Source organism: Pandoraea captiosa, from assembly GCF_902459775.1.
Classification (GTDB): Bacteria; Pseudomonadota; Gammaproteobacteria; order Burkholderiales; family Burkholderiaceae; genus Pandoraea; species Pandoraea captiosa.
This window is the reverse complement of the sequence record NZ_CABPSQ010000002.1, coordinates 749730-805647: the sequence shown is the minus strand read 5'-3', so window position 1 is coordinate 805647 and position 55918 is coordinate 749730. Positions and strand designations below refer to the sequence as shown.

57 protein-coding genes and 1 tRNA gene (2 of these 58 only partly in view) are annotated in these 55918 nt (G+C 64.1%); 35 read left to right on the top strand and 23 right to left on the bottom strand.

Annotation, left to right across the window (positions count from 1 at the left end):
* From purU to PCA31118_RS08900, 3 genes are all read right to left on the bottom strand, one after another.
* On the bottom strand, positions 1–211 hold the 5' portion of the coding sequence (purU, locus tag PCA31118_RS08910) for a formyltetrahydrofolate deformylase (RefSeq protein WP_044453852.1). The gene continues 662 nt to the left of window position 1, outside the view; the window shows 211 of its 873 coding nt (coding positions 1–211); it begins with the start codon at positions 209–211; the stop codon falls past the left edge of the window.
* Positions 212–359: 148 nt separating this feature from the next.
* The gene (locus PCA31118_RS08905) at positions 360–1211 is read right to left on the bottom strand and encodes an NUDIX hydrolase (RefSeq protein WP_150624858.1); all 852 of its coding nucleotides are present in this window, start codon (positions 1209–1211) and stop codon (positions 360–362) included.
* A 90-nt stretch (positions 1212–1301) separates the two neighbouring features.
* The gene (locus PCA31118_RS08900; protein WP_150624857.1) at positions 1302–3791 is read right to left on the bottom strand and encodes a GcvT family protein; all 2490 of its coding nucleotides are present in this window, start codon (positions 3789–3791) and stop codon (positions 1302–1304) included.
* 265 nt (positions 3792–4056) lie between these two features.
* On the opposite strand from PCA31118_RS08900, the gene PCA31118_RS08895 reads away from it, so the two are divergent.
* Together PCA31118_RS08895 and PCA31118_RS08890 are read left to right on the top strand one after the other, a co-directional pair.
* Positions 4057–4593 (top strand): dihydrofolate reductase family protein, encoded by a 537-nt coding sequence (locus PCA31118_RS08895; protein WP_150624856.1) that lies wholly within the window; start codon positions 4057–4059, stop codon positions 4591–4593.
* Positions 4590–5147 (top strand): TetR/AcrR family transcriptional regulator, encoded by a 558-nt coding sequence (locus PCA31118_RS08890; RefSeq protein ID WP_150624855.1) that lies wholly within the window; start codon positions 4590–4592, stop codon positions 5145–5147. Before PCA31118_RS08895 ends, PCA31118_RS08890 begins: the two co-directional genes overlap by 4 nt.
* Positions 5148–5210: 63 nt before the next feature.
* On the opposite strand, the gene phnN is transcribed toward PCA31118_RS08890, so the two are convergent.
* From phnN to phnF, 3 genes are read right to left on the bottom strand one after another with little or no spacing between them, the layout of a single operon-like run.
* Complete coding sequence (gene phnN / locus PCA31118_RS08885; protein ID WP_150624854.1) at positions 5211–5792, bottom strand: phosphonate metabolism protein/1,5-bisphosphokinase (PRPP-forming) PhnN; 582 nt, start codon at positions 5790–5792, stop codon at positions 5211–5213.
* Complete coding sequence (locus tag PCA31118_RS08880) at positions 5789–6574, bottom strand: DUF1045 domain-containing protein (protein ID WP_246190141.1); 786 nt, start codon at positions 6572–6574, stop codon at positions 5789–5791. Before PCA31118_RS08880 ends, phnN begins: the two co-directional genes overlap by 4 nt.
* Positions 6571–7332, bottom strand: a complete 762-nt coding sequence (gene phnF / locus PCA31118_RS08875; protein WP_150624853.1) for a phosphonate metabolism transcriptional regulator PhnF — start codon at positions 7330–7332, stop codon at positions 6571–6573. The genes PCA31118_RS08880 and phnF overlap by 4 nt, the downstream gene beginning before the upstream one ends.
* 93 nt (positions 7333–7425) lie before the next feature.
* On the opposite strand from phnF, the gene phnG reads away from it, so the two are divergent.
* The 7 genes from phnG (at position 7426) to PCA31118_RS08840 (ending at position 13636) form a co-directional block, all read left to right on the top strand.
* The gene (gene phnG, locus PCA31118_RS08870; protein WP_150624852.1) at positions 7426–7917 is read left to right on the top strand and encodes a phosphonate C-P lyase system protein PhnG; all 492 of its coding nucleotides are present in this window, start codon (positions 7426–7428) and stop codon (positions 7915–7917) included.
* Positions 7918–8553, top strand: coding sequence for a phosphonate C-P lyase system protein PhnH (gene phnH, locus PCA31118_RS08865; protein WP_150624851.1), 636 nt, complete (start codon positions 7918–7920; stop codon positions 8551–8553). It begins immediately after the preceding gene.
* Complete coding sequence (locus PCA31118_RS08860; RefSeq protein ID WP_150624850.1) at positions 8553–9875, top strand: carbon-phosphorus lyase complex subunit; 1323 nt, start codon at positions 8553–8555, stop codon at positions 9873–9875. Before phnH ends, PCA31118_RS08860 begins: the two co-directional genes overlap by 1 nt.
* Positions 9872–10828 (top strand): alpha-D-ribose 1-methylphosphonate 5-phosphate C-P-lyase PhnJ, encoded by a 957-nt coding sequence (locus PCA31118_RS08855; RefSeq protein WP_150624849.1) that lies wholly within the window; start codon positions 9872–9874, stop codon positions 10826–10828. The genes PCA31118_RS08860 and PCA31118_RS08855 overlap by 4 nt, the downstream gene beginning before the upstream one ends.
* Complete coding sequence (gene phnK / locus PCA31118_RS08850) at positions 10825–11688, top strand: phosphonate C-P lyase system protein PhnK (protein WP_246190140.1); 864 nt, start codon at positions 10825–10827, stop codon at positions 11686–11688. Before PCA31118_RS08855 ends, phnK begins: the two co-directional genes overlap by 4 nt.
* Before the next feature lie 80 nt (positions 11689–11768).
* Positions 11769–12473: a phosphonate C-P lyase system protein PhnL gene (phnL, locus tag PCA31118_RS08845; RefSeq protein WP_246190171.1), complete on the top strand. Its 705-nt coding sequence runs from the start codon at positions 11769–11771 to the stop codon at positions 12471–12473.
* Positions 12474–12484: 11 nt separating this feature from the next.
* Positions 12485–13636 carry an alpha-D-ribose 1-methylphosphonate 5-triphosphate diphosphatase gene (locus tag PCA31118_RS08840; RefSeq protein ID WP_150624847.1) on the top strand — a complete coding sequence of 384 codons (1152 nt, stop codon included), beginning with the start codon at positions 12485–12487 and terminating at the stop codon, positions 13634–13636.
* Positions 13637–13785: 149 nt separating this feature from the next.
* Here PCA31118_RS08840 and phnE read toward each other — a convergent pair whose 3' ends face one another.
* From phnE to PCA31118_RS08805, 7 genes are all read right to left on the bottom strand, one after another.
* Complete coding sequence (gene phnE / locus PCA31118_RS08835; RefSeq protein ID WP_150624846.1) at positions 13786–14592, bottom strand: phosphonate ABC transporter, permease protein PhnE; 807 nt, start codon at positions 14590–14592, stop codon at positions 13786–13788.
* A gap of 222 nt (positions 14593–14814) precedes the next feature.
* A complete protein-coding gene (phnD, locus tag PCA31118_RS08830) occupies positions 14815–15783 on the bottom strand; it encodes a phosphonate ABC transporter substrate-binding protein (protein WP_150624845.1) in 969 nt (322 codons plus the stop codon).
* A 58-nt stretch (positions 15784–15841) separates the two neighbouring features.
* The gene (gene phnC, locus PCA31118_RS08825) at positions 15842–16711 is read right to left on the bottom strand and encodes a phosphonate ABC transporter ATP-binding protein (RefSeq protein WP_150624844.1); all 870 of its coding nucleotides are present in this window, start codon (positions 16709–16711) and stop codon (positions 15842–15844) included.
* A 508-nt stretch (positions 16712–17219) separates the two neighbouring features.
* Complete coding sequence (locus PCA31118_RS08820) at positions 17220–17975, bottom strand: DeoR/GlpR family DNA-binding transcription regulator (RefSeq protein WP_069340321.1); 756 nt, start codon at positions 17973–17975, stop codon at positions 17220–17222.
* Between the two features lie 44 nt (positions 17976–18019).
* Positions 18020–18634 (bottom strand): LysE family translocator, encoded by a 615-nt coding sequence (locus tag PCA31118_RS08815; protein ID WP_150624843.1) that lies wholly within the window; start codon positions 18632–18634, stop codon positions 18020–18022.
* Between the two features lie 79 nt (positions 18635–18713).
* The gene (locus tag PCA31118_RS08810) at positions 18714–19265 is read right to left on the bottom strand and encodes an adenine phosphoribosyltransferase (protein ID WP_150624842.1); all 552 of its coding nucleotides are present in this window, start codon (positions 19263–19265) and stop codon (positions 18714–18716) included.
* A 215-nt stretch (positions 19266–19480) separates the two neighbouring features.
* Positions 19481–21463, bottom strand: coding sequence for a monovalent cation:proton antiporter family protein (locus PCA31118_RS08805; protein WP_150624841.1), 1983 nt, complete (start codon positions 21461–21463; stop codon positions 19481–19483).
* Positions 21464–21662: 199 nt separating this feature from the next.
* Here PCA31118_RS08805 and PCA31118_RS08800 point away from each other — a divergent pair, with 199 nt between their 5' ends.
* From PCA31118_RS08800 to rapZ, 11 genes are all read left to right on the top strand, one after another.
* Positions 21663–22643, top strand: a complete 981-nt coding sequence (locus PCA31118_RS08800; protein WP_150624840.1) for a KpsF/GutQ family sugar-phosphate isomerase — start codon at positions 21663–21665, stop codon at positions 22641–22643.
* An 11-nt stretch (positions 22644–22654) separates the two neighbouring features.
* The gene (locus tag PCA31118_RS08795; protein WP_150624839.1) at positions 22655–23209 is read left to right on the top strand and encodes a KdsC family phosphatase; all 555 of its coding nucleotides are present in this window, start codon (positions 22655–22657) and stop codon (positions 23207–23209) included.
* Between the two features lie 24 nt (positions 23210–23233).
* A complete protein-coding gene (gene lptC / locus PCA31118_RS08790) occupies positions 23234–23956 on the top strand; it encodes an LPS export ABC transporter periplasmic protein LptC (protein ID WP_150624838.1) in 723 nt (240 codons plus the stop codon).
* Positions 23953–24657, top strand: coding sequence for a lipopolysaccharide transport periplasmic protein LptA (gene lptA / locus PCA31118_RS08785; protein WP_150624837.1), 705 nt, complete (start codon positions 23953–23955; stop codon positions 24655–24657). The genes lptC and lptA overlap by 4 nt, the downstream gene beginning before the upstream one ends.
* Before the next feature lie 25 nt (positions 24658–24682).
* Positions 24683–25453 (top strand): LPS export ABC transporter ATP-binding protein, encoded by a 771-nt coding sequence (gene lptB / locus PCA31118_RS08780; protein WP_150625183.1) that lies wholly within the window; start codon positions 24683–24685, stop codon positions 25451–25453.
* Between the two features lie 94 nt (positions 25454–25547).
* Complete coding sequence (locus PCA31118_RS08775) at positions 25548–27035, top strand: RNA polymerase factor sigma-54 (RefSeq protein WP_150624836.1); 1488 nt, start codon at positions 25548–25550, stop codon at positions 27033–27035.
* Positions 27036–27176: 141 nt separating this feature from the next.
* Positions 27177–27533, top strand: coding sequence for a ribosome hibernation-promoting factor, HPF/YfiA family (gene hpf / locus PCA31118_RS08770; RefSeq protein ID WP_044453807.1), 357 nt, complete (start codon positions 27177–27179; stop codon positions 27531–27533).
* A 182-nt stretch (positions 27534–27715) separates the two neighbouring features.
* Positions 27716–28225 (top strand): PTS IIA-like nitrogen regulatory protein PtsN, encoded by a 510-nt coding sequence (gene ptsN / locus PCA31118_RS08765; protein ID WP_044453804.1) that lies wholly within the window; start codon positions 27716–27718, stop codon positions 28223–28225.
* Positions 28226–28333: 108 nt separating this feature from the next.
* A complete protein-coding gene (hprK, locus tag PCA31118_RS08760) occupies positions 28334–29299 on the top strand; it encodes an HPr(Ser) kinase/phosphatase (protein WP_044453802.1) in 966 nt (321 codons plus the stop codon).
* Between the two features lie 179 nt (positions 29300–29478).
* Positions 29479–29808 (top strand): PsiF family protein, encoded by a 330-nt coding sequence (locus tag PCA31118_RS08755; protein ID WP_044453800.1) that lies wholly within the window; start codon positions 29479–29481, stop codon positions 29806–29808.
* A gap of 194 nt (positions 29809–30002) precedes the next feature.
* Positions 30003–30875: an RNase adapter RapZ gene (gene rapZ / locus PCA31118_RS08750; RefSeq protein WP_150624834.1), complete on the top strand. Its 873-nt coding sequence runs from the start codon at positions 30003–30005 to the stop codon at positions 30873–30875.
* Positions 30876–30962: 87 nt separating this feature from the next.
* Here rapZ and mutY read toward each other — a convergent pair whose 3' ends face one another.
* Positions 30963–32150 (bottom strand): A/G-specific adenine glycosylase, encoded by a 1188-nt coding sequence (gene mutY, locus PCA31118_RS08745; RefSeq protein WP_150624833.1) that lies wholly within the window; start codon positions 32148–32150, stop codon positions 30963–30965.
* 83 nt (positions 32151–32233) lie between these two features.
* Entirely contained in the window at positions 32234–33064 is an 831-nt protein-coding gene (gene mutM, locus PCA31118_RS08740; protein WP_150624832.1) for a bifunctional DNA-formamidopyrimidine glycosylase/DNA-(apurinic or apyrimidinic site) lyase, read from the bottom strand.
* A gap of 79 nt (positions 33065–33143) precedes the next feature.
* Between mutM and PCA31118_RS08735 the strand changes: the two genes are divergently transcribed.
* The 7 genes from PCA31118_RS08735 to pth all read left to right on the top strand — a co-directional run bounded on the left by PCA31118_RS08735 (position 33144) and on the right by pth (position 39322).
* Positions 33144–35075: a tetratricopeptide repeat protein gene (locus PCA31118_RS08735; RefSeq protein ID WP_150624831.1), complete on the top strand. Its 1932-nt coding sequence runs from the start codon at positions 33144–33146 to the stop codon at positions 35073–35075.
* Positions 35076–35095: 20 nt separating this feature from the next.
* Positions 35096–35734 carry an outer membrane lipoprotein LolB gene (locus PCA31118_RS08730; protein ID WP_246190138.1) on the top strand — a complete coding sequence of 213 codons (639 nt, stop codon included), beginning with the start codon at positions 35096–35098 and terminating at the stop codon, positions 35732–35734.
* A gap of 96 nt (positions 35735–35830) precedes the next feature.
* Positions 35831–36700, top strand: a complete 870-nt coding sequence (gene ispE, locus PCA31118_RS08725; protein ID WP_150624829.1) for a 4-(cytidine 5'-diphospho)-2-C-methyl-D-erythritol kinase — start codon at positions 35831–35833, stop codon at positions 36698–36700.
* A 54-nt stretch (positions 36701–36754) separates the two neighbouring features.
* Positions 36755–36831, top strand: a tRNA-Gln gene (locus tag PCA31118_RS08720).
* Positions 36832–36880: 49 nt separating this feature from the next.
* The gene (locus PCA31118_RS08715) at positions 36881–37828 is read left to right on the top strand and encodes a ribose-phosphate pyrophosphokinase (RefSeq protein ID WP_039395490.1); all 948 of its coding nucleotides are present in this window, start codon (positions 36881–36883) and stop codon (positions 37826–37828) included.
* A gap of 156 nt (positions 37829–37984) precedes the next feature.
* Complete coding sequence (locus PCA31118_RS08710; RefSeq protein ID WP_044453789.1) at positions 37985–38602, top strand: 50S ribosomal protein L25/general stress protein Ctc; 618 nt, start codon at positions 37985–37987, stop codon at positions 38600–38602.
* A gap of 123 nt (positions 38603–38725) precedes the next feature.
* Positions 38726–39322, top strand: a complete 597-nt coding sequence (pth, locus tag PCA31118_RS08705; RefSeq protein WP_150624828.1) for an aminoacyl-tRNA hydrolase — start codon at positions 38726–38728, stop codon at positions 39320–39322.
* 116 nt (positions 39323–39438) lie between these two features.
* On the opposite strand, the gene PCA31118_RS08700 is transcribed toward pth, so the two are convergent.
* From PCA31118_RS08700 to rsmD, 3 genes are all read right to left on the bottom strand, one after another.
* Positions 39439–39696 carry a YfhL family 4Fe-4S dicluster ferredoxin gene (locus PCA31118_RS08700; RefSeq protein ID WP_044453785.1) on the bottom strand — a complete coding sequence of 86 codons (258 nt, stop codon included), beginning with the start codon at positions 39694–39696 and terminating at the stop codon, positions 39439–39441.
* A gap of 278 nt (positions 39697–39974) precedes the next feature.
* A complete protein-coding gene (coaD, locus tag PCA31118_RS08695; RefSeq protein WP_150624827.1) occupies positions 39975–40469 on the bottom strand; it encodes a pantetheine-phosphate adenylyltransferase in 495 nt (164 codons plus the stop codon).
* A 55-nt stretch (positions 40470–40524) separates the two neighbouring features.
* A complete protein-coding gene (gene rsmD / locus PCA31118_RS08690; RefSeq protein WP_150624826.1) occupies positions 40525–41118 on the bottom strand; it encodes a 16S rRNA (guanine(966)-N(2))-methyltransferase RsmD in 594 nt (197 codons plus the stop codon).
* 341 nt (positions 41119–41459) lie between these two features.
* On the opposite strand from rsmD, the gene nodI reads away from it, so the two are divergent.
* On the top strand, positions 41460–42377 hold the full coding sequence (nodI, locus tag PCA31118_RS08685) for a nodulation factor ABC transporter ATP-binding protein NodI (protein WP_150624825.1): 918 nt from the start codon (positions 41460–41462) through the stop codon (positions 42375–42377).
* A 70-nt stretch (positions 42378–42447) separates the two neighbouring features.
* On the top strand, positions 42448–43251 hold the full coding sequence (locus tag PCA31118_RS08680; RefSeq protein WP_174990418.1) for an ABC transporter permease: 804 nt from the start codon (positions 42448–42450) through the stop codon (positions 43249–43251).
* 138 nt (positions 43252–43389) lie between these two features.
* Here the strand turns inward: PCA31118_RS08680 and PCA31118_RS08675 are convergent, their stop codons facing one another.
* Positions 43390–44826: a M16 family metallopeptidase gene (locus tag PCA31118_RS08675; RefSeq protein ID WP_150624823.1), complete on the bottom strand. Its 1437-nt coding sequence runs from the start codon at positions 44824–44826 to the stop codon at positions 43390–43392.
* A gap of 13 nt (positions 44827–44839) precedes the next feature.
* The gene (locus PCA31118_RS08670) at positions 44840–46210 is read right to left on the bottom strand and encodes a M16 family metallopeptidase (protein WP_246190170.1); all 1371 of its coding nucleotides are present in this window, start codon (positions 46208–46210) and stop codon (positions 44840–44842) included.
* Between the two features lie 228 nt (positions 46211–46438).
* Here PCA31118_RS08670 and ftsY point away from each other — a divergent pair, with 228 nt between their 5' ends.
* Complete coding sequence (gene ftsY / locus PCA31118_RS08665; protein ID WP_174990400.1) at positions 46439–47908, top strand: signal recognition particle-docking protein FtsY; 1470 nt, start codon at positions 46439–46441, stop codon at positions 47906–47908.
* Between the two features lie 141 nt (positions 47909–48049).
* On the opposite strand, the gene PCA31118_RS08660 is transcribed toward ftsY, so the two are convergent.
* Positions 48050–48676: a LysE/ArgO family amino acid transporter gene (locus PCA31118_RS08660; protein WP_150624821.1), complete on the bottom strand. Its 627-nt coding sequence runs from the start codon at positions 48674–48676 to the stop codon at positions 48050–48052.
* Positions 48677–48684: 8 nt separating this feature from the next.
* Positions 48685–49332 (bottom strand): maleylacetoacetate isomerase, encoded by a 648-nt coding sequence (maiA, locus tag PCA31118_RS08655; protein WP_044453774.1) that lies wholly within the window; start codon positions 49330–49332, stop codon positions 48685–48687.
* 277 nt (positions 49333–49609) lie between these two features.
* Between maiA and ybiB the strand changes: the two genes are divergently transcribed.
* Positions 49610–50566, top strand: a complete 957-nt coding sequence (ybiB, locus tag PCA31118_RS08650) for a DNA-binding protein YbiB (protein WP_150624820.1) — start codon at positions 49610–49612, stop codon at positions 50564–50566.
* 273 nt (positions 50567–50839) lie between these two features.
* On the opposite strand, the gene PCA31118_RS08645 is transcribed toward ybiB, so the two are convergent.
* The gene (locus PCA31118_RS08645; RefSeq protein ID WP_150624819.1) at positions 50840–51265 is read right to left on the bottom strand and encodes a nuclear transport factor 2 family protein; all 426 of its coding nucleotides are present in this window, start codon (positions 51263–51265) and stop codon (positions 50840–50842) included.
* Between the two features lie 312 nt (positions 51266–51577).
* Here PCA31118_RS08645 and rpoH point away from each other — a divergent pair, with 312 nt between their 5' ends.
* From rpoH to cydB, 4 genes are all read left to right on the top strand, one after another.
* Positions 51578–52426, top strand: a complete 849-nt coding sequence (rpoH, locus tag PCA31118_RS08640; protein WP_237165303.1) for an RNA polymerase sigma factor RpoH — start codon at positions 51578–51580, stop codon at positions 52424–52426.
* Between the two features lie 470 nt (positions 52427–52896).
* Positions 52897–53226 carry a cytochrome oxidase putative small subunit CydP gene (cydP, locus tag PCA31118_RS08635; RefSeq protein ID WP_150624818.1) on the top strand — a complete coding sequence of 110 codons (330 nt, stop codon included), beginning with the start codon at positions 52897–52899 and terminating at the stop codon, positions 53224–53226.
* Positions 53216–54820 (top strand): cytochrome ubiquinol oxidase subunit I, encoded by a 1605-nt coding sequence (locus PCA31118_RS08630; protein ID WP_150624817.1) that lies wholly within the window; start codon positions 53216–53218, stop codon positions 54818–54820. The genes cydP and PCA31118_RS08630 overlap by 11 nt, the downstream gene beginning before the upstream one ends.
* 27 nt (positions 54821–54847) lie before the next feature.
* Positions 54848–55918: the 5' portion of a cytochrome d ubiquinol oxidase subunit II gene (gene cydB, locus PCA31118_RS08625; RefSeq protein ID WP_174990417.1), read on the top strand. It continues 66 nt past the right edge of the window; the window shows 1071 of its 1137 coding nt (coding positions 1–1071); it begins with the start codon at positions 54848–54850; the stop codon falls past the right edge of the window.

Sequence of the window (55918 nt, the reverse complement as noted above, 5' to 3'; positions counted from 1 at the left end):
ATTCGCGCTGCAACGTCGCCAGATCGGTTTGCCCCGGCAACTGCTGGAAATGCACGCGCATGAAGAAGCCGCCGGTGAAGCGATCGTTGAACTGGGCCGAGTCGAGAATGTTGCCGCCGCGCTCGACCAGGAAACCGGCCACCGTGTGGACGATGCCGGGACGGTCCGGGCAGGACAACTTCAGAATGTAGCTATTTTCGATCGGTGCCATGATTGCTCCTGGGCAAGGCTTGCAATGTCGTTGCAGTGTTGAAATTCGTGAATTCGGTCGTCGTCCGGACATCGACGCGGCGCCGGCCCGGCGTGCGTGCCTGCGTGCATGCGCCGTTCCGCCGTGAATGGACGTCGCCTCGTCGGGCTTACTCGTCCGCCGGCTTGAACAGCGCCTCGATCCCCGCGCAGTCCTTCGCGCGAATCGCGCCTTCGCGCAGCAGAAAATCGAGGCTCGCGAGGCTCGCATCGACGGTCATTTTCTCGCGTGCGATCACGTCGCGTACGTTCCCGGCCGAGCATAGCCAATGGGCGCTCGCCTCGCCGTCCTGATTCTCGGGCACGAAACCGCGCGGCAGCGCGAGATCGTAGACGAAAATCTGCTCCGACTGCACGCCTTCGGGAATTTCCGCGAGGATGTGCAGCGTACGGCCCGGACGCGCTTCGTTCGCGAGATACGCCGGAATGCCCGCTTCTTCCCAGCACTCCTTGACGAGCGTATCGCCCACGCCGATGCCGTTACCGATGCCGCCCGCCGCCGCATTGTCGAGGCAGCCGGGATCGGTCGCCTTGAGCACGCTGCGCCGAGCAATCCATAGCTTCGGCGCTTCGCCGACGAATCGCGCGCTCACGTAGGCGTTCACATGGACGGCGAAGGTGCGCGTGCCGAAAAAACGGGAGGCGGCGCGTTCGATCCACGCGAGCGGCGTGTCGTAAAGCCGCTGGCGAATGGCGTAACGCTCGTTGCGCCAGCCCGTGATGCGTCCTTCCGCGGCCAATGTCGCAATGACGGGCTCCAGCGCCGTGGTGCGCGCTTCACACGTGTCGTGACGCGGATGAATGCGTACGGCGAGCGAACTGATCTCGAACACGTCGGGCCAGCGGCACAGCGACTCGACATCGCTACGGCGAATCCATCCATAACGCTGCGAGCCGATCACGAGCGGCAGATGCGCTCTGTCGTCGAAGCGGCGCGCCGCCGCAATACAAGCAAAAGACATACGTCGGAGACCGGACGCACGCCAGACGTTGGCGCGCGAAAACGAGGCAAAAGCGGCATTTTACAGAAGCGGCGGCAAGTTCGCCTGTGGTTACCCCTTCACGCGCTCCCCTTTCGGGTCGTACAACGCGCGCAGTTGCACGCGGGCGTCGAGCCACTCGCCCGCCAGATCGACCTGATAGCGACCCGATTCGACATAGTCGGCGTCCACCGGTCCGTCCGGATTCGTCAGGTACGCAAGGCCGATCGGTGCGCCGACCGTGTGACCGAACGCCGCCGAGGTGATAAATCCGACCGGCTGTCCGTCGCGCAGGACTGCCTCGCCGCCCCAGAGCATCCGGTCGCTTGCCCCGTCGAGCGCCACGCTCACCAGCCGGCGACGTGCGCCTTTCGATTTGGCGAGTTCGACGGCGGTGCGTCCCGTAAAGGCCATGCCGCTCGCGAGCTTGCACGCGAACGTCAGCCCGGCCTCGACCGGATTCGTGTCCGGCGTCAGTTCCCGCCCCCACGCGCGGTAGCCTTTTTCGATGCGTAACGAGTCGATCGCATAGTAGCCGGCGTCCTTCAGGCCGAAGGCGTCGCCTGCGGCATGCAACCGCTCGTAGACACCCACCGCAAACTCGACCGGCACGTACAGTTCCCAGCCGAGTTCGCCGACGTAGGTCAGACGCGTGGCTCGCACCGTTGCGTAGCCGAGGTCGATCTCACGGCTCGTGCCGAACGGGAAAGCCTCGTTGGAAAAGTCGGCCTTCGACACCTGCTGCAACAGCGCGCGGGAATTCGGCCCCATCAGCGCCAGTACCGCGTACTGTCCCGTCACATCCACCACGGTGCAGCGCGGATCGTCCGGCATCCCGGCGATGCGCCGCTCCAGATAGTCCATGTCGCGCGTGGTCTGCGCGGAGCCGGTCACCATCAGGTACTGGTCGGGCGCGAGGCGCGTGAGGGTGAAGTCCGATTCGTAGCCGCCGCGCTCGTTGAGCATTGCCGTGTAGACGGTGCGCCCCGGCGCAACGGCCACGTCGTTGCTGCACAACGTCTGCAAGACCCGCTCGGCGTCGCGGCCCTTGATGAGCAGCTTCGAGAACGAACTCATGTCGAAAAGCGCCACGGCTTCGCGACATGCGCGGTGCTCTGCCCCGCTCCACGCATGCCAGTTCTGCTGACCGAAGCTGTACTCGATCCTGGCTTCCTGCGGCGACGGAGCAAAGAAGTTGGGCCGCTCCCATCCCATCTTGCTGCCGAAACACGCCCCTTTCGCGAGCAACGTCGAGTACAGCGGTGAACGCCGGAACGGCCGTGCGGTGTCCAGCTCGCGATTCGGCCACGGCATGGCGTAGTGCAGGCCGAGCGTCTCCTTCACGCGATCGTGCAGCCATGTGTCGTTGCCGTTGAAGCCCGCAAAGCGCCGGATGTCCACAGGCCAGAGATCCATCGTCGGCTCGCCCGCAACGATCCACTCGGCCAGTGCCATGCCTGCGCCCCCCGCCGACGCGATGCCCATGGAATTGAAGCCCGCGCCGACATAGAAATTTCGCAGCTCGGGCGCCTCGCCGAGAATGAAGTTGTTGTCCGGCGTGAACGACTCCGGCCCGTTGTAGAACTGCCGGATCTGGGCGGTCTCGAGGGCAGGCACGCGAATCAGCGCGTTCTCCATGAGGATCTCGAACTGGTCCCAGTCGTCGGGCAGCAACTGAAATTCGAAATTCTCGGGAATGCCGTTCATGCCCCACGGTTTGGCGTTCGGCTCGAACCCGCCCATCACCAGACCGCCGACCTCTTCCTTGAAATAGATGTAGCCGTCCGGGTCGCGCATGACCGGCAAGTCGGTGTGCACGCCCGGCACACGCTCCGTCACGATGTAATAGTGCTCGGCCGAATGCAGCGGCACCGTCACGCCGCACATGCGGCCCACGGCCTTGGCCCACTGCCCCGCACAGTTGACGACGATCTCGGCATCGATGCGCCCGTGCTCGCCGTCCTTGTTGCGCCACGACACGCCGGTCGCCGTTGGAATGCCGTTCGGCGACGCCGTGTGAATCTGCGTGATGCGCGTGTTCTCCGCGATGCGCACGCCACGGCTGCGCGCTCCACGTGCCAGCGCTTGCGTCAGATCCGTCGGATTGGCCTTGCCGTCGCCCGGCAGCCACACCGCACCGACGAGATCGTCGGTGCGCATTACCGGCCACAGTTCACCCGCTTCACGCGGCGAGATCACGTCGCACTGCACGCCGTAGGCACGCGCGACCGCCGCTGTGCGCTTGAGCTGCGTCATGCGCTCCGCAGTGCGCGCGACCGAGAGCGAGCCGCATTGCTTCCATCCCGTGCCCAGGCCGGTCTCCGCCTCCAGTTCGCTGTAGAGCTTCGTGGAATACCGGATGAGCTTCGTCATGCTCTCCTGCGAACGCAACTGCCCGACGAGCCCCGCCGCATGCCAGGTCGTGCCGCAGGACAACTGACCTTGCTCCAGCAGGACGACATCGGACCAGCCGAGTTTGGCGAGGTGATAGGCAACGGAACATCCGACGATGCCACCGCCGACGATAACGACGCGGGCATGAGAGGGCAGGACTGAAGGCATGGACTGGCTCCGGAAGGCTCGCACCGGTCAACGCCGGGCAATGTCGTGGGCGATGAGGCGAGACTACGCAAATTTCGCCACAATTGCAATAATTTGCAACATTACAACACATATCGCCACACCGGTCGCGTCGGTTGTTGAATCAGTTGGTGCGGAGCCGTTCGCAGTACCGCCCGTCGGGTGGGGCCGCCATTTGTGCCGCAACTTGCGTTTCGCATGGTCATGCGTAAAAATATACGGCGTATAAATATTAGCGAATCACGCCATGACGACAGCCCACGTTTTCATTGCCACCAGCCTCGATGGCTATATCGCCCGACCCGATGGAGACATCGATTGGTTGCTGCAACGGGACGACCCCACGGAAGATCACGGCTACACGGCGTTCATCGCCGACAAGGACGCGATCGTGATGGGACGCGGCACCTACGAGAAGGTGCTGGCGATGGGACCGTGGACGTATCCGCTGCCCGTAACGGTCCTGTCCAAACGACTGGCGCACACGCCGGTGCCCGACACGCTCAAGGGCAAGGTGCGCTTTTCCGATCTGTCTCCTCGCGCCCTGCTGCAGGCGCTGGCGGCCGAAAATGTGAAGCGGGTTTATGTCGACGGCGGTCAGGTGATCCAGTCTTTCCTGCGCGACGGGCTGATCGCCGACCTCGTCGTGACGACGGTGCCGCTGCTCATCGGTGAGGGAAAACCGCTTTTCGGCGCGCTCACGAGGGACATCGACCTGCAACTGATCGGAAGCCGGCACTTTGCGTCCGGACTGGTGCAGTCCACCTACCGGGTCGTTGCATGAGCCGCCCTCGCGGCAGACCCGCGCAGGGAACGGGCGTCACGCGCGAGATGATTCTGCACGCGGCGCTCGCGCTGCTTGACGAACGGGGAGGACAGGGATTGAGCATGCGTGCGCTCGCCGGACGGCTCGGTGTCACGCCGATGAGTCTTTATCACCATGTCGAGGACCATGCCGGATTGCTGCGCGCTTTGTCGGATGAGGTTTATGCGAAGGTGCTCAAGGGCATCGAGGCCCATCGAACACGCCGCGAAGACATCCGCGAGATATTGATCCGCTATCACGACGCCGTGCGCCGCCATCCGCAACTCACCCTCGCCATCTTTGCGACACCCGCCGCGTTCGCCGGCGTCACGCGCGAGATCACGGACCGGCTCACCGCGCTGTTGCAAACCGTGACGCCGCAACCCGAGCTATGGCGAGACATCCTGATCGACCACGCGCACGGCAGCGGACTTCCCTCATGCGGCGACGGCACCCACCACCCGACGACATCGCCCGACGACACCGCCTATCGACGCGCGCTCGATTGTCTGCTCGATGGTCTGGCATGGTAGACGGTCAGGCTCGGCAGACGACGACGGGTCGCCCACCGCGTGCCTGCCGTCTACGCGGATGCTCTAGCGTCCCCTTGTGCCACCCTGTGCCCCCAGCAAAGCGACCAGTCGATCGCCCGCCACTTCGAGGGCGCCATCGTTGTCGATGACGGTGAGGGGAATGCCTTGCGGCGGCGTCCATTCGACATGATGGGTGACGCGCTTGTCCAACGCCGCCCCCGTTTCGCGTCCCCGATTGGCAAGACGCCTCGCGCGCACTTCCGGATCGACGCGAATCTCCACGAGATGCAGACGCTCCCCGTAGCGCTCGACCACCTGCGATAGAAACGCGCGCGAGCCGTTCACGACGACATTCGCGCCCGCCGCCATCCACGCATCGATCTCCACACCGATGCCATAACGGCAATCGTGACTGTGCCAGTCGAGCGCGAAACATCCGAGCGAATGCCGTAACGCGAACGCCTCGTGTGTCAGCGCAACGTGGTTCTCGCCGTCGCTCGGCGCTCGCGTGATGTAACGATGCGCGAACAACACCGGCACACCGCCGGGTGGCATACGATCGAGTTGCCGTCGGGCATAGGCGAGCAACGAGTCCTTGCCCGCGCCGGACGGTCCCATCACGTAATACAGACGTGCGTGATTCATGCGGCTTTTCCAAAAGCGAAACGCGCGAAGACATGAAAGGGCTCGTCAGGCGTCGGCTGGACGAAGATCGCGAGACTGTCGACGCGCATCGGACCGAGCGCCTGCGCCCGCGGCTGCCACCAGTCGATCATGACGCGTGCGTCTGCCCTGTCGACCCGATCGGACAACGTCACGTGAAAACGGAATTCGTCGAACACATAGGGGTAGCCCCATTGGGCGAGCCGCTCGCGTTGCCGGGATGTCAGCGACGCCGGCTGACGCTTCGCCATGTCGGCGTCGTCGAGCGGCGCTCGCAAAACGTCGAAAGCTTCGACACAATCCGCGGCAAGCGCGTTGATCGCCGCAGTGTTTGCTGCGTCGCTTGCGATGTTGCCCGCCGAGCCGGTCCGAGGGCGCAATGCGACGAAACCCGCCCGCTCGCCATTGTCCGCGCCAATCACGTCCGCCTGCACCGCGAGATCGAACGAGGTGTGACGCGCGGCCACCGCTTCCGCGATGTCCGTCAGGTCGCGCAATCGCCGCTGCGGCGCCAGTCGCATCGGCGCCTTGAGCGTCGCATGCAAACCATAGCGACGAGGGTCGGCCGTCAACGCGGACAACGAACGCGACAATCCCGGCACATTCGGCGCACTCAGCTCACGCCGGGCAAGCGCGTCACGCCCCAGCCAGCGACTGCCTTCGTTCCACCAGCACGAGCCGGCGGGCGGCGCATAGTAAATCGCGAAACGCGCAACGCGAAGATCGAGCGCATGTGGCATCGCTTCATTCGCCGCGCCGGTCATGGCGTGTCTCCCTGCACCACGAGTTGCATGCGATCCGCCGGGAAATAGGCGACGCCGTACTTGATCGGTTTGCCCGCCTCGTCCACATCGGTGCTCTCCACACTCAGCACCGGCTGCTGACGATTGATGCCGAGGTGGCGCGCAATGTCGCCATCGGGCAAACGCGCGCCGATACGACTCTCGCGGCGCGTGTAATCCGTCACACCGAAGACGGCGAGCGCCGCGCTGATGGTGTCGTGTCGTTCGAAAACTTCCGGGAAGTCGGGAAAGCGCGTCGCCGGAAACCAGTTCTCGCTGTAGGCCAGGGGCAGTTCGATGCCCTTCGGGTCGAGACTGCGACGCACCAGCTCCAGCCGGTACACGGACGCACCGGCACGCAAGCCCAGCGCCTGCGCGACGCTGCCTTCCGCTTTGACCTTGTGCGCTGAAACGATCTGCTGCGCCGTCTTCAGATGGTTCTGCGTCAGGTTCTCGGTAAAGCGTGTGCGGCGCCCGATCACATACCCGATGGCCGCCGCCTGCACGAACGTGCCGCGACCGTGTTCGACGTTCACGAGCCCCTGCTCGGCAAGCCCCAGAATGGCCCGACGCACGGTATGACGATTCACGCCGAATCGAAGGGCAAGCTCCGTCTCGCTCGGCAAACGATCGTCCGGCAATCCCTCGCCATAACGCCGCTCACCGATTTCGGTGGCGAGAATCTGCGCGATCTGCCGCCACACGGCCACGCCGCTGCCTCGTTCGAGTTGTGCTGTCATCAAATTGACACCCCGCAAAGTTGTAATGAGATCGCGAGCCATACCTCTCTGCAAGCACTGCGATCATACACACGTCTATACGACTAGACAATTATGCCAATCAAAACTTCCGACGCCACGTGCGACGAGGGCAGCACCGCCCGGCAGGCGCAGGTCGACCGCGCAAAGTGGCTGGCGTTGCTTGCCCGCGCAACGCGCGACGAACTTGACAACGCCATCGCCTGTTGCCCCACCGCCCCCGAGTTCATCTGGTTGCGTGCGCCGCAGACCGGTCTGGTAATGGTGCAGGGCCGCGTGGGCGGCAGCGGGGATCGTTTCAATCTTGGCGAGACGACCGTCACGCGCTGCACGCTGCGCCAGCAGGACGGCGTGGTTGGCACGGGTTACGTGCTGGGACGCGATGCCGAGCGCGCGGTACGCGTCGCACGTCTGGACGCGCTCATGCAGATGCCGCAACACCGCGCCGTGCTCGCCGCCGGCGCGCTCACCGCCATTTCACAGCGTCTGGCGGCCACCGCAGCGCAAAACGACGCCGACACGGCCGCGAGCCGCGTCGAGTTCTTCACCATGGTCAGGGAGGCTTGAATGTTGAGCGCACCGATGCCCGACTGGTCGACACTGCAACCCGGCTTCGACGACGCCGTCCATGACTCGCAAGGCGTGTTCCGCGCTGTGCTCGACGCCCTCGCGCGTCCCGGCCGCCTGCGAAGCGTTGGCCCGCGACTCGCCCCGAGCGACGAAGCCAGCATTGCCGCGCGTGCCACCCTGCTCGCGCTGGCCGACGCGACCACATCCGTATGGCTGCAAGTCCCGCTCGCAGAGGTGTCGAGCGCACTTCGCTTTCACACGGGCGCGCCGCTGCTCAGCGGCGAGAGCGCGCTGGCGAACGCGCAATTCGCCCTGCTCACCGATCCCGCCCGCTGCCCCGCGCTGACGCGCTTCGCCTTCGGCACGGCCGAATCGCCGGAGCACAGCGCCACGCTGATCGTCGATGTGCCCACGCTCGCCGAAGGCCACGCAATCGACGCGGGACTTCGTCTTCGACTGCGGGGCCCGGGCGTCAAAACGCATGCGGACGTCACCGTCGGCGGTCTGGATGCCGACTTCTGGCATGCACGCGCCGCACTGGCGCCGCGCTTTCCCGCCGGTCTCGACCTGCTGATCACCTCGGGCGATATCGTGCTGGGCGTGCCGCGCACTACGTACGTGGAGGTTTGCTGATGTACGTCGCAGTCAAAGGTGGCGAGCGCGCCATCGAACAATCCTGGGATCTGCTCGCCAAGGCACGACGTGGCAATCCCGATGTCCCCGCGCTGAGCGTGACGCAGATTCGCGAACAGATGCGTCTGGCCGTCGCCCGCGTAATGAGCGAAGGCGCGCTGTATGACGAAACGCTCGCGGCGCTGGCGATCAAGCAGGCGGCGGGCGATCTCGTCGAAGCCATCTTCCTGCTGCGCGCGTATCGCACGACCCTGCCGCGGCTGGGCACCACCAGGCCCATCGATACGGCGTCGATGCGTTTGTCGCGCCGCATCTCCGCCACGTTTAAGGACGTGCCCGGCGGGCAGGTGCTGGGCGCGACATACGACTACACGCAGCGCCTGCTCGACTTTGCCTTGCTGGCCGAAGGTGAGACGTGCGGCGCAACGCTTCCGGGCGAGATCCCGAACGCCAGCGTCGCGAAGGCCACCCGCGCGCCACGCACGGACGGCAGTTCGCCCATGCCCGCAGCGATGCCTGAGATGCCGCATATCGCCAACGCTGCCCCCAACGCTGCCCTCAACGTTATCCCCGACGCTATCCCCGGCGTGCCGCCCATTGCCGTCACCACGCGCGTGACCGACATCATGAAGCGCGACGGGCTTCTCGAAGCGCTTCATGGCGACGGCCGCACCGACACGCTCATCGATGACGGCACTGACGGCAGCGATCCAGAGCCGCATGACCTCGTGCATTCGCCGCTCTTCACGCCGGCGTCGCGCACTGCGCGCCTGCAAAACCTCGCCCGCGGGGATGAAGGCTTTCTGCTGGCGCTGGGTTACTCCACGCAGCGCGGCTATGGCAACGATCACCCGTTCGCCGGCGAAATCCGTCTCGGTCAGGTGTCGATCGAAATCGAACCGGAGGAACTCGGCTTCGCCATCGACATCGGCGAGATCGCCGTGACGGAGTGCCAGATGGTTACGCAATTCGGCGGCAACCGGGAGACACCGCCGCAGTTCACGCAAGGCTACGGCCTGACGTTCGGCCACAACGAACGCAAGGCCATGGCCATGTCGCTGGTGGACCGCGCACTGCGCACGAACGAGTTGGGCGACGAAGCGAACTCGCCTGCGCAGCAACAGGAATTCGTGCTGTATCACAGCGATAACGTCGAGGCCTCGGGCTTCGTGCAGCACCTGAAGTTGCCTCATTACGTCGACTTTCAGGCCGAACTGGAACTGGTGCGCCGCCTGCGCGCCGAGCACGCCGCGAAGTACGGCACACCCGCCGAAGCCGGCGCCACCTCGCCCATGGTTCAGAACACTCAGGAGGCCGCATGAGCGACGCCGCCGTCTCGCAAAGCACGACGCCACCGTCCGCGCCGGCAAGCGCCACGGCGCACGGCTACAACTTTGCCTTCCTCGACGAACACACCAAGCGCATGATCCGGCGCAGTCTGCTCAAGGCCGTGGCGATTCCCGGCTATCAGGTGCCGTTCGGCAGTCGCGAGATGCCGCTGCCGTATGGCTGGGGCACGGGCGGCATTCAGGTCAGCGCTGCGGTGATCGGGGCCGACGACACGCTCAAGGTCATCGATCAGGGCGCAGACGACACGACCAACGCGGTGAACATTCGCCGCTTCTTCGCGCGCACGGCCGGTGTCGCCACCACGATGAAGACGTCGCAGGCCACCGTCATCCAGACCCGTCACCGCATTCCGGAAACCTCGCTGACCGAAGGGCAGATCCTCGTCTATCAGGTGCCCATGCCCGAGCCGATGTTTCGCCTCGAACCGCGCATCCACGAGTCGCGAAAACTCCATGCCCTGGGTGAGTACGGTCTCATGCGCGTGCGTCTGTATGAAGACATCGTGCGGCACGGCGCGATCGCCACGACCTACGACTACCCGGTGATCGTGAACGGACGCTATCTGATGTCGCCGTCGCCGATTCCGAAGTTCGACAACCCCAAGATGCACATGAACCCCGCACTGCAACTCTTCGGCGCGGGACGGGAGCGACGTCTTTACGCGATCCCGCCCTACACGTCGGTCGAGAGCCTCGACTTCGACGATCACCCGTTCGCCATTCAGAAATGGGACGCGCATTGCGCCATTTGCCTCGCGACCGACAGTTTCCTCGACGAGGTCATCACGGACGACGAAGGCACGCGCATGTACGTCTGCTCCGACAGCGATTACTGCGGCGAGCGGTCCTCGGCAACCATGGCCGACGTGGCGCGCACGCCGCAATCGGATCAATCGTCGCCGCGAGCACCGAAGGAGCGCGTATGAACACGATGACGAACAGGGCCACGAACGCAGCACTTCGCGCCAATGCTGAGCCGGACGAGCCGAACGTACCGGACGAACCGGACGAACCGGACGAACCGCTGCTGCGCGTGGCGGGCCTCTCGAAGTCCTACGGCGATCGCATCGGCTGCGCCGATGTCACGTTCGATCTCTGGCCGGGCGAAGTGATCTGCGTCGTCGGCGAATCCGGCTCGGGAAAGTCAACGCTGCTGGGTGCGCTGGCGCTGCGTCACGAGATCGATGCCGGTTCGCTCCACTATCGCGGCGCCGATGGCGCGCTGCTCGACCTGCGCGCGCTGGACGAAGCGCACAAGCGTCGTTTGCTGCGCACCGAGTGGGGGTTCGTCGAACAGAATCCGCGCGACGGCCTGCGCATGAACGTGTCGGCGGGCGGCAACATCGGCGACCGGCTGATGGCCGTGGGTGCGCGTCACTTCGGCGAGATCCGGAACAAGGCGCGTCACTGGATGGCGCAGGTCGAACTCGATCCGGGCCGGGTGGACGAGATGCCGGGCGCATTCTCCGGCGGTATGCAGCAGCGTCTGCAAATCGCACGCAATCTGGTGACCGAGCCGCGTCTGGTCTTCATGGACGAGCCGACGGCCGGTCTCGACGTGTCTGTGCAGGCCCGGCTGCTCGACCTGCTGCGCTCGCTGGTCGAGCGCCTTCATCTTGCCGCCATCATCGTCACGCACGATATCGGTGTGGCGCGTCTGATCGCGCACCGTCTGATCGTGATGCAGGCCGGGCGCGTGGTCGAAGCCGGCCTCACAGATCAGGTCCTCGACGATCCCCAACATCCGTATACGCAATTGCTCGTTTCTTCGGTGCTGCCCGTATGAACTCCGGAACTCATCTCACTGCGTTCGACCCGGCCTTCGGCGGTGCGGCGCTCACGCTCTGCACCCGGGAAGACGGCGTCATGCTGCGCGCGCAGGGACTGCACAAGACCTTCCGTCTGCACGCGCAGGACGGTGCGGCCATTCCGGCGCTCGAAGGTGTCGATCTGACCGTGCGTCGCGGCGAATGCGTGGCGCTCGTGGGCCCGTCCGGGTCGGGCAAGAGCACGTTGCTGCGCTGCCTGTATGGCAACTACCTGGCGGGCGAAGGACGCATCGAGATTCGTCACGATGCCGGTCATGGCGAACGCTGGGTTGACCTCACACGGGCAACAGCGCGTGAGGTGCTGTCGGTGCGTCGCACGACGCTCGGTTATGTGAGCCAGTTCCTGCGCGTCATTCCGCGCGTGCGCACGCTGGACATCGTGGCCGAGCCGCTGCGTCGACTGGGGGTCGGCGAGACGCACGCCACCGCGCGTGCGCGCGATCTGCTCGCGCGACTGAACATTCCCGAACGCCTCTGGGCGCTTGCGCCCGCGACGTTCTCGGGCGGCGAGCAACAGCGGATCAACATCGCACGCGGGCTGATTGCCGCCGCGCCGGTGTTGCTGCTCGACGAGCCGACCGCATCGCTCGACGCGCAGAACCGCGCGGTGGTCTCGCAACTGATTTCCGAAGCGCGTGTCGCGGGAAGCGCCATCGTCGGCATCTTCCACGACGAGGCGACCCGCGACGAAGTGGCGACGCGCACGCTCGCCATGCGCCCCGTGCTTCGACCCGCTCATTGAACCGCCGGAGTTTGTCCATGCTTATCAAGAACGCTCGCATCGTCACCCCCGACACCACCTTCACCGGTGTGGTCGAAGTGCGCGAGGGTCTCATCCACGCCGTGGAGGAAGGCGCCACACAGGCCGCCGGGGCGCTCGACTGGGAAGGCGACTATCTGGTGCCCGGACTGGTCGAGTTGCATACCGACAATCTGGAAAAGCACCTCGCGCCGCGCCCCGGGGTCTACTGGAACACGCACGCCGCCTTTGCGATTCACGACGCGCAGGTCGCCGCCGCCGGCATCACGACCGTCTTCGACTCGCTGGTGATCGGCGAGCGCGATGCGTCCGGGCTGCGCAGCCGAAAACTTCAGGCCGAGTGCGGTCAGGCACTTCTCGACACGATTGCCGCCGGACTGTTGCGCGCAGACCACTTTCTGCATCTGCGCTGCGAGGTTGCCACGCAGGATGCCGCCGACACGTTCGCCGACATGTGCGATCACCCGCTGCTGCGTCTCGTGTCGGTCATGGATCACACGCCGGGCCAGCGCCAGTGGCACGACCCGGTGCTGCACCGTCAATATCATGAACGCAACGGCAAGGTGCCCGATGCGCAGTGGAACGCGATGCTGGCCGATCTCAAGGCGCAGCAGGAGAAATATGCAGTACCGCATCGGCGCAGCATCGTCGAGATGAGCCGCGAGCGCGGCTTGCCGCTGGCGAGTCACGACGACACGTCGCTCGAACACGTGGAAGAAGCGCAGCGCGACGGTGTGGCGCTGTCCGAATTTCCGACGACGCTCGTCGCTGCACGTGCCGCGCATCGGAAATCGATCGGCGTGATCATGGGCGCACCGAACGTGGTGCGTGGCGGCTCGCACTCCGGCAACGTGGCGGCGGCGGAACTGGCGCGTGAAGACGTGCTCGACATCCTGTCGTCGGACTATGTGCCCGCGAGCCTGCTGCAAGCGGCGTTTCAGTTGCACAACGATCACGCCGATTGCGGCTGGACGTTATCGAAGGCGATGCGTACGGTGTCGTGGAATCCGGCGCAGTCCGCCGGTCTGACGGATCGCGGTGGGATCAAGCCGGGGCTGCGTGCCGATTTGGTACGCGTGGCCGTGCGTCCCGGCATGCCGCCAATTCCGCGTGCAACGTATATGGCGGGTCAGCGGATCGCTTGAGCGCTTGAGCGCTTGAGTGGTGGCTGAGCGGCTGAGTACGACAGCGGCACAGCGCAGCATTTCGGTCTCACGTGCAACGCGAAAAGGGCGCCTAAGCGCCCTTTTCTCTTTTCCACACAGCGACAGCGGCCACGCCTGCATTCGGTTCGTCAGATCACCATTTTGCGCACGCGCGCAGAGAAGACGTCGATACACGTCACGACGATGACCATGATCACCATGACGGCGCACGTCTGCGCGTACTGGAAGCTGCGAATCACTTCGTAGAGCACCACGCCGATACCGCCCGCGCCGACCATGCCGACCACCGACGCGGAACGCACGTTCGACTCGAAGCGGTACAGCGTGTACGAGATCCACAGCGGCATGACCTGCGGCAGCACGCCGTACAGGATCTCGTCGATGGCGCGAGCGCCCGTGGCTCGCACGCCTTCGACCGGACGCGGATCGATCGCCTCGACGGCTTCGGCGAACAGCTTCGAAAGCGTACCCGTCGTATGCACCCACAGGGCCAGCACCCCCGCGAACGGACCAAGCCCCACCGCGACGATGAAGAGCATGGCGAATACCATTTCGTTGATCGCGCGGCAGGCGTCCATCACGCGACGCACCGGCTGATATACCCACGCCGGCACCATGTTCGACGCCGAGAGCAGCCCCATCGGAATCGAGCACAGCACCGCAAGCACCGTGCCCCATACGGCAATGTGAATCGTCACGATCATTTCGTGGACGTACACACGCCAGTCGCGAAAGTCCGGCGGGAAAAAGTCGTGCGCGAACTGGCTCATGTTGCCGGAATCGCGAATCAAGTCGAGCGGACGCATGTCGGCGCCGCTCCAGGACCACACCAGCACGAGAAAGAAAATCGCCCAACCGATCAGGGAAAGCCACGAGCGTTTGGGCGGCTCGCCCGGCAGGCGGCCGCTGGCAGTAATGGATGCGCTGGTGTTCATGTCGAGGACCACGAGTCATTCCGGTCAGACGCCACTGCGCCCGAACCGGCGAAATTTCGAACCACAAAGAAGTCGGCGCCCCATACCGGGTTCGCCGCCGTTTGAATCTGATGCCGGGCCGCATGCGAACACGGCTGCGCACGTGCCGCACCAACGACCGAAAGGCAGTGCGCTTCGACGCCCCGAGGCGCGTCGTCACGCCTCGAAGCGCCCGGGAATGGCTTACTTCGTTTTGTTCAGCTCTTTGTCGAGCGCAGCCAGCTTGCCGTCGAGGTCGGCCAGTTGCGTCTTCTTCTTGGCGGCGTCGACGTTGGCGTCCTGCTCAAGCTGCACTTTTTGCTTGAACAGTTCGAGCTGACGGATCGGGAGAAGCTGAGCATCGGACGACGCACGGAAGCCGCCGTAGTTGTAGATGTTCTTCAGCACTTCCTTCTCGTGGGCATCCTTGCCGTAAGCGAGGAAGAAGTCGCGAATCTTCTTCTTCGTGCCGTCCGGCAGGTCCTTGCGCCACAGCAGCGGGTCCGACGGGATCAGCGGCGACTTCCAGATCACGTGAACGAGCTTGGCCTTCTCCGGCTGCGTCGCTTCGAGCTTGTTCAGCTCTTCGGTGTTGTTGGTCGCAACGTCCACCTGATTGTTGATGACCGCCATCAGGTTGGCGCCGTGGTTCGAGCTGCGCGCCGTCTTGAAGTACGTGCGCGGGTCGATGTTGTTCTTCGCGAACACGTAGTAGCCCGGCACCAGCGTGCCCGACGTCGAAGTCGGATCGCCCAGCCCGAAGTTGATCTTCTTGCCGTTCTTGATCACGTCGTCGAGCGTCTTGTAGGGGCTCGATGCGTTCGAGATCAGCAGCGAGTAGTAGCCTTCGGTGCCATCGGCGTACATGATCTTCGCGAAGACTTCGCCCTGCGAGCGGTCCACGGCCTCCATGGCGCCCTTGTTGCCCATCCATGCCAGCTGGACCTTGTTGAAGCGCATGCCCTCGATCACGCCGGCGTAATCGGTGGCGAAGAATGGCGTCACCTTCAGACCCGTTTGCTTCTCCATGTCGTCGATCAGCGGCTGCCAGCGCTGGCGCAGCGCAGCGCTGGAGTCGGTCGAGATGATGCCGAAATTGATTTCCTGCGCGTGTACCGCCGCGACCGAGGCGATCATGGCCGCGCCGGCCAGCAGGGATTTCCACAGTTTCATGAGAGCAAGCTCCTGGTCAGTTAAGGCCTGTTTCAGGCTTAGGTGAGACGTAGGTGAATTACGTAAGGCTGAGCGACATCGACGTGAGGAACGGCGCCTCGGCCTGCGTGGGCCTGGCGTCTGCGGTCTCGCCTCCCGGTGCGTCGGTGTTTTCGTTGAGCAATTCGCTCGCCTGAACGCCGTACAGACGGCGAAGCAGGTCCGGTGTCAGCGCCGAGGACGGGCCGTCGTACACCACACGCCCCTGATGCAACGCCACCGTGCGCACGCAGTAGCGCATGGCGACATCCACCTGATGCAGCGAGACCACGACCGTGAGCTTGTGATCGCGATTCATGCGCGCGAGCATGTCCATCACCTTGCGCGCCGACTCCGGATCGAGCGAGGCGATCGGTTCGTCTGCGAGAATGATCCTGGCACCCTGCACGAGCGTGCGGGCCAACGCCGCACGTTGCTGCTGACCGCCCGAGAGCGTGCTGGCGCGCTGGAATGCGAGGTCGGCGATGCCGACTTCGGCGAGTGCCGCGAGCGCCGCCTGGCGCTCGGCGGAGGTGAAGCGAAACATCAGGCTGCGCCACAACGGCACTCGGGCGAGCAAGCCCGTCAGCACGTTGGTGATGACCGGCAGACGGCCCACGAGGTTGAACTGCTGGAAGACGAAGCCGATGTCGCGACGAATCTGTCGGACCTCTCGCACGATGCGACCGTCGCGCTGAATCGGACGACCGAGAATCTCGATGCTGCCCGGCTGCGAATCGGCCGCCACGAAGCCGGCGATGTGACGCATGAGGGTCGATTTGCCTGAACCCGACGCACCGATCAGGGCGACCATTTCGCCCGGCATGACCTTGAGCGCCACTTCGTCGAGGGCTCGCCGCCCATTGCCGAACGTCTTGGTCAGTCGCTCGATTCGAATCGCTTCGTCCACGGTTCACCTGTCAGTCAGTTCGCCGGTCGGTCCCGATGCATCGTCACTTGCGCCATTCCGTCACGGGACGGCGTCGCTCGCATCGCTCGACTAGCTGTTTTGTGGCAATTTGTGCCAAAAGTGAACGCAGTCTAAAAAGACTGGATGACAACACGGTGACAATCGATCAGCTTTTTCCGAAGCGACGAAAACCCCTGTCGGGTCAACGATTTGGCGATGGTATCGGCGCAGGCGGCGGCGTTGTGACGTGGGGGTGACGGTTGAATGAAGCGGGGGCGCGCGACGACGCTCGCGAGGGTCGAGCGCCACTTTGTCTACATCTTTTCGGCGTCCGGGCGAAAGCGCATCGGCACGCAAAGCGACGACAAAGGCCGTGGCGCAAGACGCGCGCAACGGCGTGGACGGCGTGTGCGTTTGTGAGGGCCGCCACCGCCGTGGCGACGTGTGGCGTGCTGTGGCGCCTCATGGCGAGGCGCCGAATACGGCATTGGATCGGGGATCGGCAGCGTCAGGCGATCAGCAGTTCCGGGCCGCGTGCGCGCAACTGCGCGAGCATGCTCTTGTGCGGCGCGGCGTCGCTGATGAGATAGCGCGCGGCCTCGAAGTGGCGGATGCGCACGGGCGTCACACGTCCGAACTTGGTATGGTCCGCCACCACGGCGGAAACGTTCGCACACAGCAGCATGCGCGCACGCAACTCGGCGGCGGCACGGTTGAAGTCGGTAATGCCACCGTCTTCGGTCACCCCGCCCACGCCGATGAAGGCGAAGTCCGCGTGATACTGCGCGATCTGGTTGATGGCGTCCCACCCCTGTACCGCGTCTTCGTTGTCCTGCAACTCGCCGCCGAGCAGCGTCACCCGGTTATCGTGATGACGGCCGAGCAAACGCGCGATCTGCCAGTCGTTCGTGTAGATGCGCAGGCGATGCTTGGAGAGCAGCGCCTGAGCCACCGCGCGCGTCGTCGTGCCGTAATCGATGATCACCGAGGCACCGTCCGGCACCAGTTCCGCAGCGCGCACGCCGATGGCGCGTTTGCCCACGGCATTGACGTTCTCGCGCAGCGTCCAGTCGGGTTCGCTGCGATCGGCCGCCAGCGCTCCCCCGTGCGTCATGAGCAGCAACCCGCGCGCGGCGAGTGTGTTGAGGTCGCGGCGCACGGTCTCGCGCGAGACACCCAGTTCCCGCACCAGGTCGCTGATCGCGAGCGCGCCGGTCTTGGCGAGTTGTTCGAGCACGTATTGTTGGCGTTGTTCGGCGAGCATGATCGGACAATATCAGTTGGACTACGAATTTTCTGGCGAAGCGCTCACCCCTGAAGCGCGACGCGCAACCCCAGGCCGATGAAGATCGCCCCGGCCACGCGGTCGAGCCAGCGCCCGGTGCCGGGCCGACGCTTGAGCCACGTGCCCAGCACGCCTGCGAACCAGCCGTACGCGCTGAACACGACGATGGTCTGCGCCATGAACACGAGGCCGAGCAGCAACATCTGCCAGCCCGGATGCGCCGCATTCGCGCTGACGAACTGCGGGAGAAACACGAGGAAAAACAGCGTGACCTTCGGGTTGAGCATGTTGGCGAACACGCTCTGACGGAACACGACGCCCAGCGGTTGCGGCGTGGCGTCGTTCGCGAGAGCGAGCGCCCCACGGGCGCGCAGGGCCTTGATGCCGATCCAGATGAGATACGCCGCGCCGGCCAGCTTGATCGTCTCGAACGCCCAGGGCGAAGAGCGCAACACGGCGGCGAGACCGACCGCGGCAATCGTCGTATGGAAGAGGCAGCCGAAAGTGAAGCCTGCCGCAGCAGCCAGCCCCGCGCGACGCCCCTGCGCGATGCCGCGCGCAATGACCTGCATGTTGTCGGGTCCCGGCGCGAGCGTGATCGCGACCGAAGTCAGCAGAAACAGCCAGAGATTGGGCATCGGGATATCCGGTTCGGAAAATCGCCGGTGGTCGTCAATCGACGATACCGGCGGGAATGCGTGCGGCGCGCAGCCAGGCTCAATGACCTTCGAAAGAGCAAAGCAGGAACAGATCCAGACCGGCATCGCGAATCAGACGCGAACCGCCAAGCTCCGGCAAGTCGACGATGGCCGCACCTTCGATGACGGTGGCCCCCAGTCGCTCCAGCAGTTTCTTGCCCGCGAGCATCGTGCCGCCCGTGGCGACCAGATCGTCGATGAGCAACACGCGATCGCCGGGCCCGCAGGCGTCGGCGTGAATCTCGACCGTGGCGCTGCCGTACTCCAGCTCGTACTCTTCCGCGACCGTCTGATACGGAAGCTTGCCCTTCTTGCGAATGGGGATGAATCCGATATTCAGTTCATACGCGAGGATCGAGCCGAGAATGAAGCCTCGGGCGTCGAGACCGGCAATGTAGTCGGGGCGCTGCGCCATGTAGCGATGCACAAACACATCGATGAGCACGCGCAACGTGCGCGGGTTCTTGAGCAACGGCGTGATGTCGCGAAACTGCACGCCGGGCGCGGGCCAGTCCGGGACAGTGCGGATCTGGCTCTTGATATAGGCGGCAGGGGACTCGTCGATCTGCACGGGGATCCTTCGTGGGGTACTGATAGGGAACACGCCACATTATGCCAAAAAGGCCCGGCCGGCCCCTGCGCGTCGGGCAAGTCCATTGGCGACGCCCCGATTTCCGCGCGCTGTCCGCCCGAGTGCTGCCCGCTTTCTGCCCGCTTTCTGCCCGCTTTCTGCCCGCTTTCCGCCCGCTTTCCGCCCGATTGCCGTCCCCGTCCCGCCCTACCGCCCTACTCGCGTCCCAGCAACCGCATCTCGGCCTCGACGAGCTTGTCGGGCAATCCGCGCAGCACGACGATGTCCTCGGCCATCAGACGGGTCTCCGCCACCGGCTCCACGCCCCGGATGCCATGCCGGCGGATCGCGGTCACGGTCACGCCCAGCTTGTCGAGTCGCAACTCGCCCAGCGTGCGGCCGACGGCATCGGCGTTGAGCGTGAGCGGCACCGATTGCAGACGCACCTGCTCGCGCTCGCCGCCTTCGTCCTCGTCGTCGATCCCGTGGAAGTAGCCGCGCAACAGGCTGTAGCGCTCGTTGCGGGCCTGCGCCACGCGACGCAACACGCGGCGCATCGGCACCCCCATGAGCACCAGGGCATGCGAGGCCAGCATCAGACTGCCCTCCACGATCTCCGGCACGACCTCGGTCGCCCCCGCGGCGATCAGGTCGTCGATATGCGTGTCGTCCACGGTGCGCACGACGACGGGCAATGTCGGCTCCAGCGCCTGCACCTGCGCCAGCACCTTGAGCGCCGCCGGCGTGCTGTCGTATGTCACCACGATCCCGGCGGCCCGGTGAATCCCGGCGGCCACCAGCGCCTCGCGCCGGGCCGCATCGCCGAACACTACGGTCTCTCCCGAGCTCGCCGCCTCCATCACCCGGTCGGGGTCGAGGTCGAGCGCCACGTAACCGATGCCTTCCTGTTCGAGCATGCGCGCCAGGTTCTGCCCGCATCGGCCGTATCCGCAAATGATGACGTGCCCCGAAGTCTTGATGCTCTGCGTGGCGATTTTCGTCATCTGCAAAGACTGCATCATCCATTCGTTGGCCACGAAGCGCAGCGCGATGCGATCGGCGTTGATGATCAGGAACGGCGCACACAGCATGGAGAGCAGCATGCCGGCGAGCACCGCCTGCGACAGCGACGGGTCGAGCAGGTTGCGGTCGATCACCAGATTGAGCAGCACGAAACCGAATTCGCCCGCCTGGGCCAGCCCCAGACCAGTGCGGATCGCCGTGCCCGGCGGACTGCCGAACAGGCGGGCCAGACCGGCAATGAGCGTGAATTTGACCACGAGTGGGCCGACGAAGAACAGCAGCACGAGCAGCGGCTGCTTGAGCACGATGCCCGGATTGAGCAGCATGCCCGTGGTGATGAAGAACAGGCCGAGGAGCACGTCGCGAAACGGCTTGATGTCGTCTTCCACCTGATGGCGATACGGTGTCTCGGCGATCAGCATGCCCGCGATGAACGCACCCAGCGCCATGGAAAGGCCCAGATGCTCGGTGACGTAGGCCAGCCCGAGCGTCAGCAGCAGCAGGTTGAGCATGAAGAGCTCTTGCGAGCGACGCGCGGCAACGATGTGGAACCAGCGTCCGACCAGCTTCTGCCCCAGCCACAACAGCAACGCGAGCGCACCCGTGATTTTCAGGGCGGCGAGCGAGAGCGCCAGCACCAGCGCCTTCGAGTTGCCGCCGAGTGCGGAAATCACGATCAGCAACGGCACGACCGCCAGATCCTGGAACAGCAGCACGCCCATGATGTTGCGTCCGTGTTCGGTCTCGAGTTCGAGCCGCTCGGCCAGCATCTTCGTGACGATGGCCGTCGAGGACATGGCCAGTGCGCCGCCCAGCGCGACCGAGGCCTGCCAGGAAAATGACCAGAACAGATTGACGAGCGCGCCCAGCCCGACGGCGACGAGCAACGTTCCCAATACCTGCGAAACGCCAAGTCCGAGCACGACTCGCCGCATGCTCTTGAGCTTCGGCAAGGAAAACTCGATCCCGATCGAGAACATCAGGAAGACGACGCCGAACTCCGCGAGGTACTGCACGCGTTGCGAATCGGACGCCAGACCAAGCGCGTGCGGGCCGATGACGATGCCCACACTGAGATAACCCAGCATCGGCGGCAGATGGAGCATGCGAAACAGCACCACCCCGATGCAGGCGGCGAATAACAGAACGAGAGTGAGTTCGAGCGGCGATGCCATCGGGTAAGGTCGGTTTCCTGAAACAGGGTCGGCGAGATGCGTTGTCTTGCAGGTGTCATGCAAGGGCCATGCCAGATTACGTCCGGGCGCAGGCCGGGGGACGGAAACCGGAACGCTTCAGGCGATGTCCCGAAAGGCGCGGGGCCAGGCGTGGCGCGGCTGTCCTTCGAGGCCACGTCCGTTTTGATATACTCCGCGCATGATAGCGAAAATCAATCCAGGCCGGGCACTAGAGGTCGCCCGGGAGGTGTTGCGCACTGAAGCCGACGCCATCGAACGCGTGTCAGCGCACCTCGACGACAGCTTCTTCGAAGCGGTCTCGCTGCTGCTCGCCTGCAAGGGCAGAGTGGTCGTCACCGGGATGGGCAAGTCGGGTCATATCGGCCGCAAACTCGCCGCCACGTTCGCCAGCACCGGCACCCCCGCCTTCTTCGTTCACCCGGCGGAAGCCAGCCATGGCGATTTGGGCATGATCACCGCCGACGACGTCGTCGTTGCCCTGTCCAACTCCGGCGAGACCGGCGAGTTGGTGAGCATTCTGCCGATGATCAAGCGCATTGGCGCGAAGCTCATCGCCATGACCGGCAACGCCGCCTCCAGCCTGGGCCGTCTGTCCGACGTGCACCTCGATGCGCACGTTGAAAAGGAAGCCTGCCCGCTGGGGCTCGCACCTACGGCCAGCACCACGGCGGCCCTCGCCCTCGGCGATGCGCTGGCCGTCACGCTGCTCGATGCGCGCGGTTTCGGCGCCGAAGACTTCGCCCGCTCGCATCCGGGCGGCGCGCTCGGTCGGCGTCTGCTGACCTTCGTGCGCGACGTGATGCGCACCGGCGACGCCATTCCCCGCGTGAGCTCAGACGCCAGCCTCTCCGATGCACTGATCGAGATGACCGCCAAGGGCCTCGGCATGACGGCCATCGTGGACGCCGACGATCGCGTCGTGGGCATCTTTACCGACGGCGATCTGCGCCGCCTGTTCAAGCGTACGCTCGATTTCACTTCGCTGAAACTGGCCGATGTCATGAAGGCCGGCCCGCGCACGATCGGCCCCGATCATCTGGCTGCCGAAGCCGCCGAACTGATGGAGCGCTTCGGCATCACGCAATTGCTCGTGACCGAAAACGACCGCCTCGTCGGTGCGCTCAATGTCCACGATCTGTTCGCCGCCAAGGTCGTGTGAGTCCCGCACCCATGAGTCATTCCAGCATTGCCCCCTTCGACGCAGCTGCCGCCAACGAGCGTGCTGCCCGCCTGCGTGTCATGGTGTTCGACGTCGACGGTGTACTCACCGATGGCGGCTTGCGTTACGGCCCGACGGGCGAAATCGTCAAGACCTTCGATTCGCTCGACGGCCATGGCCTGAAGTTGCTCGCCGAGGCGGGCATCGTGACGGCCATCATCACCGGACGCCAGTCGGACATCGTGGCCAAACGCGCTGCGGACCTGCGCGTCGCCCACGTGTACCAGGGGGTGCAGGACAAGCGCGCCGCATTTGAAGACCTGTGCGCCAAAGTGTCCGTCACGGCCGATGTGTGCGGTCATATCGGCGACGACTGGCCCGATTTGCCGGTACTCACGCGTGTCGGCTTCGCTGCCTGCCCGGCCAACGCGCACGCCGAAGTGAAGGCGCGCTGCCATTGGATCGCGCACCTGCGCGGCGGCGAAGGCGCCGTGCGCGAGATGTGCGACTTCATCCTGCGTGCGCAAGGGCGTTACGACGCCCTGCTCGCCGAAGCCCTTGCCTGACGCGACGAGGGAGCCGATCCACACATGGCCATTCAACGCGTCTCTCCGTCTTCGCTGATCGCCATCGCCGTCCTGGCGGGTCTGGCGGCAGGCACGTACTGGCTCGTGCAACGCACGCTGCCGTCGGACGCCGATCGCGCGCCGTACGTGAAGCAGCACATCCCCGATTACTACGCCGACGACATGGTGATCTCCATGCTGTCGCCGAACGGCACCACGCAGTACCGCGTCAATTCCGTTCACATGACGCATTTCGAAGACGACCAGACGACGGCCATGACGATGCCCGCCGTGCGCGCGTTCACACCGGACCAGCCGGAGGTGACCGCCACGAGCAAGCGCGGCACGCTCAACGCCGACATGTCCGTCGTCGATCTGTACGACGACGCGGTCGTGGTGCGCCAGCCGGGACCGCGAGATCCGGAAATGCGCGCCCTCTCGGAGCACTTTCAGGTGCTCGTGAACGAGGACATCGTGCGTACCGAGAAGCCCGTGCAGCTCTTTCGCGGCGCCTCCGTCATGTATGGCGACGGCATGATTTTCAATAACATCTCGCGCGCCGTACAATTGCTCGGCAATGTCCACGGCACGATCCAGCCGGCGGAGCTGGGCGGCCAACGTCCGCCGTCGGCGGGCCAGTCCGCCGCGCCGAAAGCGCCTGCCGCACCGACAGCACCGAACACGACGAACTCGCCGAGCGCGCCCGGCGCGCCATCTCCGACCAAACAGGGCTCCAAGACCCCATGACCGATCGCCTTCACCTGCGACCCGCATCCCTATCGCTGCGCGCCCTGCGCGCCCTGCGTGCCCTGGCCGCCGCCTTCGCCGTGCTCGGCGCGCTGGCCGCCCCGCTCGCCCACGCCGAACGCGCGGACCGCGACAAGCCGCTCAATATCGAGTCGGATCACATGAGCTACGACGACCTCAAGCAGGTCAACATCTTCACGGGCAACGTGACGATGACCAAGGGGACGATTCTCCTCAAGGCCGACCGCGTCGAAGTGACTCAGGACCCGGAGGGCTACCAGTACGCGACGGCGTATTACAAGCCGGGCGGCCCGCTCGCCTACATGCGCCAGAAGCGCGACGGCGTCGACGAATACATCGATGGCTGGGGCCAGACCATCTATTACAACGGCAAGACCGAAGTCGCCACGCTCACGACGCAGGCCACGCTCAAGCGCCTGGCCGGCGGCACGAAGGTGCTCGACGAGATTCACGGCAGCGTGATCACGTACGACACCTACAATGAGGTCTACACCGCCAACAGCGGGGCCGATCAGGTCAACCCCAACAATCCGAACGGGCGCGTGCGTGCAACGCTCGCCCCGCGCAACGCCACCGGCGCGCAGGCAACGCCGCCCGGTGCGAGCAAGCCGGCCGCCGCCCCCAAGGGGGATTTGCCGCCGTTGTCGCCTTCCAAGAACATCGGGAATCCGCGTGAGTAATTCTGCCAACAGCAACACCTCGACCCTGAACCCCGGCGCCATCCATTCGGGCAAGCCGAGTGCGCTGGTGGTTCGCTCGCTGAAGAAGCAGTACGGCGCTCGTACCGTCGTCAAGGATGTCTCGCTCGATGTGAAAAGCGGCGAGGTCGTCGGGCTGCTCGGGCCGAACGGCGCCGGCAAGACAACGTCGTTCTACATGATCGTGGGGCTGGTGCCCGCCGACGACGGCGAAATCCAGCTCGACGGCAACCTGATCAGCGAATTGCCGATTCACGAGCGCGCCCGCATGGGGGTCTCGTATCTGCCGCAGGAAGCGTCGGTGTTTCGCAAGCTCACGGTCGAGGACAACATTCGCGCCGTGCTCGAATTGCAGCTCGACGCGCAGGGCAAACCGCTCAAGCGCGAGGAAATCGAGCGCCGCATCGAATCGCTGCTCGACGAGCTTCAGGTGAGCCACCTGCGTGAAAACCCGGCGATGTCGCTCTCCGGGGGCGAACGGCGCCGGGTGGAAATCGCCCGCGCGCTCGCCACGCAACCGCGTTTTATTTTGCTCGACGAACCTTTCGCAGGCGTGGACCCGATCGCCGTGCTGGAAATCCAGCGGATCGTGCGCTTCCTGAAGGACCGTGGCATCGGTGTCCTGATTACCGACCACAACGTGCGCGAGACGCTCGGCATCTGCGATCACGCCTACATCATCAGCGAAGGCTCGGTGCTCGCCGCCGGCACGCCTGACCAGATCGTCGCCGACGAAAGCGTCCGGCGCGTATATCTGGGCGAAAATTTCCGGATGTAAAGCAAATTTTACGCATGTAAACCCTGCCACCGATAGGAGGCAGGGCCGGTTCCGTTGGCGTGACAAAGCCTCTACAATGAAGGCGAGACACGCTATGAAACCGACTCTTCAACTCCGCACCTCGCAGCACCTGACCCTCACGCCGCAGTTGCAGCAATCGATCCGGTTGCTGCAACTGTCTACGCTCGAACTCCAACAGGAAGTCGAACACGCCCTCACCCAGAACCCGATGCTCGAACGCGAGGACGATTGGCTCGCAGGCTCGGTTCGGGTCGGCACCGACGGGTCGCTGCGCAACGAACGGAGCACGTCGTCCAGCAGTTCGAACGATAGCGCCGAGTCGGCCAACGGCCGCGACGAGGCCCGCGAGCTCGACGGCGAAGCCCGCTTCGACGATAACGCCCAGGACAACGGCAGCGACTGGAGCCTGAACGATTTCGCCCGCTCGGGCAGTGCGTCGGACGATGACGACAACGCGCGCCCGCAGTTGCATGTCGATCACCCCAACCTGCGTGAACACCTGCTGGCGCAGTTACGCCTGACCAAAGCCGGCCCGCGCGATCGTGCGCTGGTGGAATTCCTGATCGAATCGCTCGACGAAGACGGCTACCTGGGCTCCCTGCTCGACGAGATTCAGGCGGAAATGCCTGAAGAACTGGCGCTGGAGACCGAAGAGATCAACGCGGCGCTCGCGCTGCTGCAAAGCTTCGACCCCGCAGGCGTGGGTGCGCGCAGCCCGGCCGAATGCCTTCGTCTGCAATTGCAGCGTCTGCCGGCCAGCAATGTACGCACGTTGTCGCTGCGTATCGTCACCGACCACCTGGAATTGCTCGCCGCGCGCGATTACACGCGTCTGCGCCGCCTGCTGGGGGTGAGCGAAGACGCCCTGCGCGCCGCACATCAGCTGATCCGCTCCCTCGACCCGTTTCCGGGCGCCGCCTACGGCTCGCCGCAGGCCGACTATGTCGTGCCCGACGTGCTCGTACGCAAGCAAGGGAGCGGCTGGACGGCCGAACTCAATCCGGAAGTCATGCCGCGCCTGCGCATCAATGAAATGTATGCGCGCATCCTCCGAAACAACCGGAACGATCCGGGCACCGGCAACCTCCAACAGCAGCTGCAGGAAGCCCGCTGGCTGATCAAGAACATTCAGCAGCGCTTCGACACGATCCTGCGGGTCGCGCAGGCGATTGTCGAGCGTCAAAAGAACTTCTTCACGCATGGCGAAATCGGCATGCGGCCCTTGGTTTTACGCGAGATTGCTGATACGCTGGGTTTACATGAATCCACGATTTCACGCGTGACAACGAGTAAGTACATGCTCACTCCATTTGGAACCTTCGAGCTCAAGTACTTCTTCGGATCACACGTGGCAACGGAAGCCGGAGGCGCTGCGTCATCGACCGCTATCCGCGCACTCATCAAGCAACTCATAGGAGCAGAAGACCCGCAGAGCCCCCTTTCCGACAGCCGTATCGCGGAACTGCTGGCAGAGCAAGGTTTTGTGGTGGCGCGGCGAACGGTCGCGAAGTACCGCGAGGCCATGCGAATCCCCGCAGTGAACTTGCGCAAATCTTTGTAGGACAGTCCTGGTGCGCCATGTTGGCCGCTGGGGCATCACGCCGCAGTGCGACATTGCGTCACGTCAATGGCTCGCGCTCCTGCCTGCCAGCGTCAACGTCGACGCGGCCTGCACTTCGGCATTTCAGCAAGGAGAGCAGCTATGAATCTTCAGATCAGTGGACATCATCTCGAAGTCACCGCATCACTGAAAGAATATGTCGTCAACAAGCTCGAACGCGTGTTGCGCCATTTCGATCAGGTCATCAGCGTCGAGGTGATCCTTTCTGTCGACAAGTCCAAGGAGAAGGCGGGACGCCAGAACGCGAGCGTCACGGTCAATCTCAAGGGCAAGGAGATTTTCGTCGAGAAGTGTGACGAAAATATGTATGCCGCCATCGACAAGCTGATCGACATGCTCGACCGCAAGGTAATGCAATACAAGGACAAGGTTCAGGATCACGGTCGCGAGGCCATCAAGCACCACCAGCCTCCTCCCGAGGCGGAACCGCTGCAATAAGGCTGTTCCGGCGTGGTAGTCGCAACGACTGACACTGACGAAAAGCCGTAAGGAACCACCCGAGCGTTTATCCGTCTTTCGTAAGTCTGGCATCACCCACCGCGGGGCCGTTGAACGGCCCCTTTTGTATGGTTCGGCCCAGTTCCGTGACTCGCCGCGAGCACGGCGGCGGGTGGTCTATAATGCGAGGTCAATCGGGGGTTGGAGGGCGACTAAGCGTTCGCCCGCATTACAAGATGAACCGTTTATTCAAACTCTTACCTGAGTCCAACATCCTGCTTGGACTGTCCGTCACCAGCAAGAAGCGCGTCTTCGAGCAAGCCGGCCTTCTCTTCGAGAACAATGCCGCGCTCTCCCGCGCTACGGTCACCGACAACCTGTTCGCCCGCGAGCGCCTGGGTTCGACCGGACTCGGCGAAGGGGTGGCGATTCCGCACGGGCGTATCAAGGGCCTGAAACACCCGATGGCTGCGTTCATTCGCCTCGAAGACGCGATTCCCTTCGAAGCGCCCGACGGCCAGCCGGTCTCCCTGCTGTTTTTCCTACTGGTGCCCGAACAGGCGACCCAGCAACATCTCGAGATCCTGTCCGAAATTGCGCAGTTGCTCTCCGACCGCACGATGCGCGAGACATTGATCAACGCGCCCAGCGCCGCCGAGATCCATACCGCGCTCGCGAACTGGCAGCCCTGATCGGCCCGGGCGGCCCGGGCGACCCCAAGGGGACCGCCATCCGTCACGAACCACCGCGAACCCAGACGAATCCAGTAGCTCCCATACCCAACCGAACGAGGCGACGCGGTGGAACTGACCGGCATCAACGCGCAAAGCATATTCGACGACAACGCCGCGACGCTGCGTCTGTCGTGGCTCACGGGCCATGAAGGTTGGGAGCGCGGCTTTACGCCCGAGAGCGTCGCTACCGCGACCTCCAGCGCTGACCTCGTGGGTCACCTGAACCTGATCCACCCGAACCGTATCCAGGTGCTCGGCGAGGCGGAACTGCGCTATTACCAGCGTCTCACCGACGAAAACCGCAAACGTCACATGGGGGAAGTCATCGCGCTGGAACCGCCGTTCCTCGTGGTGGCGGATGGCCTCGAAGCACCGCCCGACCTCGTTTTGCGCTGTACCCGCTCGTCCACCCCGCTGTTCACCACGCCGATGTCGACGGCATCGGTCATCGACAGCCTGCGTCTGTATATCTCCCGCGTGTTCGCGCCGCGGTGCACGATGCACGGCGTTTTCATCGACATTCTGGGCATGGGCGTGCTGCTGACCGGCGATTCGGGTCTCGGCAAGAGCGAACTCGGCCTTGAACTGATCAGCCGCGGACACGGGCTGGTCGCCGACGATGCCGTCGATTTCGTGCGTCTCGGGCCGGATTTCGTGGAAGGCCGCTGCCCGCCGCTGCTGCAAAATCTGCTGGAAGTCCGCGGCCTGGGGTTGCTCGACATCAAGACGATTTTCGGCGAGACGGCCGTGCGCCGGAAGATGAAGCTCAAGCTCATCGTGCAACTGGTGCGTCGCCCCGATGGGGAATTCCAACGACTGCCGCTCGAAGCGCAGACGGTGGACGTGCTGGGCCTGCCCATCAACAAGGTGATTCTGCAAGTGGCGGCCGGACGAAACCTCGCCGTGCTCGTCGAAGCGGCCGTTCGAAACACGATCCTGCAACTGCGCGGCATCGATACGCTCAAGGATTTCATGGAGCGCCAGCGCCAGGCCATGCAGGACCCGGACGGCATGCAGGGCAAACTGCTCTGAGCGCGCAACGGCGCTTCCGATCTCGCCGGGGCGCCCGGCGAGTCCCAAACCTCCGGGTATACCGCAACTTTTGCGTTTTTCTGTCAACGCCGTGCGATTGCGGCGCGTTTTCTATCATGTTGTAATCGCAACGCGGTCCACCCCGTGCCCGTGCGTGACGACCTTATGGAGAGACGATCATGAAAAAAGCACTCGCTGCATTGCTTCTGGTATCCCCGCTGCTCGCATCGCCCGTGTTCGCCCAGACGGCCGCCGCACCGGCATCCGCCCCCAAGGCGACCAACGCCCAGCAAGACAAGATGAAGGCTTGCAACGCGCAAGCCTCGGGCAAGACCGGTGACGATCGCAAAGCCTTCATGAAGCAGTGTCTGTCGGCGGGCGGCGCCCCGGCAGCCAAGCAAACGCAGCAGGAAAAGATGAAGACCTGCAACACGCAAGCGTCCGGCAAGAAGGGCGACGACCGCAAGGCGTTCATGAAGCAATGTCTGTCGAACCAGCCGGCTGCCTGAGGTAACGCTCCCGGCATCCGCCAGACGGCGCCCCTTGCGGGCGCCGTTTTCGTTTGATTGTTCGTTTCATTGTCCGCTTGAGGCGCGTGAGTTCTCGCAAACGCAGAGAAAACGAGCGGAACATTCTCGTTTCTTCCCTTTCGACACCCGTACGACACAATCGCTTACCATGATGGCTGTATTCGGGAAATGTCATGAAGATCGTACTGATTACCGGCGTCTCCGGATCGGGCAAGTCGCTCGCTCTGAACGTCCTCGAGGATGCGGGTTACTACTGCGTCGACAATCTGCCGTCGCGCTTTTTGCCTGAACTCGCCGTCTACCTCGGCACCCAGAACTACACCCGCCTCGCAGTCGCCATCGACGCGCGCAGTGGGGGTTCGCTCGCCGAATTGCCGCCCATCATCGGCGGTCTGCGCCGTTTCGGCCATGACGTTCGCGTGCTGTTCCTGAACGCCACCACGCAAACGCTGGTGCAACGTTTCTCCGAGACGCGCCGCCGTCATCCGCTGTCCGTGACGAGCGACGACGTGGTCTCCCCGACCGGATCGCTTGTCGAAGCCATCGAAAAAGAACGCGAGATGTTGAGCAGCGTGACCGAACTCGGCCACCAGATCGACACCAGCAATTTGCGCGCGAGTGCGCTGCGTCGATGGATTCGCGAGTTCGTTCAGCACGATCAGACCGGTCTCACGCTGATGTTCGAGTCGTTCGGCTTCAAGCACGGCGTGCCGCTCGACGCCGATCTGGTGTTCGACGTTCGTTCGCTGCCCAATCCGTATTACGACGTTCAGCTGCGTCCGCTAACGGGACGCGATCAGCCGGTGATCGATTTCCTGTCGGCGATTCCGGAAGTCGAGGAGATGATCAACGACATCGGCGCCTACTTGCAGAAGTGGCTACCGAGCTACATGCGCGACAACCGCAGTTATCTGACGGTCGCCATCGGATGCACAGGCGGCCAGCACCGCTCCGTCTTCATCTCCGAGACGCTGGGCGCCCGTTTTCGTCACGAAGCCGCCGTACTGGTGCGCCACCGCGAGCTCGCGCCCGCCGAGACGAAGTAAGCCCCCCGGCAGTAGGTGCAGGCAGGCAGCACGAGCGGCCTGCCCTCCCGGCGGCGACATCAGATCGATAACCTCAGTTCGACAATGTCAGTTCGATAACGACAGTTGCCCCTGATCCGACGCACGAAGCGACAGCGCGTCGGCAATCTTGCGGATCGGTGACGGCAAGCCCGCCGCCACGACCCCCGCCCCATCCAGCCATGCACGATTCGCGTCGCCCGCCGATGCGATTGATTCGCCGTTGACCGACAACGTCACCAGCCACGGTCGCAAGTGCAGCTTGAAGTGCGTGAAGACGTGCGTCAGCCCCTGCAACGGTACGAGCGATTGCACCGGGCCGAGTCTCGCGCCCAGCGCCGTTGCATGCCCCGTCAGACGCGCTCGCAGCGAGGCGTCGTCGGCATCGCGCGTGTCGGTCGGCGGCGTCAGTTCGGGCAGGCTCCACAGGCCGCCCCAGATGCCGCTGTCCGGCCGCCGCTCGAACAGCACCCGGTCCCCCGCGCGAATCACCAGCACGTCGACATAGCGCTCCGGCTGCGCCTTCTTCGGCTTGGACGTCGGCAACGTTCGCTCTCGCCCCGTTGCATGGGCCACGCAATCGTTGTCGAACGGGCACTCGCCGCAACGCGGTGCGCCGCGCCCGCATAGCGTCGCGCCCAGATCCATCATCCCTTGCGTGTACGCCGGTAAATCGCGCGGCGGCAGCAGCGATTCGGCCAATGCCCACATTTCGCGCTCGATCTTCGGTGTGCCGGGAAACCCTTCGATGCCGAACACGCGCGCGAGCACCCGCTTGACGTTGCCGTCGAGAATGGCGGCATGCGCGTCGTAGGCAAAGGCAGCAATCGCCGCCGCCGTCGAACGGCCGATGCCGGGCAATGTTGCCAGGGTCTCGGGGTCGGCGGGGAAGCGTCCGCCATGCTCGGCGACGACGACCTGCGCGCACCGGTGCAGGTTGCGCGCGCGCGAGTAGTAGCCCAGGCCGCTCCATAGCGCCATGACGTCGTCCTGCGGCGCACTTGCGAGCGCGGCGACATCGGGAAAGCGCTCGAGAAAGCGCCCGTAGTAAGGAATGACGGTGGCCACCTGCGTCTGCTGGAGCATGATCTCCGAGAGCCAGATGCGATAGGCGTCGCGCGTGTTTTGCCAAGGCAGATCGTGGCGGCCGTGTTCGGCCTGCCATGCGATCAGACGCTCGGCGAACGTATCGGCCAGGGTACCGGCCAATGTATCGGCGGACTTACCGACCGGGGTGTCGCTGGAGGATGCTTTCATTTGGGTTTCGGGGGCAACATGTGCGGCGTTCGATCGGATGTGAGGGCGTATGACGTCGGCGCCATCCCGGATGAACGCACGCGTTATTTCTGACAATGCGGGCAGAAGAAGGTCGATCGCTGTCCCTGCACGATCTGCCGAATCGGCGTGCCGCACACGCGACATGGCTGGCCGGCTCGATCGTAGACGAAATACTCCTGCTGGAAATAGCCGCTCTGACCGTCGCTGCCGACGAAGTCGCGCAATGTGCTGCCGCCCTTCTCGATGGCGGCTGCGAGCACGACCTTCACGGCCTGGGCCAGCTTCTCGGCCCGCGCTCGTGAGAGCTTGCCCGCCGCCATGCGCGGGTGGATGCCGGCGCGAAACAGACTCTCCGATGCGTAGATATTGCCGACCCCGACGACGATCGTGCCGGCCAGCAGCGCCTGTTTGATGGACACGGTTCGACCGCGCGTGCCGGCATACAACCATGCGCCGTCGAAGTCGTCCGTGAGCGGCTCGACGCCAAGGCTCGCGAGCAGCGGGTGAGCCAGCACGTCGCCCGCCGAGCGCGCGTGGAACAGCACGGCGCCGAAGCGGCGCGGATCGCGATAACGCAGCGCGCACCGCTCGAACACCAGATCGATGTGATCGTGCACGCCGGCAGCCGGCAACGACTGCGGTTCCGGCATGACACGCAACGTCCCGGTCATGCCCAGATGCACGAGCAGCCAGCCCGGCGCGTATTCGAGCAGCAAATACTTTCCACGACGGGTCACACCGATGAGCGTTTCGCCGCGCAGCAGCGTGTCGAGCCCGTCGGGCACCGGCCAGCGCAATGCGCCGTTGCGCACATCGATACGCGCGATACGCGTGCCCGCCACGTGCGGCGCAATACCGCGGCGGGTCACTTCGACTTCGGGGAGTTCAGGCATGCCTGCGAACGTTTGCTGAGGATTTAGACTCTATTGTATCGGGCGCGCTACAATCGCTCGAAACCTGCCGTGGATCCCTATGCCGAACACCCGATTCCAGTCCATCCCCGCCGCCGACCCGAGCGCGGCAATCGTGGCACCTGTGGTTTTGCGCCTGCGCGGCGCACTGGCTCGCGGGGCGTGGGCCGGCGCAACGGCGCTTGGCGTGAGCTGCGCGAGCGCCATCATGGCATTCATGCCGTCGTCGAGCGCCTTCGCCCAGACGGCGCAAAAGGCGCCCGGCGCCCCCGCAAGCGCGCCGGCGGCAGTACCGACAGCCCCGGGGGCCGCAAAGGCAGCGGGCGCAGATGTGGACAGCGAAGACGTTGCACCGAACGCGAACGTCCCCGGCGAAAAGCTGCCGAACGTGGCGCTGACCAGCGAGATCGTCTTCGAGGTGCTGGCCGCGGAACTGAGCCTCCAGAAAGGCGACCTCGCCCCCGCCTTCAACACGTACATTGCCCTGGCCAACCGCACCAAAGACCCGCGCATGGCCCGTCGCTCCGTCGAGATCGCGCTCGGCGCGCGGCAACTCGGCGATGCGCTCGTCGCGGCCAAGCTGTGGCATCAGCTCGATCCGTCGTGGCGTCCGGCCTCGCAATTGCTTGCCAGCCTCGAAGTCGGCACAGGTCATCTGGCAGAAGCCGAACCGCTGCTCGTCGAGGAACTGAATAAGGTACCGGAAGCGCGCCGTGGTCAGGCCATCCTCGAATTGCAGCAGATGATCGCCCGCAGCCCGGAACGCGCCACCGGCATCGATTCGCTCAAGCGCATGCTGGCGAACGACATGCAGCGCCCCGAGGCGCAACTGGCCATCGCGCGCTCGCAACTCGACGCAGGTGACACCGCCGGCGCACGCGCGTCGCTCGAGACCGCACTCAAGCTCAAACCCGACTACGAAGCCGCCGCGTTGCTTTACGGACAGATGGGGCCGGGCGAGCGCACCAGCGCAATCGCCAGCCTGAAGACGTTCCTCGACCGGAATCCGGACGCCAAGGAAGCCCGCTTCGCCTATGCCAAGCTGCTGCTCGCCGACAACCAGCTCGACGCCGCGCAAAAGCAGTTCGAAACGCTCGAGAAGCGCTACCCGCATGAACTGTCGACGCTCATGGCGCTGGCGCTGCTGAACCTGCACGCCAACCATCCGCAGCAAGCCGAACAGTACTTGCAGAAGTACGCATCCGAAGCCGAGCAGCAAAACACCGACGGCGCTCAGGCTTACGTCTACCTCGCGCAGATCGCGCAGGATCGCAAGGACTATCCGGCTGCCGACAAGTGGCTCTCGAAGATTCGTGAAGACAGCAACGCCTATCTGCCGGCGCAGATCGGGCGGGCGCAGCTGCTTGCCGATCAGGGCAAACTCGACGAAGGCCGCGCACTGCTTCACGGCATCAAGGCAAGTGAGCCGCGCGAGCAACTGGCGCTCAAGCGTGCGGAGTCGGATCTGCTGGTCAAATCCAAGCGGTACGACGAGGCCGAGAAGCTGCTCGCCGTCGAGGTCAAAAATCATCCGGACGACATGGACCTGCTTTATCAGTACGGCATGGTCGCCGAACTGAACAAGCACTACGACGTCATGGAAAAGGCGATGCGTCGCATCATGACCTCGCAGCCGGAGAATGCGCAGGCCTACAACGCGCTCGGCTACTCGCTGACCGAGCGCAACACGCGTCTTCCCGAAGCGCTCAAGCTGCTGCAAAAGGCGTCGTCGCTCTCGCCGGAAGATCCGTACATCATGGACAGCCTCGCCTGGGTGAAATATCGCCTCGGCGACAAACAGCAGGCGCTGGAACTGCTGCGTCGCGCCTACGGCATTCAGGCACAGGCGGAAATCGGCGCGCACCTCGGTGAAGTGCTGTGGGAGTCGGGCCAGCAGGACGAAGCGCGCAAGACATGGCGCGAAGCCCTCAAGCTCGACAGCGACGACGACACGCTGCGCTCGACCATGAAGCGTTACAACGTCGCTCCGTAATGCGCATGGCGGAACATTCGATGGTGAAGTTTTTCGGATCGGCGCGAGCCCCGCGACGCGCCGGTTTGCACCAGTCCGTTCGCGCGGCAGCGCTTGCGCTGGCGTGCGCCGCCGCTGTCGTCGTCACGGGTTGCGCAAGTCTCGCGCCGCCCGCACCCGTCGAGCCGACGGCCGGGGTGAGCGTCGAGCATTATCGCGGTCGCTTCTCCGTGCGCTACGAGCAAAACGGGGAGACGCGCAACACCTACGGTAACTTCGACTGGCAGCAAAACGGGGAGAATGCGACCGTTCAACTGCTCGATCCGCTTGGACAGACGCAGGCCATCGTGCGCCAGAGTCCGCGCAGCGCGTCGCTCGAATTGCCCGGCAAGGCACCGCTCACGGGTCCTCGTCTCGACGATGTCATGCACGATGCGCTCGGCTTCGCATTGCCCGTGGGTGGCTTGCGATACTGGCTGCACATGCAGGGGGCGCCGGGGTCGCAGGCGAGCATCGAGCGCGATGCGCAAACGCAGCGTCCCACGCGCCTGAAGCAGGACGGCTGGACCATCGACTATCAGGCGTACTTCGACGGCACGCCGACGCGCGTCAAGCGTATCGACCTGTCGCGCGAGCTCGATGGCTCGCCGCTGGCCGTGCGGCTCGTGATCGACGAGTAGCCGAAAGCCGCCCGAGCACGTCGCCCCCGCGGCCGCGGGTAAAATGGCGCACCGGGCGCCCGCGCGCCCACACTTTCTCACCGCTTTTGCACCGTCATGTACGAAGTCCTGCGTGATTGCCCGGCCCCGGCCAAGCTCAATCTGTTCCTGCATATCGTAGGACGCCGGCCCAACGGCTATCACGAACTCCAAACCGTCTTCCAACTGATCGACTGGGCCGACACGCTGCATTTCGAGCGTCGCGACGATGGCCGGATCGTGCACACGAACCCGCTGCCGGGCGTGCCGCCGGAGACCGATCTGACCGTGCGCGCAGCCCACCTGCTGCAAGCGCACTGCGGTGTGCGCTTTGGCGTGGATATCGGCATCGAAAAGCGTCTGCCCGCGGGCGGCGGCATTGGCGGCGGCAGCTCGGACGCGGCCACCACGCTGCTCGCGCTCAACCGCATGTGGCAACTCGACCTGCCGCGCGAAGTGCTCCAGACGCTGGCATTGAAGCTCGGTGCAGACGTGCCGTTTTTTGTCTTCGGCCGAAACGCCTTTGCACAGGGCCTGGGAGAAGAATTGCAGGCTGTGGATCTGCCCGAACGGCACTTCCTCGTGGTCAACCCGCGCACGCACGTCGCTACCAACAAAATATTTAACGATCCCCTGTTGACAAGGGATTCGAAGATCGTCACAATGGCGTTCTTTCTTGAGCACGCCAACAAAAACGTGTTCGAAACGGATGAAATCTTCCGTAACGACATGCAGGCGGCAGTCACTCGAGAATACGCGGAAGTCGCTGCTGTGATTGACTGGTTCAGAACCTTCACCACTGCACGTATGACGGGATCCGGTGCAAGCGTGTTTGCAGTATTCGACACGAAGGCAGATGCGGAAGCGGCATACAAGCGATTGCCAGAGCGCTGGATCGGTCAAGTGACCACTAGCCTGGCCGAACATCCAATGTTCGCCTTCGCGTAAAAGGGTTTTACTTTGTTGCGTTTCCTACAACGCAGCGAAGGCATCGGTTAGTGTAGGGGAGTCGCCAAGTTGGTTAAGGCACCGGATTTTGATTCCGGCATACGAGGGTTCGAGTCCTTCCTCCCCTGCCAATTTCTCTGTCGTAAAGTCTCAGCATCCAAACGTCCCGCAGGTAGCCAGATGAGTAGTGATAACCTGATGGTATTCACCGGGAACGCCAATCCCGCCCTGGCCCAAGCGGTCGTCGACACTCTCGGTATCCCGCTTGGCAAAGCCATGGCCAGCCGGTTCTCGGATGGTGAGATTCAGGTCGAAATCCAGGAAAACGTGCGCGGCAAGGACGTCTTTGTCCTCCAGTCGACGTGCGCACCGACCAACGACAATCTGATGGAACTGATGATCATGGTCGACGCGCTCAAGCGTGCGTCTGCCGGCCGGATCACCGCCGCCATCCCGTATTTCGGCTATGCCCGTCAGGATCGTCGCCCCCGCTCGGCGCGTGTGGCGATCTCGGCGAAGGTCGTGGCCAACATGCTGCAAATCGCAGGCGTCGAGCGCATCATCACGATGGACCTGCACGCCGACCAGATTCAGGGCTTCTTCGATATCCCGGTCGACAACATTTACGCTTCGCCGTTGCTGCTCCAGGACGTGCGCGCCCAGAATCACGAGAACCTGCTGGTGGTTTCGCCGGACGTCGGCGGCGTGGTTCGTGCCCGTGCGCTGGCCAAGCAACTGCATTGCGATCTGGCCATCATCGACAAGCGTCGTCCGAAGGCCAACGTCGCGGAAGTGATGAACATCATCGGTGAAGTCGAAGGCCGTACCTGCGTCATCATGGACGATATGGTCGACACCGCCGGTACGCTGTGCAAGGCCGCACAAGTGCTGAAGGAACGTGGCGCGAAGAAGGTATATGCCTACTGTACGCACCCGGTTCTCTCGGGTGGTGCCGCAGCGCGCATCAATGCGTCGGAGTTGGATGAAGTGGTCGTGACCGACACGATTCCGCTGCGCGACGACTCGAAGGGCGGCAAGATTCGCCAACTGAGCTGCGCGAACCTGCTGGCCGAGACGTTCTCGCGTATCCGTCGTGGCGACTCGGTGATGTCGCTGTTCGCGGAATAAGCGTTCGGTAAAGTTTTTGCGGCGGCGCCTGTTTGGCGCCGTTGTTATGTCGGCGGGGAGCCTTTCCCCGCCTTTGTCGTTCCTGAGACCCGCATTTTTTGGCGGGATATTCGGGAAGAAATCGCTGCCTGGTCGCGGGCAGCTCAAGGAGTTGTTATGAAAGTCGTCGCTTTTGAGCGTAATCTGCAAGGTACGGGTGCGAGCCGCCGCCTGCGCAATGCCGGTAAGACCACGGGCATCGTGTATGGTGGTAACGTCGATCCGAAGCTGATCGAACTCGATCACAACGCACTGTGGCACGCCCTCCGCAAGGAAGCCTTCCACTCGTCGATTCTCGACCTGGAAGTCGCCGGCAAGACCGAACAAGTGCTGCTGCGCGATGTGCAGTACCACCCGTTCAAGCAACTGGTTCTGCACGTGGATTTCCAACGTGTCGACCCGAACAAGCCGATCCACGTCAAGGTGCCGCTGCACTTCCTGGGTGCCGATAACGCCCCGGCCGTGAAGCTGGCTTCGAACGTGATCAGCCACACGCTCAACGAACTGGACGTCAGCTGCCTGCCGGGCAAGCTGCCGGAATTCCTGGAAGTCGACCTGTCGACGCTGGAAGCCGGTAAGACCGTTCACGCGAAGGACGTCAAGCTGCCCGCCGGCGTGACCCTGACGCTGCACGTCGAGCAGGAAAACCCGGTGGTCGCACAAGCCGTGCAACCGGCTGGTGCTGCTGCTGACGAAGCTGCTGCTTCGGCCGAAGGCGAAACGCCGGCTGCCTAAGCCTCGTTCGCCAGCATTCAGCGGCGACGCTGGACGCAAGACCCGCCGCGACGTCATGTCCGGCGGGTTTTTTTATGGCGGTGCGCATGCCACCATGGCGCGTACCCAAATCCTGATACCGAAATGATCAAGCTGATCGTAGGGCTCGGCAATCCGGGCGCCGAATATACAGCGACGCGTCACAACGCGGGCTTCTGGTTCGTCGACGCGCTCGCGCAGCAATGCGGTGCTTCGCTCACCAGCCAAAAGAACTTTCATGGCTTCGCCGCACGGGCGCGAGTGGCCGGTCAGGAAGTGTGGCTGCTCGAACCGCAGACGTTCATGAATCGCTCCGGACAGTCCGTCGTCGCACTGGCGCGCTTTTACAAGATTTTGCCTGACGAGATTCTGGTCGTGCACGACGAACTCGACCTGCTACCGGGCACCGTCAGGCTCAAGCGCGGCGGGGGCACAGGCGGGCACAACGGACTGAAGGACATTGCCGCGCATCTGACGACGCCCGAGTTCTGGCGTCTGCGTCTTGGCATCGGGCATCCGCGCACACTGCAACCGGCAGGCAGCCAGCAACAGGTCGCAGACTTCGTGCTCAAGCCCCCGCGTAAAGAGGAGCAGGCCGAGATCGACGACGCCATGTCGCGCTCGCTCGACATCGTCGACCTGGTGGTCAAGGGCGATATGGAAAAGGCGATGATGCGTTTGCACGCCGCGCCCGGGAAATAAGCCAGTCGGTCCCTGGGGGATGGGACCGCGAGATTAGCGGCGGATCAGCTCGCTCCGGTCGCTCCCGTCAATCACGTCAATCACGTCGGCCAGGCCGCTCAGGTCACCCCGGCACATCACGCCGATTTGGCGGCTTGCAGGTGGGTGTACTTCTGCAGCAGTTGCTCGGGCGTCTCGACGTGCTCGGGGTTGATGGGGATGCACTCCACCGGACACACCTGCACGCACTGCGGCTCATCGAAGTGACCGACACACTCCGTGCATTTGTTGGGGTCGATCTCGTAGATCTCGACCCCCATCGAAATTGCGTCGTTCGGGCACTCGGGCTCGCATACGTCGCAATTGATGCATTCGTCGGTAATCATCAGTGCCACTGTCGACTCACTTTCCTCGGCCGTTCAAAAACTCGCACGAACCTCGGCGAACGGCAGCCGTTACGGTTCGTGGAACAATGCATCAATTATACGAGGGTTGTCGAATATCGACCGAGACGCGATGCGCTCCCGATGGCGACACATTGACCCGCGTCTTCCCGGCCTAGGTAGTGAAACTTAAGTAAATGCGCTTAAACGCGCACGCAACAAAAAACCCCGCAGTGCGCTGGCACGTTGCGGGGTTTTTTTCGCTTCACGGCGAACCCTCTACACCGGATTCAAGGCTTGGGGGCGATCTCGCCGACTTTCGTGACGAGCCACTTTTCGACCGACGGGAACACGAATTTGCTGACATCGCCGCCCAGTTGTGCGATTTCGCGCACGATCGTGCCCGAAATGAACTGGTACTGATCGGACGGCGTCATGAACATCGTCTCGACATCGGGCAGCAGGTAACGGTTCATGCCCGCCATCTGAAACTCGTACTCGAAGTCGGACACCGCACGCAGTCCGCGCACGATCACCCGTGCCTGATGCTTGCGCACGAAGTCCTTGAGCAGGCCGGAAAACCCTTCCACGCTGACGTTGGGATAGTGACCCAGCACCTCGCGAGCGATGTCGATGCGCTCCTCCAGCGTGAAGAACGGCTTCTTGTTTCGACTATCGGCCACCCCGACCACCAGCTTGTCGAAAATGCCCGCAGCGCGGCGGACCAGATCCTCATGCCCTCGGGTCAACGGGTCGAACGTCCCCGGATAGATCGCCACTACCATGCCAACGTCTCCTCGCGGCTGGGGACCGATACTGCGTACTTATTCATTGTGGTCTCTAGGTTTTCGGAATCGATTCAAGCAAATGATAATGCACCGCTCCAGCTTTCGCGCGGCGCAGGCACGACAGACCGAGTGCGCCGAGCGCCTCGTCTTCCAGTGCCACATCGGATTCTGCGTAAATCACGCCATTCGGCGCGAGCAGGCGCGCCGCCGGCGCCAATAAGTCATTGAGCCAACCACTCGCAAACGGCGGATCGAGAAATACCACGTCGAAAGCCCCGGCTGAAAGTGTGGTTATCAGACGGCGGGCATCGGCCTGTACGATCTCGATCTGATCGGCGCCGAGCTTGGCCTGATTTGCGCGCAGCTGACGAACGGCGGGCGCTGCCGACTCGATCATCAGCACTCGCTGTGCGCCGCGGGACGCGGCTTCGAAGCCGAGCGCGCCGCTGCCCGCAAAGGCGTCGAGGCACTGCATGCCCGTCAGGTCCTGCCCAAGCCAGTTGAACAGCGTCTCACGGACGCGGTCGGGCGTGGGACGCAAACCGTCGCCGGGCGGCACGGGAAGCGGCGTACGCTTCCACTGGCCACCGATAATGCGCACTTGCTGTGGCGCGCCGCGTGCCACGTTGCCTGCACCGGACTTCATACCGTCCTCCGCGACATCGCCTGGCCGAGCACGCCGTTGACGGTGGAAAAATGGGGTCGCGCGCGTCGTTGCGCACGCTTGAGATCCAAAATCATGACGATTCACGCTACATTGTTGAGGCGAAACATACCACATCGCCTGCCCCCCCATGCCCCATAAGGATTTGCGACGCTCGCAAGCCCCGTCGGCCGGGGAACGTGAACGTCCGGCGCTCCATGGATGTCCCACGGGGGCGACCCACGCAGGCGCTGCACGATCTGCGCCGATGATTACCGCGAGCCCCGAGACAGTCTCACACTTGTCCGGACGCCTTCGCGCACCAGGAGACAGCCATATTCGCCATGACCGATGCCGCCATCGAGGTAACCGAGTTATGCAAGGCCTATGACGGCCGTCCCGTCGTCGATCGTCTGTCGCTGCACGTCGCCCCGGGCGAGTGTTTCGGGCTATTGGGCCCGAACGGGGCGGGCAAGACCACCACATTGCGTATGCTGCTCGGGCTGGTCACGCCCGACGCGGGGGAAATTCGCCTTGGCGGCCTGCCCGTGCCACGGCTCGCGCCTGAGGCGCGGCGTCGCGTTGGTGTCGTGCCGCAGTTCGACAACCTGGACCCCGATTTCACCGTACGCGAGAACCTCGCCGTCTTCGGACGCTATTTCGGACTCTCCCGCGCCGATATCAGGGAGCGCGTGCCCGCGCTATTGCATTTCGCACGACTGGAGTCTAAGGCCGACGCGCGCGTGGGGCTGCTCTCGGGCGGCATGAAGCGGCGCCTCACGCTCGCGCGCGCCCTCATCAACAATCCCGACCTGCTGGTGCTCGACGAGCCGACGACCGGCCTCGATCCGCAGGCGCGCCATCTGATCTGGGAGCGCCTCAAATCGTTGATGAACGAGGGCAAGACCATCTTGCTGACGACGCACTTCATGGAGGAGGCCGAGCGCCTGTGTCATCGCCTTTGCGTGATCGATGCGGGCCGCAAAATCGCGGAAGGCACCCCGCCTGATCTCGTCGCGCGGGAGATCGGTTGCGACGTCGTGGAAGTCTTCGGCGACGTCCCGCCGGCGCTGCTCAAGCACCTCGCGCCGCTGGCCGAGCGTATCGAGACAAGCGGTGAGACACACTTCTGCTATGTACGCGACGCCGCGCCCGTCGTCGAGGCCCTGCGCGACCAGCCCGGCGTGCGCTATCTGCATCGCAGAGCCAACCTGGAAGATGTCTTTCTCAAACTCACCGGACGGGAGATGCGCGATGACTGAGCATGATCGACGCGACACGCTGAGCGCCACGCACGCCGGGTCCGCCGAGTCCGCCGAGTCCGCAGCGCCCATGCACGCAGCAGCGAGACGCCCGCCCGACGCCCCACGCTACCTGCCCGGCGTCACCGCGTGGATGGGCGTGTGGCGACGCAATTTCCTTGTCTGGCGCAAGCTCGCCGTGGCCTCCCTGTTCGGCAATCTGGCCGATCCCATGATTTACCTCTTCGGCCTGGGATTTGGCCTCGGCATGATGGTCGGCGATGTGGACGGCACGTCCTACATTGCCTTTCTGGCAGCGGGCACCGTGGGTTCGAGCGTGATGTTCTCGGCGAGCTTCGAGTCGATGTATTCCGGCTTCTCGCGCATGCACGTGCAACGCACCTGGGAAGCACTCATGCATACGCCGCTCACGCTGGGGGACGTGGTGCTCGGCGAGGTCGTCTGGGCGGCGAGCAAGGCGGTGCTGTCTGGCATTGCCATCCTGCTGGTGGCCGGCGTGCTGGGCTACGCGCGTATCGACAGTCTGGCGGTGGTGCTACCTGCGGTACTGCTTGCAGGTCTGGCGTTCGCCAGTCTTGCCATGGTGATGACGGCGCTTGCACCGAGCTACGACTTCTTCATGTTCTACCAGACGCTGGTCATGACGCCGATGCTCCTGCTCTCAGGCGTGTTCTTTCCGCTGTCGCAACTCCCGGCGGCCGCGCGCCATATCACCGAGTGGCTACCGCTGGCTCATGCGGTGGCACTGATTCGCCCCGCGATGCTCGGGCGCCCGATCGACCTGCCGGGGCTACATGCCGGCGCGCTCGCGATCTACGCCCTGGTCGGGTTCACGGTCGCGCTGGTGTTGCTGCGGCGACGGATTCTCCGATAGCGCAGATGGTCGGTTCGGCGGTTCGGCAAGCAAGAAAAAAGGCACCGGAGGAGCCTCTCCGGTGTCTTTTTCGTTCACTGCCTTATGTCGAGCCACCACTGACCGACCAGCGCATTGGCTAGCGACAGCCGACTGCGATCACTTCGTCTTCTTGCCCGCCGGTGGCGCAGCGCTTGGTGCCGCAGCGCCCGCGCTCGCCGCGCCGAAGACGTCGCTCGGACCGACGACCACGGTCGCCAGGCGATCCGGCTGCACGTGGCGCGCAAAGGCATCCTTTACCTGTGCCGCACTCACCGCTTCCACCTTGGACGTCCACGTGTCGAGATAGTCGAGCGGCAGATTGTAAAAACCGATGGCGGCAACGTTGGCCAACAGCTTGCGGTTACTGTCCAGACGCAGCGGGAAACCGTTGGTCAGATTGTCCTTCGCCGCCTTCATCTCGTCGTCGGTCGGCCCTTCCTGCACGAATTTCGCAAGCGTCTCACGCACGACCTTGAGCGCTTCGGGCGCCTGCTCCCGACGTGTCTGCAAGTTGATCTCGAACGGCCCTTCCTGCAACTGCGGCGTGAACCCGCTCGTCACCCCGTACGTCAGACCGCGCTTCTCGCGCACTTCCGCCGTCAGGCGCGACACGAAACCGCCACCGCCCAGCACGTAATTGCCCACGAGCAACGGGAAGTAGTCCGGATCGCTGCGTGCCAGCGATGCCTGTCCCGTCGCGATATGCGCCTGCTCAGCAGGGTGCGGCAGATCGATTTGCACGGCGCTGCGCAGCCCCGCCACCGGCGGCAGTGTCGGCGGCGTGATCCCGGCAGGCATCGCATCCGTCAGCTGCGCCACGAGCCTCTCCGCCTGCGCACGATCGATGTCGCCCACAATGGAGACGACCGCGCGCCGGGGGCTGTACATGTCGCGATAGAAGCGAACGAGGTCGTCGCGCTTGACGGCGTTCACGCTGGCCACCGTCGGCGTCACCCCGTACGGATGGCTGCCGTAGATCGCACTGCGAAACGCCTTCTCCGCAATCGCCTCGGGCTTCGTGTCCGACTCGGCGATCGCCGAAGACAGACGCGCCGTCTCGCGCTTGAGCACCGCCTCGGGGAACGTGGGATGTTGCAGGAACTGCGCGAGCGTGTTGACAGCCGCATCACGCTCAGCCGCAGACGACAACGTGCGCATGGTGACGGTCGCGGCGTCACGTCCGGCGCTCGTCGCCTCCATCGCGCCGACGTCCGCGAAGCGATCCGCGATCTGCGCTTCGGTCAGTGCCGGACGCCCCGCCACTGCGGACGCCCCCGCATCCAGCAGGCCAGCGGTCAGCAATGCCAGCCCCGACTTGCCCGGCGGGTCGTAGCGACTGCCCGCATCGAAATCGATGTTCAGATCGATCATCGGAATCGAGCGGCTTTCCACGAGCATCACCTTGGCGCCGGACGGCGCGATCCAGCTCTGGATCGGTAATGCGGCGTTCGCGGCATGCGGGATACCCGCCATCAGCGCACCCACAGCGACGGAAGCCATCAGTCCCGTTCGCGCAGGCGAGAACGCACGCAACAGTGCGAAAATTTTCATCATTGTGTGGCCTCTCTCAGCGCATGGTCTTCAGGTCTTCCGCCCCTTGGGCGCGACGCTTGCGTGTCGCCTCGTCGATCGGTTGCGGCACCAGCGTCGCTACCGTCAGCGTCTCGTCGCCGAAATACTTGCCGGCCACCGCCTGCACCTGTGCGGGCGTGACTGCTTTCACCTTCTCGAGCATGCGATCGATCTGACGCCACGAAATCCCCGACATTTCGTTCAGGCCGATTTCCATCGCCTGCCCGAACACCGAGTCGCGCTTGTAGATCTGCGATGCGACGACCTGCGCCTTCACGCGCTTGAGTTCGTCCTGTGTCACCCCGTGCGCGGCAATGTCGGCCACTTGCGCACGCAGCGCCTTCTCGATCTGCTCGGGTGTTTTGCCCTGTGCGGGCGTCGCGTCCATGATGAAGAACTGGGGACCACGCCCGACACCGTCATAGCTCGCGCCGACATCGTTGGCGATGCGCTGCTCGCGCACCAGACGGCTCGTCAGTCGTGCATTGCCATAGCCGTCGAGCACGGCCGACAGGACTTGCAGCGCGTAGACGTCGTCGTCCTTTTCAACATCGGCAAGACGTGGCGCGCGCCATGCGAGCATCACGTTGGGATTCTCCGCCGGGGCCTTCACGAATACGCGGCGCACACCCAACTGTGCCGGTTCGTTTTGCGGACGCCGTTCGGGCAGCGTATGCGGCTCGATCGCGCCGTAGTATTTCTCGGCCAGCGTCTTCACCTGCGCGGGGTCAACATCTCCGCTCACGACGACGACGGCGTTGTTCGGCGCGTACCAGCGCTTGTACCAGTCACGGGCGTCCTCCACGGTCATATGCTGGAGGTCGTCCATCCAGCCAACGATAGGGCGACGGTACGGATTGGCGACGAGGGCGGTCGCCATCAGTTGCTCGTAGAGCAGCGCGCGCGGCTGGTCGTCCGTGCGAAGACGGCGCTCTTCCATCACGACCTGGATTTCCTTGGCGAACTCGTCGGCGGAAAGCGTGAGGTTGGCCATGCGATCGGCCTCGAGACGCATCATCTCGGGCAATCGCGATTTCTCGGTCTGTTCGAAGTATCCGGTGTAGTCCTTGCTCGTGAAGGCGTTCTCCCGACCGCCGAGCGCGGCGACCTGGCGCGAGAACTGTCCGGGGCCGACCGTCTTGGTGCCTTTGAACATCATGTGCTCAAGGGCGTGAGCGACGCCGGTGGTCCCGTTGAATTCGTCGAGCGACCCGGCGCGATACCAGACCACGTGCGCCACCGTCGGCGCCCGGTGGTCTTCGCGCACAATCAGCCGCAGGCCGTTCTTGAGCGTGAATTCCGAAGTGTTATCCGTGGTCTTGCTGCCACCGGTGCCAACGGCATCGGCGGCGTGGCCCAGGCTCATCACACCCGCCAGAGCCAGTCCGGCAAAGGCGTGTCGCCAGCGCATGGTTCCCGTCATGGATCCCCTTTCGCCCGTCATGGACGTCGATTCGCGTCTGATAAAATACGTCGCATTTCCCGCGTCGGAAACAACGACCTGCCCATTGTAGGGCGTTTTGTGCGGCGCGAATGGCACGACAAATCACAGCCGCACGCCGATAGCGCGCCCCCACGTTGAGTTCTTCACCCCATGTTCAGTTTCTTCAAGCGCTTCAAGTCGGGCGGTAACAAGGCCGCCGAGACGAGCCCCGCACCGACCGAATCGCCAGCATCGCCCGACGTCAGCGCATCAGTGCCGCCGCCCCAGCAGGCGCCGGTGCAAGCGTCACAACCGTCACAGCCCTCGCAACCGACGCACAGCGCGCCTGCCGAGCCGCCCCTGACGCCTTCCGACGCGTCGTCGAGCCTCGCGAATTCGCCATCGCCGTCGGCGCCCTCGGGTGCGCCGTCGACCCCGATCGCGCCGGTCGACACCCCGTCGCACCCCGTCGAAAATACGGCGCATTCCGAAGCCGCTCAAGCCGAAATCCCAACGCCCGACGCGTTATCCGAAGCACGACCGGTTTCGGCGCCGCAAGTCACGTCGGCACCGGTCAGCGCCTTTGAGTCTGCCGAGTCCGTAGCACCGGTTCCGCCGGTATCATCCGTCGACGCAACGCAACCGGCACCCGTTGCACCGACGCCGGCCCCCGTCCTGGTCAAAGACTCGCACGGCGAAGCCATCGGCGAGATCGTGTCGGCACCGGCGCCGGCACCGGCCGCCAAGCGCTCGTGGCTCACCCGTCTGAAGGCAGGTCTGTCGAAGACGAGCGCAGGCCTCACCGGCATCTTCGTCGGCGTGAAGGTCGACGAGAATCTGTTCGAAGAACTCGAAAGCGCATTGCTGATGAGCGACGCGGGGGTGGAAGCCACGACCTACCTGCTCGACGCCCTGCGCAAGAAGGTCAAGGCCGAGCGCCTGACGGAAGGCGAGCAGGTCAAGCGCGCGCTGCACGACCTGCTGGTCGAGTTGCTGAGCCCGCTGGAGCAAAGCCTCGTGCTCGGCCGCGAAGCGCCGCTCGTCGTGATGATCGCCGGCGTGAACGGTGCGGGAAAAACGACCAGCATCGGCAAACTCGCCAAGCACTTCCAGCATTACGGCCAATCGGTGCTGCTCGCCGCCGGCGACACCTTCCGTGCCGCCGCACGCGAACAACTGGCGATCTGGGGCGAGCGTAACAATGTGGCAGTCGTCGCTCAGGAAAGCGGGGACCCGGCCGCCGTCGTATTCGATGCCGTGAGCGCCGCGCGCGCGCGCAAGATCGATATCGTGATGGCGGATACCGCGGGTCGCCTTCCCACGCAGTTGCATCTGATGGAAGAACTCAAGAAGATTAAGCGCGTGCTGGGCAAGGCGGCGGACGGCGCACCGCACGAAGTGCTGCTGGTGATCGACGCCAATACGGGCCAGAACGCCCTCGCGCAGGTCAAGGCTTTCGACGATGCGCTCACGCTCACCGGTCTGATCGTCACGAAACTCGACGGCACGGCCAAGGGCGGCATTCTGGCGGCCATCGCCCGTCAGCGCCCGGTGCCGGTGTACTTCATCGGCGTGGGCGAGAAGGTCGAGGATCTGCAACCGTTCTCGGCGCGCGAATTCGCCGACGCGCTTCTGGGCTGATTTCCGGCTGCGCTTTGCGCGGCCCTTCCAGCGCTTGCGCACGCGACTCACCCTCCCGCGCGGCAACGCCTGAAAACAAACGGCCCGCACACCTGCGTGGCGGGCCGCTCGGCTGTCGCTGCCAGTCCTCGCTGCATCTGCTTACATCTGCTGCGCGACGAGCCCCGCGCAAAGCCCCCACATCATCAGGCCGACGATACCGTCGAGGATCTGCCACGCCCGAGGGCGCGAAAACAACGGCGCCAAGAGTCGCGCGCCATAGCCGAGCGCGGTGAACCACAGCACGGAAGCGATCATCGCACCGCCGGCAAACCACACGTTCCCGGGTGCCGGCTCCCGCGCGCCGATACCGCCAAGCAGAATCACCGTATCGAGGTAGACATGGGGGTTGAGCAGCGAGAGCATCGACACCAGCACCACCGCCCGCTGCCATGTCATCTCCTGCGTGGCCGCGCGGCTGCCGTCCGCCTGCAAGGCGCCCGCGCCGCGAAATGCCGCACGCCATGCCCGCAAACCATACAGGAACAGGAACGCCGCGCCGCCCCACGTCACGAGGGTAATGAACCCCGGATAGGCCGCGATCAGTCCGCCCATGCCGGCCACGCCCGCCGCAATCAGCACCATGTCGCAGATCGCGCAAACGGCGACGACGATACCCACATGGCGCTTCAGGATGCCCTGTCGCAACACGAACGCGTTTTGCGCACCGATTGCCATGATGAGGCTGGCGCCGAGCGCCATGCCCCGCCAGAAAGCCGGATCGATCATCGCGTGACTTACTCGGCGTCCGGTTGCGCTTCCGGTGCGGCGCGCTGGAAAGCTTCGAGCGTACGGCAATGCGCATCGATGGCGGCAATGCGCGGGAACGGCGTCATGTCTACCTTGAAGCGGTTCGCGTTGTAGATCTGCGGGATCAGACAGCAATCCGCCACCGTCGGCGTGTCGCCGAAGACGAACTTGCCGGGCGACGTCTGCGCCGCGAGGCGCGCTTCGAGCGCCTTGAAGCCTTCCACGATCCAGTGAACGTACCAGGCGTTCTTCTGCTCCTCCGTCACGCCCATGTCGTGCTTGAGGAAGCGCAGCACGCGCAGGTTGTCGATCGGATGAATGTCCGCCGCGATGTCCAGTGCCAGCGCGCGGACCTGCGCGCGTGCGACCGGGTCAGCAGGCAGCAGCGCCGGTGTCGGATGGACGTCTTCCAGATACTCGATGATGGCCAGCGACTGGTGGATGTTCACGTCGCCGTCGATGAACGTCGGCACCAGGGCATTCACGTTGAGCGCCCGGTACGCAGGCTTGAGCTGTTCCCCGCCGTCGCGCACCAGATGTACCGGGACGATGTCGTAGTCGAGTCCTTTCAGATTCAGAGCGATACGCACCCGATAGGCGGCGGAACTGCGGAAATAGCTGTACAGCTTGGACATGGCTGACCTCGAAAGCGGAAATGGGGAGAGAGGCGAGACGAGCGCGATTTGCTGGGGTAACGCGGGCCACGTGCCGAAGCACTCGACCCGGATAACGCGGCGGCGCCCGGCGAATGCTCGGGCGATCCGGCAGCCAGGCATCGACCGGGCGTTTGCCTCCGAACACGAGATGGTACTGCAAGCGCTGGCCGCGATGACACTTCATTGCGTATGATGAACGCATGCCCCGCCAGTACTGGCGCCCACGCGGGCATCCATTGCTAACGATAGAAGCGTCATGACCTCTGCCGCCCCATTTGCCTGCGCCCCGCTGCTGAAGATCATCGCCCGGGGGGCCAAAGGCGCCCGCGCCCTGAGCGCCGACGAAACCCGCACCCTGTTCGACGCCATCCTTGCCGACCGGGTGCCGCCGGCCGAGCTGGGCGGCGTACTGATCGCCTACCGCATCAAGGGCGAGACGCCGGTCGAGCTGCGCGCCATGCTCGACGCGGCTCACGCTACGTTCGTCCCGCTCGCCGCCCCTGCCGACGCATCACCACCCGTGGTGCTGCCCAGCTACAACGGCGCACGCAAGCAGCCGAACCTCACACCGCTCCTGGCACTGCTGCTCGCCCGCGACGGTATTCCGGTGTTGGTGCATGGCCAGCATCACAGCGGCGCGAATCGCGTGGGCACGCAGGCGATCTTCGCCGAACTGGGCCACCCTGCCTGTCACTCGGCGACAGAAGCAGAAGTGGCGCTGAGCACCCGCCGGGTCGCCTATTTACCCATCGCTGCGCTCTCGCCGGCGCTGGAGCGGTTGCTTGAGATGCGCGCGTCGTTGGGCGTCCGGAATTCGGGCCATACCGTCGTCAAGCTATTGCAACCCTTTGCCGGACCCGCACTGCGCCTCGTGAACTTTACCCATCCCGAATATCGGGAAACCCTGAGCGAGCTATTCGCCGACGCCGCCAGCAGTCCCGCGCCGGGCGTGCTGCTGGCGCGGGGCACAGAAGGCGAACCGGTCGCAGATGCCCGTCGTCAGAGCGCCATCGAAGGCTTCTCTGACGGTGCCTATCGTCTGTGGCAAAGCGCCGAAGAGGGGGCCACAGGGATTCCCCCGGCCCTGCCCAGCGCCGACGCTGCGGCCACCGCCCGATGGATCGAGGCAGTACTCGCGGGTGAGATCCCGGTGCCCGCGCCTGTCGCCCGTCAAGTCGAAGTGATTCGTCAGGCGCTGGGTTTGCCCGAGTGAACCCTGTCGGGGGAATGCCATGCCGGTAGCGTCGGTATTGCATCGGAATACGCCCGCAATGCAACTAAATTCGCTCGAATTTTTGACGGAAAGGCGTAAAAGACCGGACTTCTGAGATTTTTTCGGAACATTTCGTCCCGAAAGCCATCAAATGTTCTGTGTTGGAGAGGACGCCCGAAGCGTGTCAGTCGCCGTAGCGAACGCCGTGGGCGGCCAGGAGAAGCACCGAGGGGAGCGGCGCAAATCGCCGCGGAGGGAGCGCCGCCCGGGCTATCAGTCGGGCGACGCCATGCGGGTCGCCTGCCACGAGATCAGATGCCAGGTCCCGGCTTCGCGCACGTGAACGGCGGTGTACATCATCAGGGAATTCAGCGAGCCAGTAGCCGTTTCGAGCTCCACGTCGAGCTTTCCGGTAACGACGACGGTATCGCCGAATTGACGGAGTTCCTGCCCGGTGACGTCGATCGCCGCGTATTTACGGCGGCCCGAGCTCAGCGCATTGAGGAATTCGGCTTTCGACTCGCGTTTTCCGTTCGAGTGGACGTAGTGAAGTCCGTCGGCGAGCAGTGTGCTCAGCTTGTCGACGTCGCACTCGATCATCGCTTCGAAGCGCTCGGATTCGCGCCGTCGCACTTCGTCGATGTACCCGAAGCGCTCGGAATCGCGTTGCCGCACCTCGTCAATGTGCTTCCCAGCCATGCTGACCTCCCGTCTTCGCCATCACTTTACGCTCGCGGCTTGGGTTGCAATTTACACCATCCGAGTCACGTTTGCGCCAGTGACTTCTCCCGTTTGGCGAGGGGTGCTGGAAAACCCCGAGATACCGGAAACTTCCCGTCCAGTAAGGGTTCTAACGTGTTTAGCACTCATCGAAAGAGAGTGCTAAAATGCTTTCCCAGAGGCTAACCAGGAGTCCACCACTTGAGTACTGCCGCCAACAAGCATCCGACGACGCCGGCCACCGGCACGGCGCCGAATTCGCGTGCCCTAGCTCTTGCCCCGTCGGCTTTGATGATGCCGGGCAGTCTGGGCAATATCGACAGCTACATTCAGGCTGTCCACCGCATTCCGCTGCTTTCTGCCGAGGAAGAGCAGTCGCTCGCCAAGCGTCTGCGTGAGAACGACGACCTCGAAGCTGCCCGTCAGCTCGTGCTTTCGCACTTGCGTCTGGTGGTGTCGATCGCGCGCAACTACCTCGGTTACGGATTGCCGCATGCCGACCTGATCCAGGAAGGCAATATCGGTCTGATGAAGGCCGTGAAGCGCTTCGACCCCTCGCAGGGTGTTCGACTCGTGTCGTACGCCATGCACTGGATCAAGGCCGAAATCCACGAGTACGTGCTGAAGAACTGGCGCACGGTCAAGGTCGCCACGACCAAGGCGCAGCGCAAGCTGTTCTTCAACCTGCGCAGCCAGAAGCAAGGCTTGCAGGCGTTCACGCCGGAAGAAATCGATCAGGTCGCGCGCGATCTGAACGTCAAGCGTGAAGACGTGATCGAGATGGAGACGCGCATGTCCGGGGGCGATATCGCCCTCGAAGGTCACAGCGACGACAGCGACAGCCCGAGCTTCGCCCCCATCGCCTACCTTGCCGACTCGCATCAGGAGCCGACCGCCGTGATCGCCGCGCGTGAGCGTGACCATCTGCAAAGCGACGGTCTGCAAGCCGCGCTTGGCCGTCTCGACCCGCGCAGTCGCCGCATCATCGAAGCGCGCTGGCTGTCGGTCGCCGATGACGGCAGCGGCGGCGCCACGCTGCACGAACTGGCCGATGAATTCGGCGTGTCCGCCGAGCGCATTCGCCAGATCGAAGTTGCCGCGATGAAGAAGATGAAAGGTGCACTGCAAGCGTACGCGTAATCCCCTGACCGGGACGTCGAAGGCCATGTGAAGCTCGCCAAGGACTGCGCACGCAGCACGCGACAAATTGCCACACGACCGTCTGGACAGCGTCAGTGAAATACTGCTGGCAACCAAGCCCCGTGAACCTCACGGGGCTTTTTTGTGCCTCCACGAAAGTTCACCCCTCATCTGCGCGAGACTTGATGCATCGCAAGGTCGTCCGCAAGGTCGGTCGATAGAATCGGCTCGTACGCGGCCATGCTGCGTGCGAAGGACGGCCCGGGGGCCGTTCGCCGCGCCGGACCCTTGTCTCGACTCCGCTTCTCATCCGCTGACCCACTAGCGGCGGATCCGCATCGAACCAGCGTCATCTGCGTGTCATCCGCCCCCGTGCGCTGCGGTTTGACATTTTCAAGCGATAAGGCAAAATGCGCCGAAAGTCGACGCTGTTTCCGACACCCGACTTTCGACGCCAGGAGCCGTCACGGATGGACACCCACTCTCCTAGCAGTCCTAAGCCACTCGCCGCAACCGCGCGTGTTGCCGCTGCGCCGGCAAACGTGCCTGCCGCTTCAGGCGTACTCGCCTGGATGGTTCGGCGCTGGCGCACCCGCCCTTCCCGTTTTGCCCTCGAAATACTGATCGTTCTCGCGATCAAGGTAGTACTCCTGTTTATTCTGAAGCATGCCTTCTTCGACGCTCCGATGGCCAAGCACATGCAGTTGCCGCCGGACGTCGTGGCCCGCGCCCTGATCGGGCCGCAGGCCGTCGAAGCGCAGTCCCCCACCAAAAATCAAGGTGTCCGCCATGATCAGTAGCGAAGTCGTCGACCTCTCGCGCTTGCAGTTCGCCATAACGGCGCTGTATCACTTTCTGTTCGTCCCGCTCACATTGGGCTTGTCGTGGCTGCTCGTCATCATGGAATCGGTCTATGTGATGACCGGCAAGCAGATCTACAAAGACATGACCCAGTTCTGGGGCAAGCTCTTCCTGATCAACTTTGCGATGGGCGTGACCACGGGTCTCACGCTCGAATTCCAGTTCGGCACCAACTGGGCGTACTACTCGCACTACGTCGGCGACATCTTCGGCGTGCCGCTCGCCATCGAGGGGCTGATGGCCTTCTTCCTGGAGGCCACCTTCGTGGGTCTGTTCTTCTTCGGATGGAACAAGCTCTCGCGTATCGGCCACCTGGCGACGACCTTCGCCGTGGCGCTCGGCTCGAACCTTTCGGCGTTGTGGATTCTCGTGGCGAACGGCTGGATGAACAATCCGGTCGGGGCGCACTTCAACTACGAGACCATGCGCATGGAGCTCAACAGCATCTGGGAAGTGGTCTTCAACCCGGTCGCGCAGGTGAAGTTCGTCCACACGCTCTCGGCGGGATACGTGACGGCGGCCATGTTCGTGTTGGGCATCTCCGCCTGGTATCTGCTCAAGCGTCGCGACGTGCCCTTCGCGCTGCGCTCCTTCGCGGTCGCCGCAGGTTTCGGTCTGGCCTCGACGCTGTCCGTCATCGTGCTCGGCGACGAATCGGGCTACACCACGGGCGAAGTGCAGAAGGTCAAGCTCGCCGCCATCGAAGCGGAATGGGAAACGGCCAAGCCGCCCGCATCGTTCACGCTGTTCGGCTTCCCGAATCAGAAGGAAGAGCGCACCGATTACGCCGTGAAGATTCCCTGGGCGATGGGCCTGATTGCCACACGTTCGGTCGACACGCCGGTGATCGGTCTCACGCAATTGCGTGACGAGCACAAGGACAACATCAAGCGCGGCATGCTCGCCTTCGCGGCGCTGGAGAAGCTGCGGGGCGGCGATACTTCGCCGGCCGTGCGCGCCGAGTTCGACAAGTACAAGGACGATCTGGGCTACGGTCTGCTGCTCAAGAAGTACACGGCGAACGTCGTCGATGCCACGCCCGAGCAGATTCACATGGCGGCCAACGACACCATCCCGCCGGTAGCCCCCGTCTTCTGGTCGTTCCGCATCATGGTCGGCCTGGGCTTCCTGTTCCTCTTCACGTTCCTGTGGGCCTTCTGGCTCTGCGCGCGCCGCCGTCTGCTCAAACCGCGCTCGGCCTGGTTCCTGCGCTGGTGCGTGTGGGCGATTCCGTTGCCGTGGCTGGCCGCCGAGTTCGGCTGGATCGTCGCCGAAATGGGGCGTCAGCCGTGGACCATTGCGGGCATTCTGCCCACGCACCTGTCCACGTCGTCGCTCTCCGCCACCGACCTTTACCTGAGCCTCGCGGGCTTCATCATCTTCTACACCGCGCTGCTCATCATCGAAATGTTCCTGATGGTGAAGTACGTCAAGCTCGGCCCGTCGTCGCTGCACACCGGCCGCTACCACTTCGAGACGCAAGGCACGCCCGGCACTGCCCTCGGCAGCGACCGCCCGGCCGCCTCGGTCTGATCGTCAGGGAGACACGACATCATGATGATCGATTACACCATTCTCAAGCTGATCTGGTGGGTGCTCATCGGCGTGCTGCTGATCGGCTTCGCCTTCTTCGACGGCTTCGACATGGGCACCGGCACGCTGCTGCCATTCCTGGGCAAGACGGACGCGGAGCGGCGCGTCATCATCAACACCGTTGCCCCGACGTGGGAAGGCAATCAGGTGTGGTTCGTCACGGCAGGCGGGGCGATGTTCGCCGCGTGGCCGCTCGTCTACGCCGCCGCCTTCTCGGGCCTTTACTGGGCGCTGTTGCTCGTGCTCTTCGCGCTGTTCCTGCGACCCGTCGGCTTCGACTATCGCAACAAGTTGCCGAGCGCTCGCTGGCGTAGCGCGTGGGACTGGGCGCTATTCGTGGGCAGCACGGTGCCGTCGCTGGTGTTCGGCGTGGCTTTCGGGAACCTGCTGCTCGGTCTGCCGTTCTCGTTCGACAACACGCTGCGCTCCACCTACACCGGCTCGTTCTGGGCGCTGCTCAACCCGTTTGCGCTGCTCTGCGGACTGGTCAGCCTGCTCATGCTGCTCACCCACGGTGCGGCACACCTGCGCATGAAGGCCGATCCGGTCGTCGCGGCGCGCGCCGGACGCATCATGCGCATGACCGCACTCGGCACGCTGCTCCTGTTCCTCGTGGCGGGCGTGATCGTGGCAACGCATGTCGACGGCTTCGCCATCGCGAAAATGGGCGCGACCGATGCACCGGCCAACCCGCTCTTGAAGCAGGTCACAACCGGTCCGGGCCTGTGGCTCACGAACTATCAGACGTATCCGTGGATGGTCGCGGCGCCGGTCGTCGCCTGCCTGTGCGCGCTGCTCGCCGCCCTGCTCGCGACCAGCCGCGCCTATGCCTGGACGTTCGTCGTCACCGGGCTGATGATGGCCGGCATCATCCTCACCGCCGGCTTCTCGATGTTCCCGTTCGTGATGCCTTCGGCCACCGCGCCGGGCAGCAGCCTCACGGTCTGGGACGCGACATCGAGCCAGCTCACGCTGCAAATCATGCTCATCGCCGTGGTCGTCTTCCTGCCCATCGTTCTGCTCTACACCGGCTGGGTG

What these genes read in the sequence shown, in the direction of transcription:
- phnG (WP_150624852.1), top strand. Translation starts at nt 7,426, where the DNA reads ATGCCAATCAAAACTTCCGACGCCACGTGCGACGAGGGCAGCACCGCC.
- pth (WP_150624828.1), top strand. Translation starts at nt 38,726, where the DNA reads ATGATCAAGCTGATCGTAGGGCTCGGCAATCCGGGCGCCGAATATACA.
- PCA31118_RS08800 (WP_150624840.1), top strand. Translation starts at nt 21,663, where the DNA reads ATGATAGCGAAAATCAATCCAGGCCGGGCACTAGAGGTCGCCCGGGAG.
- phnE (WP_150624846.1), bottom strand. Translation starts at nt 14,592, where the DNA reads ATGAACACCAGCGCATCCATTACTGCCAGCGGCCGCCTGCCGGGCGAG.
- lptC (WP_150624838.1), top strand. Translation starts at nt 23,234, where the DNA reads ATGGCCATTCAACGCGTCTCTCCGTCTTCGCTGATCGCCATCGCCGTC.
- rsmD (WP_150624826.1), bottom strand. Translation starts at nt 41,118, where the DNA reads ATGAAGTCCGGTGCAGGCAACGTGGCACGCGGCGCGCCACAGCAAGTG.
- PCA31118_RS08670 (WP_246190170.1), bottom strand. Translation starts at nt 46,210, where the DNA reads ATGAGCCTGGGCCACGCCGCCGATGCCGTTGGCACCGGTGGCAGCAAG.
- hpf (WP_044453807.1), top strand. Translation starts at nt 27,177, where the DNA reads ATGAATCTTCAGATCAGTGGACATCATCTCGAAGTCACCGCATCACTG.
- PCA31118_RS08715 (WP_039395490.1), top strand. Translation starts at nt 36,881, where the DNA reads ATGAGTAGTGATAACCTGATGGTATTCACCGGGAACGCCAATCCCGCC.
- phnD (WP_150624845.1), bottom strand. Translation starts at nt 15,783, where the DNA reads ATGAAACTGTGGAAATCCCTGCTGGCCGGCGCGGCCATGATCGCCTCG.
- PCA31118_RS08860 (WP_150624850.1), top strand. Translation starts at nt 8,553, where the DNA reads ATGTACGTCGCAGTCAAAGGTGGCGAGCGCGCCATCGAACAATCCTGG.
- phnN (WP_150624854.1), bottom strand. Translation starts at nt 5,792, where the DNA reads ATGAATCACGCACGTCTGTATTACGTGATGGGACCGTCCGGCGCGGGC.
- PCA31118_RS08890 (WP_150624855.1), top strand. Translation starts at nt 4,590, where the DNA reads ATGAGCCGCCCTCGCGGCAGACCCGCGCAGGGAACGGGCGTCACGCGC.
- ptsN (WP_044453804.1), top strand. Translation starts at nt 27,716, where the DNA reads ATGCGAGGTCAATCGGGGGTTGGAGGGCGACTAAGCGTTCGCCCGCAT.
- ftsY (WP_174990400.1), top strand. Translation starts at nt 46,439, where the DNA reads ATGTTCAGTTTCTTCAAGCGCTTCAAGTCGGGCGGTAACAAGGCCGCC.
- PCA31118_RS08630 (WP_150624817.1), top strand. Translation starts at nt 53,216, where the DNA reads ATGATCAGTAGCGAAGTCGTCGACCTCTCGCGCTTGCAGTTCGCCATA.
- phnK (WP_246190140.1), top strand. Translation starts at nt 10,825, where the DNA reads ATGAACACGATGACGAACAGGGCCACGAACGCAGCACTTCGCGCCAAT.
- PCA31118_RS08855 (WP_150624849.1), top strand. Translation starts at nt 9,872, where the DNA reads ATGAGCGACGCCGCCGTCTCGCAAAGCACGACGCCACCGTCCGCGCCG.
- PCA31118_RS08905 (WP_150624858.1), bottom strand. Translation starts at nt 1,211, where the DNA reads ATGTCTTTTGCTTGTATTGCGGCGGCGCGCCGCTTCGACGACAGAGCG.
- PCA31118_RS08680 (WP_174990418.1), top strand. Translation starts at nt 42,448, where the DNA reads ATGCACGCAGCAGCGAGACGCCCGCCCGACGCCCCACGCTACCTGCCC.
- PCA31118_RS08895 (WP_150624856.1), top strand. Translation starts at nt 4,057, where the DNA reads ATGACGACAGCCCACGTTTTCATTGCCACCAGCCTCGATGGCTATATC.
- lptA (WP_150624837.1), top strand. Translation starts at nt 23,953, where the DNA reads ATGACCGATCGCCTTCACCTGCGACCCGCATCCCTATCGCTGCGCGCC.
- PCA31118_RS08710 (WP_044453789.1), top strand. Translation starts at nt 37,985, where the DNA reads ATGAAAGTCGTCGCTTTTGAGCGTAATCTGCAAGGTACGGGTGCGAGC.
- PCA31118_RS08900 (WP_150624857.1), bottom strand. Translation starts at nt 3,791, where the DNA reads ATGCCTTCAGTCCTGCCCTCTCATGCCCGCGTCGTTATCGTCGGCGGT.
- phnF (WP_150624853.1), bottom strand. Translation starts at nt 7,332, where the DNA reads ATGACAGCACAACTCGAACGAGGCAGCGGCGTGGCCGTGTGGCGGCAG.
- PCA31118_RS08795 (WP_150624839.1), top strand. Translation starts at nt 22,655, where the DNA reads ATGAGTCATTCCAGCATTGCCCCCTTCGACGCAGCTGCCGCCAACGAG.
- PCA31118_RS08660 (WP_150624821.1), bottom strand. Translation starts at nt 48,676, where the DNA reads ATGATCGATCCGGCTTTCTGGCGGGGCATGGCGCTCGGCGCCAGCCTC.
- PCA31118_RS08805 (WP_150624841.1), bottom strand. Translation starts at nt 21,463, where the DNA reads ATGGCATCGCCGCTCGAACTCACTCTCGTTCTGTTATTCGCCGCCTGC.
- PCA31118_RS08755 (WP_044453800.1), top strand. Translation starts at nt 29,479, where the DNA reads ATGAAAAAAGCACTCGCTGCATTGCTTCTGGTATCCCCGCTGCTCGCA.
- phnH (WP_150624851.1), top strand. Translation starts at nt 7,918, where the DNA reads ATGTTGAGCGCACCGATGCCCGACTGGTCGACACTGCAACCCGGCTTC.
- maiA (WP_044453774.1), bottom strand. Translation starts at nt 49,332, where the DNA reads ATGTCCAAGCTGTACAGCTATTTCCGCAGTTCCGCCGCCTATCGGGTG.
- phnL (WP_246190171.1), top strand. Translation starts at nt 11,769, where the DNA reads ATGCTGCGCGCGCAGGGACTGCACAAGACCTTCCGTCTGCACGCGCAG.
- nodI (WP_150624825.1), top strand. Translation starts at nt 41,460, where the DNA reads ATGACCGATGCCGCCATCGAGGTAACCGAGTTATGCAAGGCCTATGAC.
- mutY (WP_150624833.1), bottom strand. Translation starts at nt 32,150, where the DNA reads ATGAAAGCATCCTCCAGCGACACCCCGGTCGGTAAGTCCGCCGATACA.
- rpoH (WP_237165303.1), top strand. Translation starts at nt 51,578, where the DNA reads ATGATGCCGGGCAGTCTGGGCAATATCGACAGCTACATTCAGGCTGTC.
- PCA31118_RS08645 (WP_150624819.1), bottom strand. Translation starts at nt 51,265, where the DNA reads ATGGCTGGGAAGCACATTGACGAGGTGCGGCAACGCGATTCCGAGCGC.
- cydP (WP_150624818.1), top strand. Translation starts at nt 52,897, where the DNA reads ATGGACACCCACTCTCCTAGCAGTCCTAAGCCACTCGCCGCAACCGCG.
- PCA31118_RS08820 (WP_069340321.1), bottom strand. Translation starts at nt 17,975, where the DNA reads ATGCTCGCCGAACAACGCCAACAATACGTGCTCGAACAACTCGCCAAG.
- ispE (WP_150624829.1), top strand. Translation starts at nt 35,831, where the DNA reads ATGTACGAAGTCCTGCGTGATTGCCCGGCCCCGGCCAAGCTCAATCTG.
- PCA31118_RS08775 (WP_150624836.1), top strand. Translation starts at nt 25,548, where the DNA reads ATGAAACCGACTCTTCAACTCCGCACCTCGCAGCACCTGACCCTCACG.
- PCA31118_RS08730 (WP_246190138.1), top strand. Translation starts at nt 35,096, where the DNA reads ATGGTGAAGTTTTTCGGATCGGCGCGAGCCCCGCGACGCGCCGGTTTG.
- rapZ (WP_150624834.1), top strand. Translation starts at nt 30,003, where the DNA reads ATGAAGATCGTACTGATTACCGGCGTCTCCGGATCGGGCAAGTCGCTC.
- ybiB (WP_150624820.1), top strand. Translation starts at nt 49,610, where the DNA reads ATGACCTCTGCCGCCCCATTTGCCTGCGCCCCGCTGCTGAAGATCATC.
- PCA31118_RS08675 (WP_150624823.1), bottom strand. Translation starts at nt 44,826, where the DNA reads ATGATGAAAATTTTCGCACTGTTGCGTGCGTTCTCGCCTGCGCGAACG.
- mutM (WP_150624832.1), bottom strand. Translation starts at nt 33,064, where the DNA reads ATGCCTGAACTCCCCGAAGTCGAAGTGACCCGCCGCGGTATTGCGCCG.
- coaD (WP_150624827.1), bottom strand. Translation starts at nt 40,469, where the DNA reads ATGGTAGTGGCGATCTATCCGGGGACGTTCGACCCGTTGACCCGAGGG.
- PCA31118_RS08735 (WP_150624831.1), top strand. Translation starts at nt 33,144, where the DNA reads ATGCCGAACACCCGATTCCAGTCCATCCCCGCCGCCGACCCGAGCGCG.
- PCA31118_RS08815 (WP_150624843.1), bottom strand. Translation starts at nt 18,634, where the DNA reads ATGCCCAATCTCTGGCTGTTTCTGCTGACTTCGGTCGCGATCACGCTC.
- PCA31118_RS08880 (WP_246190141.1), bottom strand. Translation starts at nt 6,574, where the DNA reads ATGACCGGCGCGGCGAATGAAGCGATGCCACATGCGCTCGATCTTCGC.